This is a genomic window from Pedobacter terrae, assembly GCF_900100705.1.
In the GTDB taxonomy this organism is placed as follows: Bacteria; Bacteroidota; Bacteroidia; order Sphingobacteriales; family Sphingobacteriaceae; genus Pedobacter; species Pedobacter terrae.
In genome coordinates this window covers 57,672-115,342 of record NZ_FNCH01000014.1, presented here as the reverse complement: position 1 = coordinate 115,342, position 57,671 = coordinate 57,672, and the positions used below count along the sequence as shown (strand labels likewise).

At 39.0% G+C, this 57,671-nt stretch carries 43 protein-coding genes and 3 tRNA genes (2 of these 46 cut by a window edge); 16 read left to right on the top strand and 30 right to left on the bottom strand.

Annotated elements, in window-relative coordinates:
- From BLR60_RS17190 to BLR60_RS17145, 10 genes are all read right to left on the bottom strand, one after another.
- Window positions 1-1,659, bottom strand: partial view of a glycoside hydrolase family 20 protein gene (locus BLR60_RS17190; protein WP_090502048.1) — the 5' portion only. Its footprint begins 639 nt before the window's first position; only the first 1,659 of its 2,298 coding nucleotides appear in the window; the start codon lies at window positions 1,657-1,659; the stop codon falls past the left edge of the window.
- 21 nt (window positions 1,660-1,680) lie between these two features.
- A complete protein-coding gene (locus BLR60_RS17185) occupies window positions 1,681-3,315 on the bottom strand; it encodes an alpha-L-fucosidase (RefSeq protein WP_090502046.1) in 1,635 nt (544 codons plus the stop codon).
- 62 nt (window positions 3,316-3,377) lie between these two features.
- Window positions 3,378-4,910 carry a SusD/RagB family nutrient-binding outer membrane lipoprotein gene (locus tag BLR60_RS17180; protein WP_090502044.1) on the bottom strand — a complete coding sequence of 511 codons (1,533 nt, stop codon included), beginning with the start codon at window positions 4,908-4,910 and terminating at the stop codon, window positions 3,378-3,380.
- A gap of 10 nt (window positions 4,911-4,920) precedes the next feature.
- Window positions 4,921-8,334, bottom strand: a complete 3,414-nt coding sequence (locus BLR60_RS17175; protein WP_090502042.1) for a SusC/RagA family TonB-linked outer membrane protein — start codon at window positions 8,332-8,334, stop codon at window positions 4,921-4,923.
- 87 nt (window positions 8,335-8,421) lie between these two features.
- Window positions 8,422-9,444, bottom strand: a complete 1,023-nt coding sequence (locus BLR60_RS17170) for a FecR family protein (protein WP_090502041.1) — start codon at window positions 9,442-9,444, stop codon at window positions 8,422-8,424.
- Between the two features lie 66 nt (window positions 9,445-9,510).
- Window positions 9,511-10,161 (bottom strand): RNA polymerase sigma factor, encoded by a 651-nt coding sequence (locus tag BLR60_RS17165; RefSeq protein WP_244155687.1) that lies wholly within the window; start codon window positions 10,159-10,161, stop codon window positions 9,511-9,513.
- Window positions 10,162-10,288: 127 nt separating this feature from the next.
- A tRNA-Pro gene (locus BLR60_RS17160) sits at window positions 10,289-10,362 on the bottom strand.
- A gap of 54 nt (window positions 10,363-10,416) precedes the next feature.
- Window positions 10,417-10,490 (bottom strand) — tRNA-Pro (locus tag BLR60_RS17155).
- A gap of 101 nt (window positions 10,491-10,591) precedes the next feature.
- Window positions 10,592-10,678 (bottom strand) — tRNA-Ser (locus tag BLR60_RS17150).
- Window positions 10,679-10,760: 82 nt separating this feature from the next.
- On the bottom strand, window positions 10,761-12,767 hold the full coding sequence (locus BLR60_RS17145) for an HD family phosphohydrolase (RefSeq protein WP_090502037.1): 2,007 nt from the start codon (window positions 12,765-12,767) through the stop codon (window positions 10,761-10,763).
- Window positions 12,768-12,957: 190 nt separating this feature from the next.
- Between BLR60_RS17145 and BLR60_RS17140 the strand changes: the two genes are divergently transcribed.
- The 8 genes from BLR60_RS17140 to BLR60_RS17105 all read left to right on the top strand — a co-directional run bounded on the left by BLR60_RS17140 (window position 12,958) and on the right by BLR60_RS17105 (window position 22,135).
- The gene (locus tag BLR60_RS17140) at window positions 12,958-13,815 is read left to right on the top strand and encodes an SPFH domain-containing protein (protein WP_090502068.1); all 858 of its coding nucleotides are present in this window, start codon (window positions 12,958-12,960) and stop codon (window positions 13,813-13,815) included.
- 4 nt (window positions 13,816-13,819) lie between these two features.
- A complete protein-coding gene (locus BLR60_RS17135) occupies window positions 13,820-14,341 on the top strand; it encodes a hypothetical protein (RefSeq protein WP_090502035.1) in 522 nt (173 codons plus the stop codon).
- 2 nt (window positions 14,342-14,343) lie between these two features.
- A complete protein-coding gene (locus BLR60_RS17130) occupies window positions 14,344-14,511 on the top strand; it encodes a type II toxin-antitoxin system antitoxin (RefSeq protein ID WP_083488688.1) in 168 nt (55 codons plus the stop codon).
- Window positions 14,512-15,482: 971 nt separating this feature from the next.
- Entirely contained in the window at window positions 15,483-16,658 is a 1,176-nt protein-coding gene (locus BLR60_RS17125) for an acetyl-CoA C-acyltransferase (RefSeq protein WP_090502034.1), read from the top strand.
- A 29-nt stretch (window positions 16,659-16,687) separates the two neighbouring features.
- Entirely contained in the window at window positions 16,688-17,584 is an 897-nt protein-coding gene (locus tag BLR60_RS17120; RefSeq protein WP_090502032.1) for a hypothetical protein, read from the top strand.
- A 135-nt stretch (window positions 17,585-17,719) separates the two neighbouring features.
- On the top strand, window positions 17,720-19,315 hold the full coding sequence (locus BLR60_RS17115) for a peptide MFS transporter (RefSeq protein WP_090502030.1): 1,596 nt from the start codon (window positions 17,720-17,722) through the stop codon (window positions 19,313-19,315).
- 64 nt (window positions 19,316-19,379) lie between these two features.
- Window positions 19,380-20,861: a peptide MFS transporter gene (locus BLR60_RS17110; protein WP_090502029.1), complete on the top strand. Its 1,482-nt coding sequence runs from the start codon at window positions 19,380-19,382 to the stop codon at window positions 20,859-20,861.
- Window positions 20,862-21,358: 497 nt separating this feature from the next.
- Window positions 21,359-22,135, top strand: a complete 777-nt coding sequence (locus tag BLR60_RS17105; protein WP_090502027.1) for a polyprenol monophosphomannose synthase — start codon at window positions 21,359-21,361, stop codon at window positions 22,133-22,135.
- A gap of 73 nt (window positions 22,136-22,208) precedes the next feature.
- Here BLR60_RS17105 and BLR60_RS17100 read toward each other — a convergent pair whose 3' ends face one another.
- The 4 genes from BLR60_RS17100 to dinB all read right to left on the bottom strand — a co-directional run bounded on the left by BLR60_RS17100 (window position 22,209) and on the right by dinB (window position 27,871).
- Entirely contained in the window at window positions 22,209-22,718 is a 510-nt protein-coding gene (locus BLR60_RS17100; RefSeq protein WP_090502025.1) for a YdeI/OmpD-associated family protein, read from the bottom strand.
- Window positions 22,719-22,947: 229 nt separating this feature from the next.
- The gene (locus BLR60_RS17095; protein WP_090502023.1) at window positions 22,948-23,523 is read right to left on the bottom strand and encodes a hypothetical protein; all 576 of its coding nucleotides are present in this window, start codon (window positions 23,521-23,523) and stop codon (window positions 22,948-22,950) included.
- 10 nt (window positions 23,524-23,533) lie between these two features.
- Window positions 23,534-26,551, bottom strand: coding sequence for a DNA polymerase III subunit alpha (gene dnaE, locus BLR60_RS17090; RefSeq protein ID WP_090502021.1), 3,018 nt, complete (start codon window positions 26,549-26,551; stop codon window positions 23,534-23,536).
- A 3-nt stretch (window positions 26,552-26,554) separates the two neighbouring features.
- Entirely contained in the window at window positions 26,555-27,871 is a 1,317-nt protein-coding gene (dinB, locus tag BLR60_RS17085; protein WP_090502019.1) for a DNA polymerase IV, read from the bottom strand.
- 461 nt (window positions 27,872-28,332) lie between these two features.
- Here dinB and BLR60_RS17080 point away from each other — a divergent pair, with 461 nt between their 5' ends.
- Window positions 28,333-28,518 (top strand): hypothetical protein, encoded by a 186-nt coding sequence (locus tag BLR60_RS17080; RefSeq protein WP_090502017.1) that lies wholly within the window; start codon window positions 28,333-28,335, stop codon window positions 28,516-28,518.
- Between the two features lie 27 nt (window positions 28,519-28,545).
- Here the strand turns inward: BLR60_RS17080 and BLR60_RS17075 are convergent, their stop codons facing one another.
- From BLR60_RS17075 to proS, 5 genes are all read right to left on the bottom strand, one after another.
- The gene (locus BLR60_RS17075) at window positions 28,546-29,193 is read right to left on the bottom strand and encodes a response regulator (RefSeq protein ID WP_090502016.1); all 648 of its coding nucleotides are present in this window, start codon (window positions 29,191-29,193) and stop codon (window positions 28,546-28,548) included.
- A gap of 606 nt (window positions 29,194-29,799) precedes the next feature.
- Complete coding sequence (locus tag BLR60_RS17070; protein ID WP_090502014.1) at window positions 29,800-30,414, bottom strand: Crp/Fnr family transcriptional regulator; 615 nt, start codon at window positions 30,412-30,414, stop codon at window positions 29,800-29,802.
- A 112-nt stretch (window positions 30,415-30,526) separates the two neighbouring features.
- Window positions 30,527-31,375: a TIGR02757 family protein gene (locus BLR60_RS17065; protein WP_090502012.1), complete on the bottom strand. Its 849-nt coding sequence runs from the start codon at window positions 31,373-31,375 to the stop codon at window positions 30,527-30,529.
- 207 nt (window positions 31,376-31,582) lie between these two features.
- Window positions 31,583-32,722 (bottom strand): cystathionine gamma-synthase, encoded by a 1,140-nt coding sequence (locus BLR60_RS17060; RefSeq protein ID WP_090502010.1) that lies wholly within the window; start codon window positions 32,720-32,722, stop codon window positions 31,583-31,585.
- Window positions 32,723-32,936: 214 nt separating this feature from the next.
- Window positions 32,937-34,409 carry a proline--tRNA ligase gene (gene proS, locus BLR60_RS17055; protein WP_090502008.1) on the bottom strand — a complete coding sequence of 491 codons (1,473 nt, stop codon included), beginning with the start codon at window positions 34,407-34,409 and terminating at the stop codon, window positions 32,937-32,939.
- 196 nt (window positions 34,410-34,605) lie between these two features.
- On the opposite strand from proS, the gene BLR60_RS17050 reads away from it, so the two are divergent.
- Window positions 34,606-35,619 carry a hypothetical protein gene (locus BLR60_RS17050; protein WP_143009103.1) on the top strand — a complete coding sequence of 338 codons (1,014 nt, stop codon included), beginning with the start codon at window positions 34,606-34,608 and terminating at the stop codon, window positions 35,617-35,619.
- Between the two features lie 21 nt (window positions 35,620-35,640).
- Complete coding sequence (locus BLR60_RS17045) at window positions 35,641-37,167, top strand: OmpP1/FadL family transporter (protein ID WP_090502004.1); 1,527 nt, start codon at window positions 35,641-35,643, stop codon at window positions 37,165-37,167.
- A gap of 50 nt (window positions 37,168-37,217) precedes the next feature.
- Here the strand turns inward: BLR60_RS17045 and BLR60_RS17040 are convergent, their stop codons facing one another.
- The 6 genes from BLR60_RS17040 to BLR60_RS17015 all read right to left on the bottom strand — a co-directional run bounded on the left by BLR60_RS17040 (window position 37,218) and on the right by BLR60_RS17015 (window position 47,809).
- Window positions 37,218-39,632 (bottom strand): hypothetical protein, encoded by a 2,415-nt coding sequence (locus BLR60_RS17040; protein ID WP_090502002.1) that lies wholly within the window; start codon window positions 39,630-39,632, stop codon window positions 37,218-37,220.
- A gap of 362 nt (window positions 39,633-39,994) precedes the next feature.
- Window positions 39,995-40,306 (bottom strand): histidine kinase, encoded by a 312-nt coding sequence (locus tag BLR60_RS17035; protein WP_090502000.1) that lies wholly within the window; start codon window positions 40,304-40,306, stop codon window positions 39,995-39,997.
- Between the two features lie 36 nt (window positions 40,307-40,342).
- On the bottom strand, window positions 40,343-41,740 hold the full coding sequence (locus tag BLR60_RS17030; protein WP_090501998.1) for a SusD/RagB family nutrient-binding outer membrane lipoprotein: 1,398 nt from the start codon (window positions 41,738-41,740) through the stop codon (window positions 40,343-40,345).
- Between the two features lie 24 nt (window positions 41,741-41,764).
- Window positions 41,765-44,773 (bottom strand): SusC/RagA family TonB-linked outer membrane protein, encoded by a 3,009-nt coding sequence (locus BLR60_RS17025; RefSeq protein ID WP_090501996.1) that lies wholly within the window; start codon window positions 44,771-44,773, stop codon window positions 41,765-41,767.
- Between the two features lie 607 nt (window positions 44,774-45,380).
- A complete protein-coding gene (locus BLR60_RS17020; protein ID WP_090501994.1) occupies window positions 45,381-47,222 on the bottom strand; it encodes a UbiD family decarboxylase in 1,842 nt (613 codons plus the stop codon).
- Between the two features lie 107 nt (window positions 47,223-47,329).
- The gene (locus BLR60_RS17015; RefSeq protein WP_090501992.1) at window positions 47,330-47,809 is read right to left on the bottom strand and encodes a Dps family protein; all 480 of its coding nucleotides are present in this window, start codon (window positions 47,807-47,809) and stop codon (window positions 47,330-47,332) included.
- A gap of 282 nt (window positions 47,810-48,091) precedes the next feature.
- Here BLR60_RS17015 and BLR60_RS17010 point away from each other — a divergent pair, with 282 nt between their 5' ends.
- Both BLR60_RS17010 and BLR60_RS17005 read left to right on the top strand, forming a co-directional pair.
- The gene (locus BLR60_RS17010; RefSeq protein ID WP_090501990.1) at window positions 48,092-49,615 is read left to right on the top strand and encodes a muramidase family protein; all 1,524 of its coding nucleotides are present in this window, start codon (window positions 48,092-48,094) and stop codon (window positions 49,613-49,615) included.
- Window positions 49,612-50,262 carry a uridine kinase family protein gene (locus tag BLR60_RS17005; protein ID WP_090501988.1) on the top strand — a complete coding sequence of 217 codons (651 nt, stop codon included), beginning with the start codon at window positions 49,612-49,614 and terminating at the stop codon, window positions 50,260-50,262. Before BLR60_RS17010 ends, BLR60_RS17005 begins: the two co-directional genes overlap by 4 nt.
- A 114-nt stretch (window positions 50,263-50,376) precedes the next feature.
- Here BLR60_RS17005 and BLR60_RS17000 read toward each other — a convergent pair whose 3' ends face one another.
- From BLR60_RS17000 to BLR60_RS16980, 5 genes are all read right to left on the bottom strand, one after another.
- On the bottom strand, window positions 50,377-51,036 hold the full coding sequence (locus tag BLR60_RS17000) for a CoA transferase subunit B (protein ID WP_090501986.1): 660 nt from the start codon (window positions 51,034-51,036) through the stop codon (window positions 50,377-50,379).
- A gap of 77 nt (window positions 51,037-51,113) precedes the next feature.
- On the bottom strand, window positions 51,114-51,818 hold the full coding sequence (locus BLR60_RS16995) for a CoA transferase subunit A (RefSeq protein ID WP_090501984.1): 705 nt from the start codon (window positions 51,816-51,818) through the stop codon (window positions 51,114-51,116).
- 295 nt (window positions 51,819-52,113) lie between these two features.
- Window positions 52,114-53,202 carry a PQQ-dependent sugar dehydrogenase gene (locus BLR60_RS16990; RefSeq protein WP_090501983.1) on the bottom strand — a complete coding sequence of 363 codons (1,089 nt, stop codon included), beginning with the start codon at window positions 53,200-53,202 and terminating at the stop codon, window positions 52,114-52,116.
- Window positions 53,203-53,355: 153 nt separating this feature from the next.
- Entirely contained in the window at window positions 53,356-55,734 is a 2,379-nt protein-coding gene (locus tag BLR60_RS16985; RefSeq protein ID WP_090501981.1) for an endonuclease MutS2, read from the bottom strand.
- 1 nt (window position 55,735) lies between these two features.
- Window positions 55,736-56,269 carry a DUF4296 domain-containing protein gene (locus BLR60_RS16980; protein ID WP_167354770.1) on the bottom strand — a complete coding sequence of 178 codons (534 nt, stop codon included), beginning with the start codon at window positions 56,267-56,269 and terminating at the stop codon, window positions 55,736-55,738.
- Between the two features lie 93 nt (window positions 56,270-56,362).
- On the opposite strand from BLR60_RS16980, the gene BLR60_RS16975 reads away from it, so the two are divergent.
- The 3 genes in view from BLR60_RS16975 to BLR60_RS16965 are tightly spaced (at most 1 nt apart) and all read left to right on the top strand, a layout consistent with a single transcriptional unit that may run on beyond the window.
- The gene (locus BLR60_RS16975) at window positions 56,363-57,064 is read left to right on the top strand and encodes a YggS family pyridoxal phosphate-dependent enzyme (RefSeq protein WP_090501977.1); all 702 of its coding nucleotides are present in this window, start codon (window positions 56,363-56,365) and stop codon (window positions 57,062-57,064) included.
- A gap of 1 nt (window position 57,065) precedes the next feature.
- Window positions 57,066-57,533 (top strand): GNAT family N-acetyltransferase, encoded by a 468-nt coding sequence (locus BLR60_RS16970; protein WP_090501975.1) that lies wholly within the window; start codon window positions 57,066-57,068, stop codon window positions 57,531-57,533.
- A 1-nt stretch (window position 57,534) separates the two neighbouring features.
- Window positions 57,535-57,671: the 5' portion of an aspartate kinase gene (locus tag BLR60_RS16965; RefSeq protein ID WP_090501973.1), read on the top strand. It continues 1,132 nt past the right edge of the window; only the first 137 of its 1,269 coding nucleotides appear in the window; the start codon lies at window positions 57,535-57,537; the stop codon falls past the right edge of the window.

Genomic DNA, 57,671 nt, shown 5'->3' with positions numbered 1-57,671 from the left:
AAAGGCTTTTGCATTATTCACGCTTTCGCCAGTAATGTCATAAAAAGCGGTCGAATAATTCAGGTGTTTCAAAAACCGCTTATTTGCCAGGAGACGTGCAAGGAAATCAACATAAAGTTTATTTTCTTTAAGCGACCAGGCTGTTTCTGCGAGGGCAATTACCCGCGGAAAGATCATGTACTCCGCTTTGGATGCATCGCTCAGGTATTCGCTCCAAACATTTGCCTGTACCCCTTTAATATATTGTTGTTCTTCCGCATTCAGTTCGGTTGGCATGGGTTCATAATCATACACCTTGTTTAGCGGCAAGTACCCGCCCGCAGCGGTTTGTTCGGTTTTATTAAGGGATTGATAGTAATCCAGATAAAGAAACTTTTCAGGGGTCATAATCACATCATGCTTCAGTTTGGCTGCAGCAATGCCGCCTTCTAAGCCCCGCCAGCTCATTACTGTCGCATCGGGTGCCAAACCACCTTCTAAAATTTCATCCCAGCCAATAATCTTTTTACCTTTCGTCTTCAGGTAGCGCTCCATCCGGGCAATAAAATACGACTGCAACTCGTGCTCATCCTTAAGCTTTGCCGTTTTAATTCTTTTCTGGCATTTCGGGCAATCGCGCCATCGGGTTTTCGAACATTCGTCTCCACCAATGTGGATATAGGCTGAAGGAAACAGTGGAATCACTTCATCCAGCACAGCTTCCAGAAAGTGAAAGGTTTCTTCATTGCCTGCACAGAAAACATCTTCAAATACACCCCAATAGGTCGCCGTTTGGTAAGGTCCGCCTGTACAACCCAGGTTAGGATAAGCCGCCAATACCGCTTGTGCATGTCCTGGCATTTCAATTTCGGGAATTGTGGTAATCTGGCGCGCACCAGCATAGGCCACAATATCTTTTACTTCTTCCTGTGTATAATAACCACCATATCTTTTCCCATCAAAACGGTGGGGATTAGCCCTTTTGTGTCCAATAAGTGTTTCATTTCGGTAAGCCGAAATGCTTTGCAAAAGCGGGTATTTTTTAATCTCTATCCGCCAGCCCTGATCATCGGTTAAATGCCAGTGAAAAGTATTGATTTTGTAAAAAGCCAACACATCGAGCCATTTTTTGATAGATTGAACAGTAAATAGATGTCGCGCTACATCCAAATGCATACCCCGGTAAGCAAAACGCGGCTCATCTTGAATGTGGTACGCTGGCACCATAATTTCTTCGTCGTTTTTCCTGATGAGTTGCACCAGCGACTGTAAACCATAAAACAATCCTTTTTCATCAGTGGCTTTAATGGTAATGTTTTGTTGAGAAACATCAAGAAAGTAACCTTCCGATTTTAACTTCAGTCGGGCATCAACAATCAGATTGATCCCTTTAAATTCGACCTTATTGCTTCTTAACAGTTTAAAACCCGATAAATCTTTAAGGTACTGATCAAAAAATGCCGTACTCAGGTTAGCAGAACCGGAAATAAACAACCTTGTGGACTTTTGTATCGCAAAATTTCCCGAATGTTTCAATTCAATAGCAGGTTTAGGAGTAATGCCCGAGCCGCTATATCCTTGCGCCAACCCCTCAAACGCAATAAACTGAACCGCCAATACAAAAAGCAAGGTGATCCATTTTACTTGATTAGGAAGAAATTGATTCAGCAGATACTTCATATTAAAACCTTTTACTATCACCTAAGGTAAGTTTAAAACTTTATTTTCTCCTTCTATAATTACATTTTGCTGTTCTACAACTGCTTTATATTCGTAAGCACCTTTAGGTAATTTTAACGTGATGCTAAAAGTTCCATCGGGCTTGATATTTACCCAGGGACTCATTTTCCATGCGCCCGCATACAACGTTTCTACCTGACCGAGGTATGGACGATAATAAAACCTTGCCCGTTCGGGTTTGATTTTAGTATGGTTAAGCACCTTGCCATTGAGCGTAGCAACTCCGGCAACGACTTTATCATCACCACTCTGCACCATTGCCGCCTCGGTAAATACAGGCACAACATTTTCCAACTTGATCACTACAGGGTTTGGCCAGCGGTGATCGTCGTAAATACGCTGTGCTTTCACTACCGAAAGCTCCAGACCATTTACTGTTTGCTTAAATCTGGATGACACGTCCAGATCTGGTTTGTATTCTATAATCTGGCTATTTTGTCCCAGTACACTGATTTTTGTGTTTGCAGTGGCCTTAGCCGATTTTAACAGAAAAGTCTTGCGCTCGCCTTCTTTCCAGTTATTAGCATCCATCACAATGGCAAACAAAGTTCCAGGTGCTTTTTGGGTGAAGTAAATATTTTGCTCTTTGCTGACCACCCAACTGCGCACACTGTCCATGGCTTCGTGGTTGATAAAATACCATCCTCCCATTTCACGTAAACGGTCTTCCTGCTCATTTGGCAAGGCACCATTTGCTTTTGGTCCAACGTTAAGCAATAATGAACCGCCCTTAGAACGAGCCTCAATCAATAACGCTATCAATTGCGAACCAGATTTATAACGCTCGTTAGTGGGCTGGTACTGCCAGGCTGTACCCATGGTAATAGGCGATAACCAAGGCTGTGTAATTTTAGCTCCTGGTAAAGTTTGCTCGGGAGTTAAAATGGCTCCACGGGTAATCAAAATGTCTGGCTGCATTTTCCATGCGGTTTCTTTAACGGCTTCTTTCGGGTCGCCATCAATAAACAACACATCTATCTTACCATAATTCTGCATCAGCTCTTCCGTTTGTTTACGGTTATATGCTGCATATTCCTTTTTGGTCGCTTCATCCAGATTGTTGATATTTCTGCTGATGGGAATTTTATGTTTATAAAGAAAATTAAAATCTTCCGGAGAAAAGTAAAAACCTACATCAAGCCCGGCCTCACGTGTGGCTTTTACAAATTCTTTTAACAGGTCTTTTTTATATGGTGTGTTGGTAATTTTAAAGTCTGTAGTTTTGGTATCCCAGAAACAAAAACCAGCATGGTGTTTAGTGGTAAACACAATGTATTTCATGCCAGCCAGTTTGGCCAGTTCGGCAATATCCTTAGGGTTAAATAAAGACGGATCAAATGTTTTAGGGAGCTCACTAAAATAACGCTCCGTATAATCATCGGAGGCGCCAACCAGCGAGTGACTGATGACTACACCCAATTGTGCATCAACATTGAAGTGAATAAATAAACCAGCTCCAGTGTTGCGCAGCCATTCTTCACGTTCCGGTTTGTTTAAATTGTAACTACTGGAGGTTTCATCTTCTACCACATCGTTGCGCTGGGCAGAAACCGTACCTGTAAAAAACAAACAAACTAATAGTATTCGGTATATCATTCTTCTGATCGTTTAATTTATCCGGCAAAGCCTGGAGCACCTTGCCGGATATCATTAGCATATTATAATTTGTCCCACCAGATGCGGGTCATAAAATCATCGGCTCCCTGACGGGCAATAGCCGCATCAAGCGATGCACGGTTTAAATTCTGTTCTGAAAGTGGATACAACATTCTTCTGAAAATCTTTCCTCCGGTGGCATTTCCAACATAATTTACAGGCACCAAAGCCGGATAACCTGTTCTACGGTAACTGGCAAATGCTTCCTGGGCATCAGGAAATGCCGCCAGCCAGTACTCGGTATAAATCTGCTGCATTTTAGCCTCAAAAGTTCCGCTTGTATTAAATGGATGGTATTTAATATAAGTATTGATCTGCAAATCGCTGATGATCCCATCGGCCGGCGCAATAATTGCCCATTGTTTCATGGCAGCACGGACCCCCGATTCGTAAAGCGTAGCTGCAGTACCACCGTTATACCACCCGCGCAAAACGGCTTCTGCCAAAAGGAAATTGGTTTCAGCTGTCGTGTAAATGAGCTTCGCTCCTCCCTGGGCCAGCACGGTTTTCTGATTCGGTTCGGAATAGGTTACAAAATCAGCTGGTTTTGCGCTAAAAGTAGCGGGCATACCTTTTTGTATCGCCATAGTGGTATCGGCAACACCATTTACATATACAACAGATAGAATTCCCAAACGCGGATCTTTATTGTTTTTCATATAAGTAATGAAAGTATCCTGATATTTTCCTCCTTCGGGATTGCTGTTGCCATCAGCTTTTATAAAATCACTGTTATATAAACTTAGGGCAATCGGATTTTTATTGATATCCTGGCCAGCACTCATGTAAGTGATTTTAGCGATATCGGCATCATCGGTAATCACACCTCCGGCTATTGCTTTTTTCACCCAGGTTTCTGCTAATGCAGCATCTACCTTAGTTAAACGCATGCCCAAACGAAGCATTAAGGAGTAAGCGAACTTTTTCCATTTAATGGTACTACCAGCATAAATCAAATCAGCCTGACCAAAGGTAGCTTTAGCAGCATTTAAACTTAATGCAGATTCATCCAGTTCCTTCAGCATATCTAAATAGATACTTTTTTGCGAATCGTATGCAGGTTTATAGTTCGAATTGGTGTACCCCTGTGCGGCTTCAGTATAGGGAACATCGCCATATAAATCGGTAATACGGCTAAAGCAATAAGCTTTCCAGATCCGTGCCGAGGCTAATAAATTTACCTGTTCTGGATCATTTTTTACCGCATTGATCACCAGTGCCAGCTCATTGATTTCCTGATAGTAGGCATTGCTGAATTGTGCCATAGACTGTTGGTTTTGACTGGAAACATATTTCGATCCAAAACCAGCCACATCATTAAAACTGGTGGTGTATTGCATGGTACCCAGCAGCAGAATAAGGTTATTTTTGGCACCATCATATTGTGCTTTGGTAAAAACATAAGCAGGCTGGATGGTTGTAGAGGATTCTGGATCGGTATTAATCTCCTGAAAATCTTTTGTACATGAAGTTAAAAGCGTGCTGATTAATACCACACAAATAGCTGATTTATATTTAGTTATTAACTTTTTCATCTTTCAAACATTAAAATTTAACCATTAAGTTTAAACCGAAAGTACGTGTGCGTGGCAATCCGATTGATTCAAAACCCTGAGCATTACCGTTTGTATAACTCGATTCCGGATCAAAATTATCGGTCTTTTTATAGAAGGTGAGGATATTACGGGCAACAAAAGAGACACTTGCCGACTGTATTTTAAGAAAATCGAGCTTTTTGACCGGAATGTTGTATGATAAAATGGCTTGGCGAAGTTTGATAAAGCCGCCATCGTGTACAAACAATTCTGAGTAATTACGCATATCGTTATAATAAGCACGTAAATCGCTCACCGGAATTAAAGCCGAATATGGATTTCCTGCCTGGTCAACGCCAGAAATGGTTAATCCATTTTCGCGTCCGGGCAAGGTACTCTTTAATAATCCTAAACGGGTAGCATACACTTCTTTAATAGAAAATACCTTATTGCCGAATTTACCATCGATCAGGAAACTCAGGTTAAAATTACCAAACCTGAAATCCTGGGTTAAGCCCATCGTCAGCGGCGCCACCCCATTACCAAGTTCTTGCAAACCAGTGGCTACCGGACGTTTTGTAGCTGAATTATAAACAATCTGACCTGCTTCGTTTCTGAGCATACGTGTTCCTACGATAGTTCCGTAAGCACTGCCCACGGTTTGATTGATATAACCCCAGTTACCTACAGAACGTGCCATTTCAAAGGTTGTAGTTCCATCTACCAGTTTCAATACTTCACTTTTATTATATGCCACATTATAACTGATGTTCCAGCCAAATTTATTGCCTTGAACCGGAGCGCCTGTTAAAAGGAATTCTACCCCTTTATTACTCAGCTCACCCACATTTAATACCGCATTGTTATATCCTGAAGTTGAGGATATGGCTGCGTTGAGGATATCGTTAGTCGTTTTACGACTATAGGCCGTAAAATCCAATCCCAAACGTCCTTTAAACATTTTTAATTCTACACCTGCCTCGTAAGTGGTAGAAGTATAAGGTTTTAAATTCGGATTGGTAATGTCGTTAGTGGTTACATTCTGCAGTGGCTGACCTGCGCTTGGAACGTTAGTATAACTTAAATTAATTCTGTACGGATCAGCGGCACCACCGCCCACTTCAGCCCAGGATGCACGGACTCTTAAAATATCAATAGATGATGGAAGTTTAAAAGCATCAGATACGACGAAACTACCGCCTACACTTTGGTATAATATGCTGTTATTATCTGGACTTAAAGTAGAAAACCAATCGTTACGCGCCGTATAGGTTAGAAATAGTATGGATTTATAATCCATATCGGCAGATCCGAATACAGAATTCGTTCTGATTCTTTGATAAGTCGGAATCGTACTCGCAGTGGCCAGGTTTTTATAGCTGTAAAAAAATGGTATGGTAAAAGTATTTCCATCCATATTTAACTGTTTATTTTCGAAGCGGCGGCTGTTTGCTCCCCCCAATATCGAAATGCCTATTTTATCAGCAATGCGGTTTTTGTAATTTCCGGTAATCAGTGAATTTGTTTCGGAAACATCCGATTTGATGCCTGAATATTGTCCTTTTGGAATGTAAATATCTCCCGTAGGCAAAATATTAACGTAGTTGTAGTTATAAAAATCACGACTGATAACCCCTTTCAACTGAAAATTTTTCACTATATCATAAGTAATGGAACCCTGACCGATGAACCTGTTTTTTACATCATTTTGCTGGTATTTATTGATCACGAAATAACCGTTGGTGGCAATACCTGCATCGTTCCAGGGCGTTTGGTTCCCGGCGGCATCGTAACCCGGGGCGAGCCAACGTACATCTACCGTATTGGCAACTTCGTAAGGCGTCCAGTTAGGGTTACCCAGTGCATCACCAGCCAGTGTTCTGCCAAAACCTTTTTCCAGGTTGTATTGCGCCAAACCCTCTACCTTTATCTTATCGGTAATCTTCGCATTAATGTTTAAGTTAGCGGTCTGTCTTTTAAATCTGGTGCTTGAAATAATCCCCTTACTATCCAGATCTGACAAAGACAACCGGTAAATAATACCATCGGTTCCACCAGAAAATGCAATCGTATTCGTAAAGTTTGTTCCCGTAGAATAGAAATTTTTGATATTATCTTTCACGGCACTGTATGGATGGGTTAATCCATCTGCAGCCACATAATCAGAACCATCTATCTTCGCCCCGAACGATAAACGGCCCGTGGCTATCGCATCATTCTTCGTCATAGGTTTAACCCCACCCAGCCCTTGTCCGTATTCATACTGATAATCATTATCATTAATGGCATTCTCAATTGTAAATGTTGTATTGTATTCAACTCCGATACCTTTTTGTTTGACACCCTTTTTAGTCGTGATTAAAATTACACCGTTGCTGGCACGCGAACCGTATAGTGCCGCGGCAGTACCACCCTTTAATACCGTAATACTTTCAATATCATCAGGATTGATACTTGAAATTCCATCTCCCCTGTCGACATTGGTAGCCAAGCCATTGGTAGTCGCCGCACCGCCAGGTACACTGTTATCAATCGGCATTCCATTCACCACATAAAGCGGCTGGTTGTTGCCATTAAATGAACCATTACCACGGATGATCACGCGGCTGGATCCACCAGGGCCGGTAGATAAACCGGTAGCATTAACCCCAGCAATTTTACCTGTTAAGGCATTTGCCACATTATTTTCCCGGGCCTGCGTAAATTCAGATCCTTTTACTTCTGTAACCGCATAACCTAAAGCTTTGCTATCGCGTTTTATACCAAGGGCAGTTACCACCACATCATTTAAGCTGCTGGCACTTTCTTTCAGTTTAACACTTACCGGTATTTTAAAATCAGTTACCGGAAGTTCAAGCGTTTCATAACCTACTGATGCAATGCTTAAAATGATCGATTTCCCAACCAGTTCGTTAGGAATGGTAATACTGAATTGTCCTTGCGCATCCGTCGACGCACCAGTTTTGGTCCCTTTGATATATACGGTAGCACCTATTAACGGCAGGTTATCACTTGCTGAAAAAATGTTTCCCTTAATAACATCGGCCAAATTTATGGCGCTGGCATTGACAATGATATACTGCGACTCACTGATCTTATTAAAATCGAGCATAGAACCATTCAAAGCAAAGGTTAAGGCGGTTTTGGCATCACCGAATGCCATCAGCTGTGTTTCAGTCAGGTCGCTGTCTTTGTTTTCCAAAATCCCTGCCTTATAGGCTATTTTAATATCAAACCGTGTTTTGATGAGTTGTACTGCGGCTTTAAGTGATATTTTATTATCGTTAATGGTTTGCGCTTTCAGGCCGTTCGCATGAGCCACGTTGCGGGCCATGAGCTGTGCGGAACAAAATAATGTACACGCGCAGAGCATCATAGTAAGGCAGCTATATTCAGCTACCCTCCTAAGGTAGAGTATTCTCATAATCCTGTTTAGTTTAGTTGTTGTTGGTTAATTGTTGTTGGTTAATTATAGCTTAGGTTGAATTCAAGCGCTTAAATCCTTCCTTAACTATTTGGTTATGGTTATTTTCTTATTGTATGTTTTAATATTAAGGTGTAAGGTAGTAGATAAAATCTGAAGCAATTCTTTAACGCTGCCTACATTAATTTCGCCCTCAACCCTAAGGTCGCTGAACTTCGTATCGCTTAAAGTAAGCTCATAACCCAGGTCATCCTGTAATACGGTGATCATCTCTTCTAGGCTGGCATTTTGAAATACGAGTTGATGGTTGATCCAGGCGGTTAAATGTTGCGGATTAACTATTTTCTGATGAACAAGATTGCTTTCTTCAGCATACTTAACCAACTCACCAGGTTTCATCACAAATTGTTTTCTGTTTTTACTTACATCATTATAGTCTACCCTGATCTTTCCGCTTAATAAGCCTACACTGGTTTTTTCGTGCCTGCTTTTTACATTAAAGGTGGTTCCCAATACTTCAATGTTCATGTCTCCGCAATGCACCACAAATTTTTCAGCTGGCTGGATGTGATTCGTATCAATGTTGATGTGCTTCACCTTAAATAAAGCTTCACCATCAATCCATACTTCCCTCGGCCCATCACCAAAATCTGCAGCGTAACTGATTTTCGAATTCCCGTTCAGCGTAACTTCCGAGCCATCAGGCAGGGTGATGGTTTTGATCATACCATAATCAGTCTGAACAGCATCCTTATTCCATAGCGTAAAATAAAATACAGCCGATAAAAGGACTACGGCTAAAACTGCTGCTACCCTAAATAAAGATGAAAAAGAAAGTTTTTTGGTTTTTGGCTCCCCCGCTGTTATACTTCCTGAAATTTTTTCGAAAAGCGATTGCTGTGCCCCCTCATTACTGAAAACTTTTTGCTGACGATAAGCCAAAATGGTATCGAAAGCAGCAATGGCAATTTTACTTTTATACGGATTTGTTGCCTTAAATTTTTCCCAGGCCAATACATCTGAAGTATTCTGCTCTACAACAAACGCCAGAAAAGCAGCATCGTTCAGAAAATCTTCAAAAGTGTAGTGTGTATATTTAGAAAAATCCATATCAGCATTTATATAAACCTTATATACATGAACCCACCTAAATTATCCCTACATTTTTAAAAAAAGTTAATTTATTTCTAAAAGTTCTTTTTTTGATGCCATTAGTGCCAACACCATTATTAAATCGACCAACTTAACCCGCTCCTGAAGTTTCCCTATAGCCTTGTAAAGCAGTTTATAGGTAGAAGCAACATTCAGGTTCATAATATCTGCGGCCTCTTCGTAGCTTAAACCTTCATAAAATCTTAAGTAGATAATTTCCTGTTGTCGGGCAGAAAGGGTTTTAATGACATCTTTTAATTTACGCTGAAGTTCTTTTTTCGACTCATCTTCCATAAAAACAGTATCGAACGATACTTCGAAGTTAAATGGATAGTCTTCAGCTGAATCTATCTTTACAAAACGTTGCTGGGATTCCATCTTTCTGAACAATAAGTTTCGCAGTGATTTATAGAGATAATTTTTTACAGACACGGGGTTGCCCAACTGTTCGCGTTTGGCCCACAAATTCACAAATAAATCGTGTACGGCATCCTCAATCAGGCTCACATCCCTGGTAAATTTATATCCGTAATTATTAAGCGCCTTAAAATGAATGTTGTACAATTGCCTGTAGGCATTCCAATCTCCCCCTTTAAAGGAATTCCATTCGGGCACACTGGTTTCATGAAATTGAACCTTTTTTAACGGCATAGGGATAATTCGTTTTACTAACATAGTAAAATTAAGCTACGAAAGGAATTTATTGAGAAAATCGGATTGAAATTTTATTGTTTTTGGGAAGAATATGGCTGTAAACAAAAGAGCCTTTAAATCTCTCGATCTAAAGGCTTCTTGTTTTGTGTCGGGATGGCAGGATTCGAACCTACGACCTCCTGCTCCCAAAGCAGGCGCGATACCGGGCTACGCTACATCCCGAACTTTGGTATCGATCTTTTTTTAATCCTGTTGTAAAGTGGATTGAACTTTTTGTCGGGATGGCAGGATTCGAACCTACGACCTCCTGCTCCCAAAGCAGGCGCGATACCGGGCTACGCTACATCCCGAACTTGGTATCTTCTTTTTTATTTCCCTTTTTCGAAGGGATTGCAAATTAACGGATTTAAATTGACAATTCCATTTTTATTTGCAAATTTTTATTCTCTTGCGGAGAGGGCGGGATTCGAACCCGCGGTACCGTTACCAGTACGACAGTTTAGCAAACTGTTCCTTTCGGCCACTCAGGCACCTCTCCTTTCAAACCTCTTTTTTCTGCCCTACCGGCGTTGTTTTGAGGTCTGCAAATATAGTAAAACAAGTTATTCAACAAAAAAAAATTATAAAATTTGTTGATAATCTATGCGCACATGATAGATGCTCATTAGCATCGTCTTGAATATCAATTTGATAGTCTCAATATCTTTTAACGTTAAATCGCAGTCATCTAACTGATTTTGCTCCAATTTATAGTTAATTATGCGTTCAACGATGTCATTTATGTTCTGTGCATCGGGATTTTTCAGACTTCTTGAGGCTGCTTCGACAGAATCTGCGAGCATTAACACGCCCGTTTCCTTACTAAAAGGTATGGGTCCGGGGTAGCGAAAAATGTTTTCGTCGACAAATTTTTCAGGCGTATTTTTCAAAAACGACTGATAAAAATAATCCACCCTTGTATTTCCATGGTGTGTTCTGATAAAATCGATAATAGCCTCGGGAATCTGGTTCTTTCTTAAAATCTCAATTCCTTTATGTACATGCTGAATAATAATCTGCGCACTTTGCTCATAAGGTAATTTATCATGCGGGCTCACCGCGGTGTTTTGGTTTTCGATAAAATACTGTGGATTGTCTACTTTACCGATATCATGGTACAATGCCCCTGCCCTAACCAACACAGAATTACCGCCGATTTTAAATATTGCAGCTTCGGCAAGGTTAGCCACCTGTAAAGAGTGCTGAAAGGTTCCGGGTGCTTTAAAAGCAAGCTCCCTTAACAGTTTATTATTGGTATTGGTCAACTCGATTAAAGCCACATCAGAGGTGATACCGAAAATACGCTCGAACAGGTAAATTAAAGGATAAGCCAAAAGCGATAGCAATACACTAAACACAAAAGGAATAAAATTTAACCATTCAATTTCGCGGAAAGAACCTTCACGAAGTAAAGCGATGCCCACAAAAGAAACAAAATACGCCAGCAGAATAAATAAAGCCGAAATCAGGAACCTTTCCCGCTTCACAAAGTTTTTGATACTGAATATGGCAACCATACCTGCCGTAACCTGATAAAAAACAAATTCGAAGCTATTGGCTACAAAGAACCCGGCAATTAGTATCACCAGCATATGGAGGTAAAGCGCCAAACGTGTATCAAACAAAATCCTGATGATAATAGGCACCACACAGAAAGGGATATAGTATAAACTAGGAATCTCCATCTTAATAGCCCACGTTAAAGCCAGCAACATCCCCGTGGTTACAATCAGAATTAAGGAAAGCTGACGGTTATCGGCAAAAATATCCTTACGGAAAAGAAAAAGGAACGACATTAATATCGTGATGATAAAACCAACTAATATCACCTGCCCCAGGTAAACCAACGCCCGGCTGCCAATGGTTTTGGTTTGTGCATCGTAGGTAGCTTTATAAGATTCCAGTTTCTGATAAATTTCTTCATCAATAACATCATTTTTGGCCACAATAAGTTCGCCCTTCTGCACCATGCCTTTGGTAGTAGAGATGTTATTCACCGTATTATCCTGTATGGTTTGTGTCAGCCGTTCATCAAATACAATATTTGGGGTAATGTGATCAATCGCAAGGTTTGCAACTAAATCGCCCATTACCTGGTTAGGGGCCTTAAAATTATCTCTAAAAAACTTCAGAGCCGATTCTGCGGTAAAAACATCCTGTGTATTTTTCTCCTGGGCCACATTATTTTCAAGCAGCGAAAAATCGTAATTTTTACCTCCAGCCTGGTGTTTCACATTTAAGCCAATAATGCCTTTTTGGTAAATGCTCTGCAATAATTTATAGGCAGCGCTTTTATATACATCCTTATCTTTTTCGCTCAGCTGTTTCGATCTCCATTTCACATCAAATTCGTTAGCAAACTCTTCCAATGCATTGGCGGTAATACTCCTATCCAGTTGGTAAACGGGCAAAATATCTTTTAAGGCATTCTTTTTATCAGCCTTAACCTGCGGGTTGGTTTTTAAAATAGCAAAACTGAAAGGCGAAATCAGGTCCTTGTTTTTCCATACCGCATTTTTTTCAAACTCATACCTAAACCGTGGCTGTTTGGGCAGGAATAGCGTAATAATGAAAACGGTAAATATCATCATCACATATTTTAGGTTTGATGAATACTTCCGGTAAAGGATCTTGTGTGAATTTCTCTTGATCTTGGCCAAAACGATGTATTTATTGTATTGTCAAAAATAACATTTTTATCTAATATATATTTTGCACGTTTTGTTTGCAATTACCGGATTTTATATTTTACTTTATGATATCAAATTAATATCAACTATGTATCAAGAAAAAATTATCAATCCGCCATCTGGCTATTTAACTTTCGCTTTAAGCATAGCATTGCTGGGTGCTTCCATTTTCTGCTTTGTTTCTGAAATTTTTCTTTGGGGAGGCGTTTTATTAGCGATAGATGTATTTTTAATCTTTCCGGGCTTTCTAATTATCAATCCCAACCAATCGATGGTACTCACCCTATTCGGAAAATATTTGGGTACGGTAAAAGCTGATGGCTTTTTCTGGGTAAACCCGCTAACGGCAAAAAGGCGTATATCGTTAAAAGCAAATAATTTAAACGGACAGCAGTTAAAGGTGAACGACAAACTGGGTAACCCGATCGAAATTGCAGCCGTGGTGGTTTGGAAAGTAAACGAAACTGCTAAAGCCGTTTTCTCTGTAGAAAATTACATGCAATATGTAAACATCCAGAGTGAGGCTGCCGTAAGGCATCTGGCCAACATCTTCCCTTACGACCATGCTGAAGGAGAAGAAACCAGCATTACGTTAAAAGATGGTGCCGAAAAAGTAAGTGAACTTTTGGAGAATGAGCTGAACGAACGTTTATCACGCGCAGGCATTGAAGTTTTAGAAGCCAGGATTTCGCATTTGGCTTATGCACCAGAAATTGCAAGTGCCATGTTACAGCGCCAACAGGCCACTGCGGTTATTGCAGCCCGTAAGTTAATTGTTGAAGGTGCCGTGGGTATGGTAGAAATGGCATTGGAAAAATTATCGCAAAAAGGCATTGTAGAACTGGATGAAGAGCGTAAAGCTGCCATGGTAAGTAATTTACTGGTAGTACTTTGTGGCGACCGCCATGTACAACCTGTGGTAAACACCGGGACCTTGTATAACTAGTAAAATGGAATTTGAAGAAAAACAGTGCTTAAAACTTTGGTGGCTGTATATTCTATTGGCAATCGACGCGATCATGGTACTCAGCATTGTACTCTTTGATAAGGGCGGGATGAGTTTCCAGGATTTAAAAGCAGCATATTTTGCACCTTTTTGGGCTGTTCTCCTTCCTTTTGCTATCATTTATTTGCTTCAAAAAAACGTGATGACTTTGCAGATCAACGCTGAAGGAATTGCTTACCGGTATTTTCCGTTTCAAAGCAAGCTGAAGTTATTGAGCTGGACCACCATGGAGAAAGTCTACATCAACAAGTATAATGCTTTAGGAGATTATGGCGGATTTGGTGTTCGCAACAGGCTTTGGTTTAAGTTTAATGATAAAGCCTACTTATTAAATGATCGGGATAAAGGTTTACAGATTGAATTTAAAAATGGTAAAAAATTATTATTTAGCAGCAATAAAATTGATGGGCTGGAGATGTTCCTCCTAAATTTAAAAACGAGGTATAATATACAAGCAATACAATAAGAATGGCGGAGAAAGATAAAAAAGCTTTTGTATTAAGAATTAGTCCTGCTTTATTAAAAGAAGTAGAAACCTGGGCTGCCGATGAGTTTAGAAGTACAAACGGACAGATTGAGTTTCTACTTACCCAGGCTTTAAAATCAAGAAAAAAGGGCAAGGCGAAAGAAGAATAAACTTTTGGCAGACTGAAACTGCCAACTGAAAATTGCTAATTACTAACTGCCAACTAATTTGGGCGTTCCCCCTAATCCCTATGAAAAATCGGGAAAGGGTCGGGCTTTTCAGGGCTGCGCTTTGCTCCGGTACCGATGAAAAATCGGTACTGAACCCTTACAATCCCTAACGCAAACCACCCCGCCCCGCGCGCACCCCTCCTTAAAACAAGGAGGGAAGTAATCAGCGCTGAAAAGCAACCTGACCAAAAAACCACCAGTCCGGGTAATTTAAACCTGATGACAGCGACAGCCCCGAAGTATGAGGGCTAGAGCGCACAGCAGAACTACAGCAAGCGAAACGCGCTGGACCATTCATTTCCAAAAAAACCTAATCGATTAAACCAACATCGCGACACCTAATTTTTAACGCCTCACCTTTAAATAAAACTTATCAAACAGCCCGCCTTTATAAGAAGCGAGTAAATCGACACTGGAAAGACAAACTAACCCAAACATCACCCGCCGGAGTTAATTAAACCTGATGGCAGCGACAGCCCCGAAGTATGAGGGCTATAGCGCACAGCAGGACTACAGTAAGCAAAACGCGCTGAAACATTCATTTCCAAAAAACTTAATCGATTAAACCAACATCGCGACACCTAATTTTTAACGCCTCACCTTTAAATAAAACTTATCAAACAGCCAGCCATATGGGTACCCCTCCTTAATAAGAAGGGAGTGAATCAGCTTCTTTATTTCCAGGGTTTATCTAACCAGAAAGATGATGAGACAAGTTCAGCATGACGATTGCGCTAGGAAACATGTAAAAATTAATTACAATGTAATATTAATTGAAACTTAATTATTAGCTTATTTATTAAGCGCTAAAATCATTTTACAAACGTTATTTTAAAGCATGCAGGCTTTGGAAACCTGTAAGGTTTAACTAACTTAGCGGCCTAACCAAAAATTCATAAAATTTAGTATACATGAAAGAAGTTGTAATTGTATCAGCTGTGCGAACGCCTATTGGCAGTTTTGGAGGCTCATTAGCTCAATTTTCTGCTACCCAGCTTGGTGGCTTTGCCATTAAAGCCGCTATTGAAAAAGCCGGATTAAAACCAGAACAGATCCAGGAAATATACATGGGCAATGTTTTATCGGCAAACCTCGGACAAGCCCCAGCTACACAAGCTGCAAAATTTGCCGGATTGCCAGATTTACCTGCCACAACCATTAATAAAGTATGTGCTTCGGGTACCAAAGCAATCATGCTTGCCGCACAAAGTATTGCTAATGGGGATAATGAAATTATGATTGCCGGCGGCATGGAAAGCATGAGTAATGTTCCATACTACCTGGATAAGGCAAGAAATGGCTATCGCCTGGGCCACGGACAAATTACAGATGGTTTGGTAAAAGATGGCCTTTGGGATGTATACAACGACTACCACATGGGTTCTGCCGCCGAACTTTGTGCGACTGAATGCCAGATCAGTCGCGAGGCACAGGATCAATTTGCCATCGAATCGTACAAAAGGGCGCAAGCCGCACAAACTTCAGGTAAATTTGCCAATGAAATTGTGGCCGTTGAGGTGAAAGACCGTAAAGGCGAAATTACGTTGGTTGATACCGATGATGAACCCACAGCAGTTAAATTTGATAAAATACCTTCATTAAAACCTGTTTTCATAAAAGACGGAACAGTAACAGCTGCAAACGCATCTACTTTAAACGATGGTGCCGCGGCATTGGTTTTAATGAGCGCTGATAAAGCCAAAGAACTGGGCTTAAAACCTTTAGCCAAAATTTTGGGCTATGCTGATGCACAACAGGCACCAGAATGGTTTACAACTGCCCCTTCAAAAGCGATTCCTTTAGCTTTACACAAAGCCAAAGTAAATATAGAAGACGTAGATTATTTTGAAATCAACGAAGCTTTCTCGGTAGTTTCCATTGCCAATAACCAACTTTTAAAATTAACCGATAGCCAGGTTAATGTGAATGGTGGCGCCGTTTCATTAGGTCACCCGCTCGGTGCGTCGGGTGCGCGGATTGTAGTAACCTTGCTTTCGGTACTGGCGCAAAACAATGGAGAAATCGGTGTGGCTGGAATCTGTAATGGCGGTGGTGGAGCAAGCGCCTTGGTTATTAAGAAATTATAATCTTAAAGCTTTTTTGTGCATTTAATAATATGAAAGTTATCAGATTTTACATTCTTTTCATCTTAGGAATGCAGAGCTTTGACTTAAAGGCGCAGCAAAACCCAAATGCTTTAGATATTTTTCAGGATACACTGATTAAGATATCATCAAAGGTTATTGCTGCGCAGAGCGATGCACAAAAATTAGAGATCAATGGCCGTTTTGTAAAAACACTCGTTGAGGCTTTAAAAGTCACTAACTCTTTTTCTTACGCTTTCGATTCGCTTAAAAATGTATCGGTAATTAAGTCACCCGATCAGGCCTTTAGGATTTTGAGCTGGTATGTACTGCTCGAAAATGGTACATACCGCTATTATGGCGCCATCCAGATGAATACCAAAAGCGGCCCGCTGAAACTTTACCCTTTAATCGATCAGACTGATAATATTGGCGACCCTAACGGCATTACCAATAATCAGAAATGGTTTGGCGCCAGGTATTATGAAATTGTTCCGGTTACCAGCGGAAGCCGATTGTCTTACTATGTACTTTTGGGTTGGAAAGGCAATACACAGGTAACCACTAAAAAGGTAATCGACATTCTCGTTTTTGACCGGGATAAGCTCAGCTTTGGTGCTCCTGTTTTTGATGGCAAAGAACTAAAAGGAAAAAACAGGATCATATTTGAGTATGCCAAATCGAATGCCATGACCTTAAAAACGGATCTGAAAGCAGGCATGATCGTGTTTGATCATCTGACTTCTTTTGATCCGGAGATCAAGGATAAATTTGAATATTATGGATCTGACGGCACTTTTGATGGTTTCAAAATTATAGGCGGAAGATTAAAACTGCAGGAAGATATTGTCCTTAACAATGATGCAGACTCAAATGATGAGCTTTATGCAGACCCAAAGAAAAATGTTAAACCCATCAGGAAGTTTTGATTTTAACAAATCATTTACCTTGCTCCTGGCTTAAAAATTTGTGAGTTTGCCAATCGCTCACTATATTGCGCCCTGCTAACTAGCTTAAACAACACACAAATTCTGAATTCATAAACTAAAACCAACAAATGTTTTATGCAAACATCTAATGAAAGCATTAGTATTGACCATGATAAGGAACTAGACCTCCACTTAAACAGTCAAGGGGTTTCTCCTGAGAAATTATTCAGCCATCCCGTTGGCCTTTTTGTGCTCTTTTTTACCGAAATGTGGGAAAGATTCAGCTACTATGGCATGCGGGCCATTTTGGTTCTTTTCCTGATTAGTGATCTGAGCAAAAACGGCTGGGGTTGGCCACGGCCTGAAGCCTTACAGCTTTATGCCATTTATACCGGTTTGGTATATTTTACACCAATACTTGGTGGTTTAATTGCCGATAAATTTACAGGTTATAGAAAAGCGGTAATCATCGGTGCTTTTATCATGACCCTTGGCCACGCTGCCATGGCACTTGAAGGCTTTAGCAACAACTTTTTCTATTTAGGTTTACTATTATTAATCGTAGGTAACGGATTTTTTAAACCAAACATTTCTTCTATTGTAGGTAAACTTTACCCTCCTATCAGCGATAAGAAAGACAGTGCTTATGCTATTTTCTACATGGGGATTAACTCTGGCGCCTTCATTGGGATGTTAATGTGCGGTTATATTGGCGAAAAAGTAGGTTGGCACTACGGTTTCGGTCTGGCTGGTATTTTTATGCTCTTCGGTATGCTGCAATTCTATTTCGGTCAGAAAATTTTTGGCGTAATAGGTGCATCTGTAGATAAAGCCAAAGAAGTTGAAAAAGCAGACCCAACAGTAGAAGAAATTCCCAGAAAAGTAAGAAACCAGCGTTTATGGGTTATTGCCATCTTATCTATCTTCACTATTTTCTTTTGGATGGTGTTTGAACAGGCAGGTGGTTCGATGACTATCTTTGCCAAAGACTATACGCTAAGAAATTTAACTGGCGGTGCGGCAACCACTTTTAAGTGGGTAGACAGTATTCTTACGATATTTCCGCTGGTAGCCGTAACTTTCGTATTGTTCTCATTAGCCAGAAAAATATTCAAAAAATATCCGGCAACCATTTTATTTACCTTACTGAGCTTTGCTATTATTTGGGTATTGGCCATCTGGAAAGTGGACCGCGAATTGGGTTCTGTAAGCACCGAAGTGCCTGCATCATGGTTCAGCGTACTCAATTCATTTTTTATTGTATCGTTAGCTCCAATTGTTTCAAAAATTTGGGAAACCAAATTTAATCCAAGTGGTCCGGTAAAATTCGGATTTGGCCTTATCTTCGTAGGTATTGGTTTTGCGGGACTGGCTTATGGAGGTTCTGCCATTCCGCGAGGAGCTACTTCAGCAGAAGTAAGTTTATTCTGGCTTGTTTTTGCTTATTTCTTTCATACTGTTGGAGAACTATGCATCTCTCCGGTTGGCTTATCATATGTAAGTAAACTAGCACCAGCTAATTTGGTAGGTTTAATGTTTGGTGTATTTTTTACCTGTACCGCCATCGGTAATTATCTTGCAGGAGCTACCGGATCAATGATCGATAAAATCAGTTCGGCTTATTCCATCTCTACATTCTTCTTAATATTCACCATCATACCAATTGTTGCTGGTTTCATTATGTTCGCCATAAGTCCAATTCTGCGCAAATGGATGCACGGTGTTCACTAATCAGAAAAATACTTTTACCCAAAAGCCCGATATTTGTCGGGCTTTTCATTTTTAAACCTATTTAATGGAAAAAACAGTTTCAATAGAGGAAATTCAGAATTTCGAAGGCAAATACCCGAAACAACTCTGGCATTTATCACTGGTAGAAATGTGGGAGCGTTTCTGTTTTTATGGAATGCGCGGCGTACTGGCTTTCTTTATGGTAGAACAGCTGGGTTTAAGCGACCAAAAATCGAACCTTCAGTATGGTGCCATACAGGCTTTTGTTTATGCTTTTACCTTTATAGGTGGTATTTTTGCCGATAAGATTTTAGGTTTCAGAAAGTCATTATTTTGGGGCGGAACCTTAATGATTATTGGAAACCTCATTCTGGCTTTCTCTCCACATGATTTATTTTATATAGGCATTACCTTATCAATCGTAGGAACGGGTTTTTTCAAACCCAATGTTTCATCAATGGTTGGCGAACTATACCACGAGACAGACAACCGCAGAGATGCAGGATATGGCCTTTTTTATGCGGGTATTAATGTTGGTGGCTTACTGGGTGGTGCCATGTGTATCTACCTTGGCAAATATTACAACTGGCATCTGTGTTTCTTATCCGCCGCATTGGTTATGATGTTCGGTTTAGGTACATTCATTTTCACTAAAAAACACCTTGGGCCAATTGGGGGTTCGCCATTGCTGCACCTTAAGAAATCAAAACAGCAACTGTGGGAAATAGCTGTTTATGCAGGCTCGATACTATGTATTCCCTTGATTTATATCATGGTAAAAAACACCGATTTTACCGATTATTTCATGTACACGATTGGCATTGTCGCTTTAGTCTATTTCTTGTACGAAACCTTTAAAATAAATGATAAAAAAGCACAGTATAAATTATTGGCTGCTTTTGTGTTTATCTTCTGTTACTTCATTTTTATGGCCATATCTGAGCAGAGTGGCGGTTCGCTATCCTTATTTGCTAAAGATAATCTGGATCATAAAATTCTTTTTTTCAAAATCGACCCAAATGTGGTAAATAATAGCGTAAACTCGTTTTTTGTTATTGTTTTTAGCCCGATTGTAGGCATTTTATGGCTAGGATTATATAAGCGAAAAATTGAACCGAATACCGTGGTAAAATTCGGAATTGGCTTCCTGTTATTGGCTTTAAGCTTTTACGTATTTTACGCGACCAGGTTCTTCGCCAATGCACAAGGCATTAGCTCCTTAAATGTATTTACATTAGCTTATTTATTGTTAACACTAGGCGAACTTTGTTTAGGCCCGATAGGTATGTCGATCATTACAAAACTATCACCAAAGAAAATGTTCGGTATGATGATGGGGCTTTGGTTTTTATCAAGTGCTTTCGGGCAATTAGCTGCCGGAAAATTAGGAGCAGAGATGTCGAGTATCGATAATGCTTCGTTACAAACCAAATTAATGGCTTATACCGAAGGTTATAAAGCATTGGCTTTATATTCTCTAATTGCAGGTTTGGCATTGATTATTTTTTCGCAACTGGTTAAGAGATTGATGCAGGAAGTGAGATAATAGTTCTTTGTCATTATGAACGCAGTGAAGATCTTTTTTATTATAAAGGTATAAAAGGAAGGGGCTTCGGTGACACTCAGCCTGTCGAGAAGTGTTTTAAGAAGAATGGCATATTCAATAAGATTTGCAAAGGAACGGACTGGAGTTCTTGGCATCTTCAGTCCCGCCATTCGCTATAGTCCCTCTTTTCAATCGGGCGCTGCCGCTGCTGTCGGGTTTAGGAACAATGGGTCAGTGACTTAAAATCTAATTCTTCACACATCTGCTAAATCAGCGGGAAACAATAAGGTCTAAGATATATCGAGGAATAACCGCATTAAATAGATCATGAAACAAGTTCAGGATGACGACCGCGGGGGACAAATCATGTGGAATTCATGAAAATTCATAACGGTTTCATATTTAATATTTACTTTCGCAGTTTAAAAGCAGTTGCCAATTAGAAATATCAAATACAAAGGCCAAAAGCTTATATTATTTAATAAACCACAACAAACGTGTCAGATAGTTTAGTCATCATTCCCACCTACAACGAGAAGGAAAACATCGAAAAAATCATTAGAAAGGTTTTTTCTTTAACACAGCCTTTTCATGTTTTAATTATTGATGATGGTTCTCCTGATGGAACTGCTGAAATTGTAAAGTCACTCCAGAAAGAATACGAAGGACATTTATTTATTGAAGAGCGTGCTGGTAAACAAGGCTTGGGTACAGCATACATTTACGGTTTTAATTGGGCGTTACAACACGATTATGCCTATATTTTTGAAATGGATGCTGATTTCTCTCATAACCCTGATGATTTACCGCGCTTACGCGAGGCCTGTGTTAACGGTGCCGATGTAGCCATTGGTTCCAGATATGTTAAAGGTGTAAATGTGGTGAACTGGCCAATGGGCAGGGTTTTAATGTCGTATTTTGCATCAATGTATGTACGCATCGTGACCCGGATCAATATCCAGGATGCTACTGCAGGTTTTAAATGTTACCGTAAAATTGTGCTTGAAACCATTCCACTCCATAAAATTAGGTTTGTTGGTTATGCGTTTCAGATCGAAATGAAGTTTACGGCCATTAAATTTGGCTTTAAAGTAGTTGAAGTTCCCATCATCTTCACCGATCGTACAGAAGGAACATCAAAAATGAGTACCCGAATCTTCAGGGAAGCTTTTTTGGGTGTAATCCAGATGAAAGTTTCGAGTTGGTTTAGGAGTTATAAAAAGGAGTCAGGAGTCGGAAGTCCGAAGTCAGGAGTCCGGAATCCAGCGTCTTAAATTCACATTACCTAGTTCTATTCACTTCCGACTAAGGACTGAGGACTAATGACTTACGACTTAAGACTAATAATTAGGACTTCCCTTGAGACTCTCTGATCATTGCGCCAAAATCCTGCCCCTTATCCATCGCCTTGACGGTCATGACTATTCGTTTGGTACGCGTAGGTTCTGTTTTGGCCTGGTTAATCCAATTGATATAATAGTTTTGGTGCGATTTAGGTTGTTTTAAAAAGTTTTCGATTAAGTGCGCCTCTTCTGACAAACAGATTTCGAGATCTTCGGGCATTTCGATTTTAAACTCCTTATCTTCTTCTAAATACAGTTCAACCCCTGCTCCGGCTTCTTTTTTTAGTTTTTTACGCACTTCGCCCTTTAAGGCAATAATAAAATCGCCCGCTCCCATCGGCATAACTGCCATGCCGTTAATATCCAACTGATCTATCTTCCCCTTTACGCGGAAACTTTTTTTAAAATCAGGTTTAATTTCATTGGCTAAAGCAGCTGGAATAAACACATAACTCCAGCCTGTTTTTTCGCCCATGGCATCGAAACGCTCTATTTCTGCTTTGAAGTGGATCATGGTTTAAAAATATGAAATTATATTTTAACTGCTAAACGATTAAATCGTTAGGCTACTGACGTACTGGTTAGAAACAAACACAAACTACGTTCGATCGTCTTTCCCGCGCAGGCGGGAATCTTAATGCAATACACATTAGATTCCCAATCAAGTTGGGAATGACGATCTCATCAAAGAAAACATTAATCGGCTCAAAAAAAAGCCAATCACGAGCCAATTAACAATCTAGTTATAATAAAGAATATTGATGATGATTTAAAGGGCCACCCAACAATTTAAACTCATTAATGACCACAAATTGTTTTTTAATTTCATCAAGTTTACGGATGGCAATTGTATTACAATTAAATGCGATATTGATAGGCCCATACAAATTTTCTGCCTGATCAATTTGCGACGAACTCAATTCACGCCCTATTGAAATATGGGCATTGCTACCGTTTATGGTATTTTTAGATTTAAGCTTTTTCCGAAATGTTTTTAAAAGATCGTTCAGGTATAATTTGGATGGCCCATTAGGAAGTAAAACGATAGCCTGACTGAATTTGGATAAACTTAAATAATCAAACGTCACTTCCTGTGGCCTTTGCGAACCACAAATTTTCTCAATGCATTTTTTGTAAAAACCCAGCTCGTATTGATCTGCTAAAAATTCAATGATGGTAATATGAGCCTCTGAGTTTCTACTGCTATACCAGCCAATTTCATCTGCGAGTATTTTTTTTAAAACACTTACTTCATTAATACTTTTGCTTTGCGGGTAAACAACTATCGAATACCAATCTTTGTTAAGTTTTAAATTCATATCATTTATTTTAATTAATCGCTACAGGATTCATCTGAATATCCAACTTTGCAAACTTCAATACCTCAATACTCTGGAAACCGAAATCTTCTACCACTTTACCCAAAATAAGGTAACAGCCTTTTCCTTTAAAAGGATACATGGGAGTGGTATTTGGAAAATGGGTGGTATCAAAAAAATCGCCTCTGACGTCTAAAAAAGTACCAAACCACATTTTGGTATGCTTAATAGTATGCACCGTTTTTTCGCATACATAATTACCGACCATCCTTACCGTTTTACCTAAGTATTGATGCATATCGGCTGCCATAACGTCACCACGATAAGAGGTTTTTAAAAAATCGAACATTTTATAGTTGAGCGGATATCCCAACAACTCCAACTCTGTGTAGGCATTTTCCAGTTCAGAATCTGCCAGTGCAGGGAGCTTATAGGTTTTATAACTTAATTTAAAAAGTTCGGCATGGTTTACTTTTTTCTGTTTAAAGCCAAGGTAATTGTGTACATCCCAAAGCAGGGTTTTACGATCTTTGCCGGTAAACCGCAACGCACCAAGCCGGATCAAAATAATTGCCTGCTCTAATGATATACAGGTTCGTTTTACGAAATCTTCGAGATTGCGATACAAACCATTCGCGGCACGTTCCTGTGGAATCTTTTTAATGATTTTTTCTTCCAGCCCCTGGATGGCAATAAAGCCAAGATAGGCATCTTCACCTTTTATATTCACCACTTCATCACTGTGGTTAACACAGGGTAAATGCACCCTGGCGCCTGTTTTTTGTAGTTCGTGTACGTAAACCCAGCGACTATAAAAACCACCATAGTTATTGAGTACGGCCACCATGAACTCCATGGGGTAATAAGTTTTAAGGTAAAGGCTCTGGTAACTTTCAACAGCAAAGGAAGCCGAATGGGCTTTCGAAAAACTGTAGCCGGCAAAAGACGAAATCTGGCGCCAAACTTCTGTAATGAGTTCTTCTGAGTGCCCTTCATTTCTGGCTGAGGCAAAAAATTTATTCACCAGCTCATCAAAAGCAAGTTTTGAACGGTATTTTCCGCTCATGGCTTTACGTAGGATATCCGCATCAGCCAGATCTAAGCCTGCAAAATAATGACATACTTTAATCACATCTTCCTGATAAACCATTACCCCGTAAGTTTCGTTAAGCTGCTCTTTCATCACCTCACACAGATAAACCACTTTATCGGGCGCATGGTAACGTTCGATATACGATTTCATCATGCCAGAACTGGCTACCCCTGGACGGATGATCGAACTGGCAGCCACCAGGGTAAGGTAATTATCACATTTTAGTTTTTTCAGCAATTGCCGCATGGCTGGCGATTCGATGTAAAAACACCCGATGGGTTGTCCTTCTTTAAGAATACCGTTCAGTTTCTGATCCTTTTTAAAGTTTCTAAAATCGTGAATGTCGATATCTTTATCCTTGTTTTTTTTAATAAGTTGCACCGCCTCGCGGATATGCCCAATGCCCCGCTGACTTAAAATATCGAATTTCTCGTAACCTATGGCTTCTGATTCATACATGTCCCACTGTACCGTTGGAAAACCTTTTGGCGGCATATCTAAGGCAGTGTAATAGGTAATCGGATGTTGAGAGATCAAAATCCCCCCGGCATGGATAGAACGTTGATTGGGCATACTTTTCATGTATTGGTGTACAGCCAATAATTTTTGGTAAGTGGCATTAAGCAAATTTTCGCGCTCTTTGGCGGGATCGGTAAAACTGTCTATTTCGCCTTTAGGCAAACCTAAAACCTTACCAATCTCCCTGATAACTGCCCGGTCTTTAAAGGTACTCATGGTACCCAAAAAAGCAACATGCCATTTGGGATAGCGCTTAAAAATGTACTTTTGGACGGTTTCTCTTTCGTCCCATGAAAAATCAATATCAAAGTCAGGCGGACTGGTCCGTTTTTCATGTAGAAAACGTTCGAAATACAGGTCGAGATCAATCGGATCTACATCAGTAATGCGTAAGCAGTAGGCCACAATACTATTGGCACCAGAACCACGGCCAACATGGTAGAAACCACATTTGTTCATGGCATACCTAATAATATCGAATGTGATCAGAAAATAAGCGCAGAAGTTTTTTAACTCAATAATACGGAGTTCTTTTTCCAACCGTTTAAGCGCCTCTTCATTATTTTCGCCATAGCGATATTTAAGTCCTAATATGGCCAGCCTGCGCAGCATTTTTTTATCGCCTTCTACACCTGTTTTGGTATAATGAAACTTATTTTTTGAGCGGGGTACTGCGCTATCTTCAAAATAGGCGCTTAAATCGCAACTATTTATCAGTTTTTGGGTATTTTGAACAATAAACGGGTACTGTTCAAACTGTTGCGTAAGTTCAACCTCGGGAATCAGAAATTCATCGGGATCGCATTTTTGTTCCGCCGATACTTTGCTTAAAAGAGTATTAAGTTCTATGGCCCTTAAATATTCATGCAACCGATAAGTAATTTTGTCGCCTACCGTAACGGGATGCCAAACCAACAGTTTTTCTTTCTGGGCCAAAAGCGGATGTCTGTACAAAAGATTCAGCTGTTTACCGCGGATCCCTACATATTCATTTGCCTTTAATATTGGATTAAAAGACTTTTGAAAGGGATAAATGATATATACGTTCTCCATCGCTGGCGGAATTTCGGGCAGCGGAATGTTATCGATATTGTGGCTACTTAAAAACGAATTGAGTTCGCGCATACCTTCCCTGTTTTTGGCAACGCCTACATACAATAACCTATTACCGATCCGAAATTCGATCCCGGCTACAGGCTTAATCTGATATGGAATATTGCCTTTATGTATATCATCGGCTTCTTTGGCAACGCCCTGTTTATAACACTCGCGAATAAACTCTACAGCTCCGGTTGAGTTGTTGATATCAGTAAGAACCATTTGATGAATGCCCAAATACCTCGCAGTAGCAATGAGTTGATTAATGCTCTGCGTACCATATTTCAGGCTATAAGAAGAGTGAACATTTAAAAACATAATTTACTCGTAAGATTTATTGCCTGTTGTTCCTTTTTCGCTCATAAAACTCCTGATTTTTGAACGTTTTCTTACTTCAGGATCTTTTTCTGCTTCTTCGATATTCTCGAGCAGTATTTTCTTTTTACGGGGATTGTATTTGATCACTTTTCCTTTTTCATCGCGGGGTGGCTGGGTAACAATACAGGCTTTTACCACCGCTTCGGCACCATAACTGTTTCGTACCTTATCCATGGCCTGGCAAAGACTATACTCTTCTTCAGCGATATTATAAAGACCAATCTGTTCGTAACCACTTACCAAATGCGAAAGTTTTACGCCGACCAATCGCAACAACATCCGTTTTGAATATACTTTATCAAAGAGGTTATGTGCTTTGCTGATCAGAAATGAATCGAGCGAGGTATAAGGAATCCGCTCCTGCTGGGTAACGGTTTCAAAATTGGTATAACGCACAGTTACGGTAATACAGGCGGTTAGTTTTTTCTGATTCCGCAACTGAAAGGTTAGTCCGCTAACCATTCCGGTTATAATGGCCTTTAATTTTGCCATATCCATGGTATCACTTTCGAAAGTGGCCTGTGTACCGATTGATTTTCGTTCGCGGTAAGGCACCACGGGCGAAAGATCAATTCCATTTGCTTTTTGCCACAAACTTAAACCGTGCTGGCCCAAAATTTTAAACATCAGCTGTTGTGGAATCTGCGTAAGCGTAAGGATATTACGTACCCCCATTTCGCTTAATTTTTTATAGGTAGCATGACCTATACCCGGAATTTTATGAATGGCCAAAGGATCGAGAAAAGGCCGTAACTCTGGAAAGGTAACCTGCCGTTCGCCATCAGGCTTGGATTCGTTTGTGGCTATTTTAGCGACGGTTTTATTAATCGACAAGCCGAAAGAAATAGGCAATTGCATCTCTTTCATAACGGTCTGCCTAAGTTCTGATGCAAATTTCATACAGCCAAAAAAGCGATCCATACCCGTCATATCGATATAATGTTCGTCAATACTGGCTTTTTCAAAAAGCGGGACTTTATCAGCAATAATCTCGGTAATATCATGCGATGCTTTGGAATATTCTTCCATATCGCCTTTTAAAAATATAGCCTGGGGGCATAGTAATTTTGCGGTTCTGCCGGGCATTGCAGCATGTATACCGTACTGGCGGGCTTCGTAACTACAAGAAGCTACCACACCCCTATCGCCGCCGCCGCCAATAATTACTGGTTTACCCGATAACTTCGGATTTTTTCTGATTTCTACAGATACAAAAAATGCATCCTGATCCATATGAATAATCTGCCTGTCTTTATCCATTTTCTGATTGTAAGGATGATTGAAAATCAAAAATACTAATATTATTAGCTTTAATAAAATTTAAGAGATATGATTTGTAAATTAATACTAATTATTTTAGTTAAAATAAGCCGTACAAAACAATTAACATTCAGGAAAAAATACCCTATTCAAGTATTAGACCGATTAATTGGAGATACAGTCTTTTAGGTGGTGCATGAATACTAAACCACAGGAGATTCATCTGAGCTACCAAAACTTATCTTGCCAATGTTTTATTCTTTGTGATTTTGTTTATAGTGCGCTACGAACATGTCTGTTACGATATAGAAACGCAAGCAAGGAATTAGGTAATCAACTATACCCGCGTTGTATTTTGGAAGTGAGAATCGCCACACTGGAAGCACGTATTCCTCGTTTAAAGAATTAAATAAAACATTGCACTGTTTTAAAATGTTGATTAAATAATAAACATTATTATTATGAAAACTCAAGAGAATAAGAAAACAACTGAAAAAGAGCAAGAAGTAAAGGGAAGCTCAAAAGAAAAAGCCTCATTCGATCAGAATGGCGAGGGGGCTTCAGAAAAATTTGGCCAGGCTGGCTCATCTCCTAATGAATCAGGAGAAAATGGACCTGGCACTGTAAATAAAAACAAAAAAGCTTAGAAAGATAAAAAGAGTATTACACTCTTTTTATCTTTCATAGATACTCATCTTTTCAGCCAGTTCGATAATACTTTTTATTTTTAGCTTTTGGAAAAGTCTCAGTTTGTATGTACTCACGGTACCCATTTGAAGATTTAACTGATTGGAAATTTCCAATACACCAATACCTTTGGTTAAAAGCTCAGCCACTTCAAGCTCTCTGCCCGAAAGTTTAGTGAAAGGATTATCGGCATCGTTACCTAATATGCTATTGAACATATTTTCTTTAACATTTCTACTCGAATAGCGGCTGCCAGCAAGAATTGTGGTGATTGCAGTTACAATTTCTGATTCTTCTGCATTTTTGGTTAAGTAACCAGAAGCACCCGATTTTAGATATGGCACAGCATAAATATTTTCATTCAAAGAAGAAAATACAAGGATTTTAGCATTGGGCTGAACCAATTTAATCTGATCGATTACCTTAAGGTTGTTACCTCCAGGCAAGTTTACATCAATGATGATTAAGCTAGGTGATTTTTCTACTTCTACAAGAGTTTGCTCCAGAGTAGATGCATGAATGATTTCAACACCAGGCCAAAAGTCTGATATTAAACCTTTTAAACCACGGCGAATGATCTCGTGATCATCGGCAATGAGCACTGTAAAAGTGCTTACGGCATTTTTTGTTTTCATTTATATTAAGGATATTTCTGCAAGTTAGTAAAAAGTTACTTTTTCTACGCAATTGTAGTAAATTTTTCTTCAGAAACTGTAAATATTATTATACACAAATCCACATTTATGTTAAAAAACATAAAGATTGCGCTCCTATGATATTTAAATTAATGCAAAGCATGACAGCGAATGGTGAGTATTACACTCTTTAATCGGAGCCAGGATACCTGTTTTGCCCCACCGATACTAAGATTATTCCTTTTTTACTGTGGAAAAAGTGGGAATACGCTTTGAACCTTTCTCATTTAAGGAGCCTAATGTCCACTAAAGCCCAGGTTTGTAAAATAAGTCCTATTTTTGGTATGGGCAGATCAGGATTTTACTACAAAAAGAATATCCTTGATAAGAGGCAATAAAAAATTAAAAACCTGTTTGAAGATTGAAAAAGAGAAGCATTTTAAAACAACTAAATCTAATGTATTCTCAATACTACAAATTCAGGAAAGAATAAATCAGACAACCTATAGATACCAGATAATTTAATTTCAAAATAAGAAATTGGCATTGATGAGTATAAACGAAAATTTTGCAAATACGTTTATGACATATACACCTTAAGAATGACTAGATCTTGGCCCGGATACGACTCAATGTTTCCATTCTGATGGCCAGAAAGGAAGCTATGTATTTTAAAGAAACCCGGTTAATCAGATCCGGAAAAGAAGTTAAGAATCGTTTATATCTTTTTTCCGACGAAGAAATTCTGCAAATATAGGCCCGCTCCTCTGCCGAACGGTAATACAACTCCATCATCCTTCTACCCACAATGTTCGCTTCAGTAAAGTTTTCAAACAGATAATGAGATAAAACATGTGGAATGGCAATCAAGTCTACATCTTCTAATGCCTGCAGATATTCTTCCGAATCACTTTCCAGCCATAAATTGCGTATGGTTCCTACAACTTCACCTTCTTTTGAAATCCAGGTGGTAATTTCGGTATCTCCATCTTTAATAAATCCCCTGACTAATCCTTTTACAATTAAAAACAGGAATTTATTGGGATCACCTGGTGAAACCAGATATCTATTCTTTTTATAACTAACCGGAAATGTATGTTGATTGATGCGTTTCTCTATCTCCTCAGTTAACGGATTGAAATTTTTAAAAAAAGCGATAAGCGGCGAAACATTATTGTATTTCTTCCACCTGTTCTGATCAGATAAATTAACTGCGATCATAAAAAAATACGGTTTGGATAGACGACACCTCTAAAGAAGAGAATTCTGCCGTAATAATAGCAACATAGATTTTAAAAAGGAAGTTTTTATTCACTTATCATTAAAAATTACATTAAAACTCTTTCTCAACGCCAAGACCAAACAAAGCGAAGTCGTACTTAACCGGATCCAAAGGGTCAAATTCCTTTAATTGAGTAGTTAATTCTACAGCAGTTAACCAATCCGTTTGCTTTCGGTTAATGAGGCCCAACAAACGCCCTACCCTATCAACATGTACATCGCATGGACAAATCAAATCTTTGGGCTTTAGTGTATTCCAGATTCCAAAATCAACCCCATTGTTATCAGCCCTTACCATCCATCTTAAAAACATATTTAAGCGCTTGCAGGTTGATTTTTGTTGTGGCGAAGAAATGTGCTTTTTGGTGCGGTGCGGAAAGTCATCCAACGAAAAAAAATATTGCCTGAAATAATTGAGGCACTGCTCTATAGAAACCTGGAGCTGTCCTGCCAAACAAACCTCTGCGGCGGGATATATCGATCCTTCATCGGCGATCTCCAGATAAGCATCAAGAAAAACTTCCTGTTTAGGCAAAAAAGCCTGTTCTAAACTATCAAACTGGCTGTAATGCATTTTAAAAAAAGAAATAAAATAAAGAAGATCTGTATCGTTAAAGGTGCGGTGTTTAAAATTAAGTAAACGCTTTAAATCATCATCACTATGGTGAAGCACAAAATCATAAGGTGCATTATCCATCCGGTTAAGCAACTCCCTGCATTTATTAATAATCGTTTTCCGTTGCCCCCAGGCCAATACTGCAGCAAAAAAACCTGCAATTTCGATATCCTGTTTTTTATCAAAAAGATGTGGAATGCAAACCGGATCATTTGCGATAAAATTAGGTTGATTATACTGCTCAACCTTACGGTCTAGAAAATTTTTCAGTTCCAGAAATTGCATACAAGTAATTATTTAAACGGAAATAGCAGCATCACATCAACCGCCTAACCGGATTGAAATGGTATCCTTTTTTGTTTTTTAGATTTTAATGAAGCAAGCACTTCAACAAAAAAGATTAGTGTAAGGCCGGACGAACATGAACTTTAGAACAGTACTTGCTTTACAAAAAAATCGGGCAAATGTTAACCATAATGCCCGATTTTAATTTTAAGCCAACGCGTTTTCCAGATCTTCCAAAAGATCGTCGATATCTTCCACCCCAACGCTTAAACGAAGTAGGTTATCGGTAACGCCAACCTTTTCTCTTTCTTCTTTCGGAATAGAGCCATGCGTCATAGTAGCCGGGTGATTTATTAATGATTCTACGCCACCTAAAGATTCGGCAAGGGTAAATACTTTAAAGTTAGATGAAATCCTAAAGGTTTCTTCCAAATCAGCACCTTTCAATGTAATCGAAATCATGCCCCCAAAGCCACGCATCTGTTTTTTAGCCACATCGTGGTTTGGATGATCTTCAAAACCCGGCCAATAAATTTTGTCAACTTTTGGATGTGTTTTTAAATAATGTGCAATACGTTCTCCATTTTCACAATGTGCTTTCATTCTTAGATGAAGCGTTTTAATACCTCTTAAAACCAAAAAAGCATCTTGCGGACCTGGAGTTGCACCACAGGCATTGTAAATAAACCAAAGATCTTTGTACAGTTGTTCATTATTGGTTACCAAAGCGCCCATAACCACATCAGAGTGGCCGCCAATATATTTGGTTACCGAATGCATCACAATATCGGCACCTAAATCGATAGGGTTTTGCAAGTATGGTGATGCAAAAGTATTGTCTACAGTTAAGATTAAATTTTTCTCCTTGGTAATTTTTGCTACCCCTTCAATATCAATAATCTGCATGGTTGGATTGGTAGGTGTTTCTATCCAAACCAATTTTGTCTTTTCATTAATGTAAGGAAGCATATTTTCCGGCTTAGAAAGATCCAGAAAATGGAATTTGATTCCGTATTTAGTGAAGATTTTAGTAAAAATACGGTATGAACCACCATAAAGATCATTTCCCGTAATGACCTCATCGCCCGGTTGCAATAATTTTAATACGGCATCGGTAGCCCCCATCCCACTGGAGAAGGCTAAGCCATATTTGGCATTTTCCAAAGCAGCTAAACAATCTTCCAATGCTTTACGTGTAGGATTGGTTCCTCTGGAATATTCATACCCCTTGTTATCTCCAGGAGATTTTTGCCAGTAGGTAGAGGTTTGGTATATTGGTGTCATTACCGCACCAGTGGTTGGATCAGGCTCCTGGCCTGCATGTATGGCTTTAGTTGCGAATTTCATTTTTTTTTAAGATTTGAGATATGAGACAAAAGATGTGAGACAATAGATGTGAGATATAAGATTTGTTTTTTCTCAAATCTCCCATCTCCTATCTAAAATCTGCCTAATATATTAAAGTCGTTACTCAGGAAATTATTATGACTAGCAACTCTAAATTTATTTTGAAACGTGGGTAAGGAGGCTCACGACTCCGAACTCACGACTCAGGACTGACCTAATATGCTCTTGCAAAAAGTACTCTCTGGATAGATGGTTTTCCTGAATAAATACAAATACCATCTTCCAATTTATTATCTAACGGAATACAACGAATGGTTGCTTTCGTTTCCTCTTTAATCTTTTGCTCCGTTTCTGGCGTTCCATCCCAATGTGCGGAAATAAAACCTGCCTTGGTATCTAACAATTCCTGAAACTCTTCGTAGCTGTTCGCTTCGGTAATATGCTCATCACGATAAGCCAATGCCTTATTGAACATGCATTGCTGAATATCTTCCAACAATTTGGCAATGTAAATATCCAGGCCTTCCTGCGGTACCGTTTGTTTAAGTTTGGTATCTCTGCGGGCAATTTCAACGGTTTTATTTTCCAAATCACGGCCACCAATGGCAATGCGCACGGGCACACCTTTCATTTCGTAATCTGCAAATTTAAAGCCGGGACGTTGTGTATCGCGGTCATCATATTTAACTGATATTCCCATACCTTTTAAACGTAAACTTAGTTCATTAACGTATGAGGAGATTTTGGAAAGATCTTCATCATTTTTATAAATCGGAACAATAACCACCTGGATCGGTGCCAGTTTTGGTGGAATAATCAATCCAGAATCATCACTATGCGCCATAATTAATGCCCCCATTAAACGGGTAGAAACGCCCCATGACGTAGCCCAAACATGATCTAACTTTCCATCCCTGCCGGTAAATTTAACATCAAAGGCTTTCGCAAAATTCTGACCTAAAAAGTGTGATGTACCAGCCTGTAATGCCTTACCATCCTGCATTAAAGCTTCAATGCAATAAGTATCCAGCGCGCCAGCAAAGCGCTCATTTGGTGATTTACGGCCCCTGATTACCGGCACAGCTAACCAATTTTCTGCAAAATCGGCATAAATATGCAGCATGCGTTCTGTTTCCTCAATCGCTTCTTCCGCCGTTGCGTGTGCGGTATGCCCCTCTTGCCATAAAAATTCTGCAGTACGTAGAAATAACCGGGTACGCATTTCCCATCTGACTACGTTAGCCCATTGGTTGATGAGTATGGGTAAATCACGGTATGACTGGATCCATCCTTTGTAGGTATTCCATATAATGGTTTCTGAAGTGGGACGGACAATTAATTCCTCTTCCAATTTGGCAGTTTCATCAACGATGATATTGCCATTGCCATCATTTTTAAGTCGATAATGCGTTACAACTGCACATTCTGTCGCAAAGCCCTCAACGTGAGAGGCTTCTTTCGAGAAAAATGACTTTGGGATGAATAATGGAAAATAAGCATTTTGATGTCCCGTATCTTTAAACATTTTGTCGAGTATGGCCTGCATTTTTTCCCATATAGCATAGCCATTTGGCTTTATAACCATACAACCACGTACAGCAGAGTGTTCTGCCAAATCTGCTTTTAACACAATATCATTATACCACTGGGAGTAATCTGCTTCCCTACTTGTAATTTCTTTGCTCATCTTATGTATTTGGAACGTAATTTGTAAGTTAAAAAGTGTAAAATTAGATGGCAAATTTATAAATTTATGCCTACAAACAATTAACAATAACCTCAATTATTTTATGCCTGTTTTTCGGCTAAGAAAATAGGCAATAATTAGTTACTTTTGATTGGTTTATTAAATAGGTAAACACACACAACTAAATATAAACACAATGAAACCAATTCAATTTTTACCCATTGTCATGATTGCCACTGCAGGACTGGTGGCCTCATGCTCAACATCAAAATTGGCTCAAACTAAGCCAGTTGATGATGTGTATAATTCTGTAGCGAAAGCCAGAGAAGTGGAGATTGTTCGTCCTCCTCAAAATCAACAGGCACAGAATCAAAACAACGGTCAGGAAGAATATGATGAGTATTATGGAACAAGCAACCCATATTACGACATGGATTATTCTTCAAGGATAAACCGGTTCCATAATGGATACAGCTTTCAGGGCTACTATGATCCTTATTTCGACAATTATTATTACGGCAACAGTTACGGGCCTTCCAACTATTTAGGCATCGGTTTAGGCTGGAATAGTGGTTATGGTTTAGGATGGGGCGGTGGCTTCGGTTATGGTGGCGGATGGGGCTACGGCAGCATCTGGAATAACCCATTCTATTATGGTAACATGGGCTTTGGATGGAACAATCCATGGGGCTGGAACGCCTGGGGACCTAACTCTTACTACGATCGTTATGGTTGGGGTGGCGGATATTACGGCGGAGGCTGGGGTATCGGTGGTGGATACTATGGCGGTGGCGTGTACACCAATAGCAATTTCAGACCTAGGCCTGGAAGTAATGACAGAGGCGTACCTAGATACGGCAATGGAAATAATGGTAATGTTGGCAGACCTAGCAGAAGTGGAGTAGTTAATCAAAATGGCGTATCTTATGCACCAAATAATAACGCCGGAAGGCCGGTAAGAAGTCAGGGTGGCTACAGTCAAAATGATGGCATGCAAAGTGGCAGACCAACCAGAAACAATAATTATTCACCCCAACAAGGTTCACAAAGCAGCAGACCTACCAGAAATGAGGGCTATACTCCTCCTGCCAGAACCGAAAGCAGACCAACTTATTCTCCTCCTCCATCATCATATGGCGGCGGCGGTGGCGGTTCTACTGGTGGTGGAGGCGGTGGTGGTTCAAGACCATCAAGAGCTGGAAGAGGTTAATTATAAAAGGTAAACACACAAATGAAAAAAATAATTATGGCTTCTCTAGTAGCTACAGTAGCTGCTATGGGAACAACGTATGCCCAAAGTTATGCACCTGATGCATTCCGTTTCTCTCAAACCAATTATGGTACCTCTGCCCGGTTTAAAGGAATGGGTGGCGCGCAAATTGGTGTTGGTGGCGACATCGGATCAATTAACGCCAACCCTGCTGGTTTAGGTTTATTTACCAAATCAGAATTCAGCATTACGCCTGAATTTAATTCAGTATCAAACAATAGCGCATACTTAGGCAATAATACCAAAGCCGATAAGAATCAGATTAATCTGAATAATATTGGTGTAGTATTTTATAGCCCAGCAGCCAAAATGAAAGGATCTGATGTAGATAAGGGTTTAGTTAGTACCGTATTTGGTTTGAGCTATACTCGAAATAATGACTTTTTGAATAATATTAGTTACAATGGCGTCAACGCAAATAATTCTATAAGAAATTCTTATGCAGATCAAGCAAATAATTATGGAGTTAACAACTCAATAGCTGGTGATGCTTACAATAGTTATTTGATTAACAGGAACACACCTGGTGCTCCCAATCAATTTTCGGCAGAATCTTCAGGTAATAGCTTTAAACAAAACTGGGACGAGGCACGTTTAGGGTCTACTTCTGAATTTAATGTAGCTGGTGCGCTAAATTTTGGCAATAAGGTATACATTGGTGCCACTGCGAGCTTTGTTAATGTAAAATATACGAGCGACGCCACATTTACAGAATCAGGTGTTGTTAACTCATACAATGATGGTGATGCGGTACCAACATACAATGGAAATGAAAATTACAGCCTTAACCACTTCCGGAATCAACAAACTAAAGGTGGTGGATTTAATCTAAAGTTAGGTGCAATTTTCAGACCGGTTAGCGAATTAAGGATCGGGCTAAATTTCCAGACACCAACCTGGATGAACATTGAGGATAATACCAGCGAAACCTTACAGGCAACTACTGCAGGGAATGCGAATACCGGACCAACTAAATCCAACAATCCAACCCAATATTATGGATTCACTTATAATCTGCGTACACCATTAAAAGCTTCAGCAGGTATTAGCTATGTTATTGCAGGTACTGCATTAATATCGGCTGATGTGGATTATGTGGATTATGCTTCCATGCGTTTTTCTGATGCTAATGGCTCAGGTATTTCTACTATAAATGATAATAATGCCTTCATTAAAGCATCGTATAAAGAAGCTGTTAATTACAGGGTTGGTGCAGAAGTAAAGGTTACCAATGAATTAAGTCTACGCGCAGGTTATGGTGTAAACGGAAATGGTATTAAAGGTGGCGACAATAAATTTTATCAGGGCCAATACTACACAGGTGGATTAGGTTACCGCATCGATAATTATTATTTCGATGTTGCTTACCAGAACTATAAAACAAACTTTAGCTCAAGTCCTTACTTATTAGACGATTTTAGCGAGCCGGTTGCGGATGTTAAAAGCAATAGAAATAATGTATTCCTAACTTTTGGAGTAAGATTTTAAATTTAGAAACACTATACAAAACGGCTTCAGTTTAAAAACTGAGGCCGTTTTTATTTACTCTTCACGATAATTTCTTTCTCACCATAAACCACTCCACCATTTGTTACTCCCTGTAGAACAATTTTAAAATCGCCTGTTAAATCGCCGGTATTAAAACTAATAGCTGTTTCACCATTAACCATCATCTGATAATTCCAATAAACAGTCGAAAAATTGATAGGCTCATTTTTATTAGTAATATCAGATACATAAAACTCTTTAGCCAGATTAATACCCTTTAAAATGGTAATATTAGGTTTACGCTCTCCCACTAAGCACCCTTTATAGGTGATTTTCCCTCCTTTCCCATCTGAATAAATTTCACCTGTCACCGGACTGCTATTGTCAGCATCTGCAACGTGATTTTGGCAGTTTAAAATGTTATACCTGCAAACATAATCACCACATTTATTATAAGTTCCTTTTGCGTAATCAGTATTTTGATTTTTCTTAGTAATCACCACTTCTTTAAGTTTGATGCCAGCCGTCGAAGTTATGCTTTGATAACCGCTATTCAAGACATCCGCTTTTGTATTGGGAAGTTCAAATTTTTGCTTCACAATATATTTTGCAAGTTCGTCATGAGGATTGTCTATTTTCAGTTCGTACTGGTCATATTTATCGGTAACCAACCCCAGCCAAACCGGTATCTTTGGATCTTTAATTAGGAGGTGATCATACGGTATATTAAATCGGCCGGTGCTATCTGTATTCAGGAAATTCAGGCTTTCCCCGGCTATTGTTGTTAAGCCAATGGAACTGACCACGGCCTTTTTTCTTCTGGTAATCTCACCATGATATTCAAAGCTCGAAAGTACTGCTTCTTTATTCTCCACTTCAGCTTCTGGCCATTTATACCTGCTCCAGGTTTTAACCAGAAGGATATCATTTAGATAATCCTGATCAACATACTTTAAACCCATCGATCGGCTAGGAAGTGGTTTTAAATGTTGTTGTAAATAAAAATAATCGATAATGTTCTGGTTATTCCCAACTGAGATCCTATTTGCTTGGGTACACGAAATAGAAACCAGTGCTGTAAGTGCGGCTTTATTTTTACCGGTTACATTCAATTTTAAATTCACCTGATCTCTTGTACTATACTCATTTTTATCTGTGGATAGTTCGATCTGATTAAGCTGATCATAATGCGCAAAGAAAATCCTTTCGGCCATTGGGCAATCATTGCTATCTAAAATGGTTACTGTATTTAATCCAATTGGTACGGAATCTAATTTAAACCTTATATTTTGGGTTTTGTTAGCCGCTAATATCAAATCGGCGTGCAAAAAAACATCAGCGAAATTATGCACCAGAACATGAACTTTTTGATTATTATTGGCCACCAGCTGTAGCCTGAAATCATTTTCGGCTATTGCTGTGCCTGCTGTTAAAACAGCTCCATATTTTAATGCCGCAGGTAAATGATAACTGATACCTTCCTGTTCACTGCCAAAAAGTTTAACGTAATATTTTTTTGATGGCTTTGGACAGATCGAAAATGAACCAAGCCCTGTAGAATTGCTTTGGAGGGTATCAATTATCCTGTCATTTTCATATAAGATAGCCGTTGCTTTTATGGCAGTGCCTTCAAGGTCTTTAATTTCAAAACCTACCTTCGAAGTTAAGCAGTCTACCAGGTAACCACCTTCGGGGTAAAATTGAATCTGATAATTTGAACGGCTCCTCACCGGGAGATTAAACTTAATGTACCTGATATCTTTACCTTTTTTGATGGAGACATTAAGTTGGTTATTATCCCCTGTAATTTTATCCGCAGGAAAGTTAATCATCAGTTCACCGATTACATTACTTTTAGCTGTACCGGTGAGCAGTGTTTGTTTATCCTTACCGATCTGATATTTTATTTCTGCATTTTCAACAAAACGGTTATCACTAGATAAAATTTTTAATAATGCTGTTCCATTTTTGCTCTGCTCATCATAAGCTTTAAAAATAGAAACATTGGCCGTCAATGGATTTACAGTAGTAGATTTGATGATAATGGACTGCACAAATTCTCCTTCTGGCTGATTATCCTTTTTAATATTGGTATTTGCCACAAAACGATATGAACCGCTCGGCAGCGAATCAGGTAAGGTTAGCGCACCGAATGCAAATCCTTTTTCAATCAAAAATTTTTCCTGGATTACGACACTGCTATCACTGTTATTGATCAGCGATAAATAAAGCGTATGGTATTGATCTAAACTGGTAATGGTTTTTAGTAGATACCCACTAAACCAAACCTGATCATTATTGGTATAAATGTTTTTGTCGAAATGAACGAACAGATTAGATTGAGCTGTTTTTATGCCATAGCGATTGATATTCGATACTACGCTATCAAGTTTCACATCCTGCGCCTTTGTGTTTACAAATAAAAGTATGATACAGGCAAGGAGAATTTGAAATTTTGAAAGCATATTTTGATCGTTTAGCTAAAAATCGAAAATTTTCGCCAGATAATCAAAATATCTCCAATTAGTGACTTAATCTTTAGAACAGTTTATGTGAGTATGCTATTTAAAACGATCACAAAATTTTAACAATTCGTTGCTTTTCCACATACAAAGTTAATCCGGTACGGACTTTAAACTTCAGTTTTTCGCATAGCGAATTCTTATACCCACCAATGGTACGCTGACTCACAAATATCTAAGCCGCATTCATTAACCAGTTCTATATTTTTAATCTGGCCAAACATCAAGAATAGTTAAGGTAATTTTAGTCCCTTTAGTAATCACGAGGTGGATTTTGGCTGGATATCGGCTTGTAATCAAACTTTTTACAGTATCAAGTAAATCCTTAGGGAGCCAACGTATCCTTCAATTTCGGTAATCAAAGATTTATAAAAGATTTCATTTTGCTCCAAAACAGTCAGTTGTAGCTTAGCTAAACTTAGGAGCTGCCCAACATCATCATGTATTTCTTCGCTTATCGTTTCAAATGTCTGCTTCTGCATTTTCAAGCCGGATTGAAGCAATTGCTCACTATGATGTTTTTCTAGTTCTTCCGTTCTTTTGCATACAGGAATTTCGTTTTCTAAAAATACAACATCAGGAAAACTATTGCTAGGAAAAAAATAAAGGATACCCAAAACTGGATATCCTTATCACTATTTACTAATTATTATTTAATTCGCATCCCACCACAACCTATCTGTAAGTTTAGCCTTTTGTTGAGGTTGTGGGTTGGCGGTAATTTCGGAATTTGGATAAAGTACCCGTCTTGGAATCTCCGAAAGTGCATTTTTCACTTTTGTTAAAACCGGGAATCCGGTGCGGCGCCAGTCGGTATAATTCTCTGCATTTAAGAAATTTGAGATAGACTTTTCTTCTATAATCAAACGGAGTGCGTTTGTAGTGGTAAGTGCGCCTCTAGAAGCAATATATGTATCTATATCGGCAGCGCTAACTCCAATTTTAGTCATGTGTTGCTTTATCCCCTCCTGGTAAAAAGGTTGTGCAGCTGCAAATCCTGATACAACCAAGGTAGCTTCAGCTTTAATAAACAAAGCCTCAGTATAATTTACCAGATAATTATTCGCATTTGCACCGGCATAAAAATCGGCCGGAATAGAATAAGACTCCAGACTCCCAATTTCGGGCAGGCCTATTTCCCTACCTGTATATAAACCAGTTTGTTTAGCGGGCTTAATCATTTTGCTTAACCTCGGGTCATTACGTGTTTTAAAAGCATCAACAAAAGTATTGGCTAATACAAACGTGCTGGCCGGCAAAAAATTCTGCTGCCATGGATTTTCCGCACCTGCCGCACCACTAAAAGCAATTTTGGCATCATCATCATTACTTTGCATGCCATCGGTCAAAGCAGTTAAAGCCAGTTGCGCCTGCGCTATTGCCGTATTACCAGGTGCTTTACTTAAATGCATATAATAACGCGCCTTTAAAGTGTAGGCCAGTTTTTTCCACTTTGCCATGTCGCCAGCGTAGAAGTAATCGTCACTTCCGGGCGCAAGTCCGGCATCCTTGCCAATATCAGCTATACCCTCATCCAATAATGCTTGAATCTGAACATAGATTTGTTGCTGATTATCGTAAACCGGTGTCGCCTGGTTTATTCCTAAAAATGCCTGACTGTAAGGGATGTCGCCCCATGCATCGGTTGCATAGCCAAGAGTATAAGCGGTAAGAATTTTAGCAATTGCAGTATACTTAAAATTACCACCGGCTACAGCCTTAATTTTCAATAGATTTAGGTTATTCAGGGTTCTCACATATACATTGTTCCAATCACCATCCATATCAATATTATACATCAAATAAGTACCAAAATTTGGCGCCACCTGGTTAAGTGCCATTACCTGCATGTATTGTTGTAATACTACACTTAAATTTCCATCGCCAGATGCATTGATATTTTGTGAGATCAACATTTGTATAGGTGGCAACATCAACGACTCTTTAACATCAATAGGTCTGTTGGGGTCATCGTTTACATCGAGGTATTTTTTGCATCCGGCCAATGCTACCATTAGGGCGAATACTATAATAAAATATATCTTTTTCATGTTATTATTTCTAGTTGTTAAGGTCTATAAGGTCAATTTCACACTAAAGTCAACAGATCGCGAGGTTGGCGTTGAGAACGAATAAATTCCTTGCGAACCATTTGATGATCCAAATGAGCTTACCTCCGGATCACCACCTGTAAAGTGTGGGGCATAAATCCAAAGGTTACGGCCTGTTACCTGAAAACCAATGGTTTTAAAAGGTGATTTTTGCAGCCAGCCTGGTTTTAAATGATACCCAAGGCTTACATTACGCAATTTCACATAGGTTCCATCCTGAATTACAGATTCTAAAACACTATTGATACGCTGATAATAGGCTTGCCCCAAAACCGAAACCGTATTTGGCAAACCGGTTGTAGCGTTAACACCCTCCACTACCCTCGGCCCGCGATCTTCTGTAACTTTTGGTGTACCATAGAAATAGCCATAACCATCTACATTATTTTGAATATCTCCCCCCTTTTTCATGTCAAAAGAGAAACTAAAAGTGAATTGCTTGTACTTCAAATTATTTACAATGCCACCCATCCAATCTGGATTAATATCACCAATAATGCCCTGAGTATCGGCAGCAAAAGGAAGACCAGTTTCATCGGTTAACAATTGCCCGGAAGCATTGCGGGCATAACGGGTGCCATAAATAACGCCATAGGGCTGGTTAACAAAAATAGATGTAAAGCCGTTACCAACCTGGTTCAGGTCTTTATAAATAGAGAGTACTTTATTTCTGATGCGACTGTAATTAATGGTTAAATCCCAGTTAAAATCTTTCGTGGCAATAGGTTTGGCATTTAACAGCACTTCAATGCCACGGTTGCGCATCGATGCAGAATTTACACTGGTAGCATTAAAGCCAGTTGAAGGTGCCAAAGCAACGGTTGGAATAATCCCATTCCTGGTTTTCTTATCAAAATAGGTAACCTCCAACCCTATGCGGCTTTTAAAGAACCCGGTTTCTAAACCTACTTCAACCTCGTTTATACGTTCGTTTTTAAGATTGGGATTGTTAAGTGTCTGGCTAATTAAGAAACCAGATTGTCCCTGGTAAGGAAAAGTGGTATTTCTAATCGTTTGCGATTCGTATGGGGTGAGTAAGCTATAGGCGCCAATACTTGCATTGCCCACCGTACTGTATGATACCCGAAGTTTACCAAAGTTCATTACGCTAGAAACACCTGGCGAAAAGAAATTAGAGAAAATAAAACTCATGGCAGCCGAACCATATGGGTAAAAAGTATTGTCTTTAGCTAATACCGAAGCCCCATCATACCTACCTGTTAAGGATAGGATAATGAACTTCTTGTAATCAATATTAGATTGCAGATAAAAACCTACTTTGCGTGTTAGGTAACTGGTTTCGGTAAACTTAACCGTAGAAGCGGAACCAATATTATTAAATCCGGGAATGGTAATACCCAAACCATTGGCATAACCATTTTGTGAATACGTAGAGATGATGTTATTTCCGAGCAAAGCTTCAATATTAAAATCTCCAAAACTTTTATTCGCATTCAGTATCAAATCGTTGTTATACTGTCTGAAATTGGTATTATTGTTTACAATCCTTCCATTGGGATTAGAAACAGAAAGTAACGACTCGGTGTATTTACCCTGCTCTACATATACATCGGCACCAAAACGTTCTGTAATGGTTAACCAGCTTAATGGTTTATAATCGGCAGTAAATGTGGGCAGAAAACGGTTAACAATTGAAGTATTACTGATATTATCTAACACCCAGTAAGGGTTATTACGAGAGAAACGAAATAAACGCTGGCTCCCATCAGGGTTAACCGAGGGCTGCAGATCGTAGGATACCGGAGCCGAAAAGATAGTCCATACCGGGCTCTCCAGTGCATAACCTTCTGGCAAACGGCGGTTTTTGGTATTGGCATAATTCAAGGAAAAAGTAACATTCAAATCTTTTATAATCTGTGTGGTAAATTTTCCGAAAAGCGTATTACGGTCGAACGATGTAGTGGGTACTGTTCCGTTCTGTGCAAAATTGGTATAAGACAAGAAATAAGAATTATAAGCACTACCACCCGTAATAGCCACTGTATTAGAATATGTTTTGCCGGTTTTGAAAAACAAATCAGACTGATTATACACTGGTGCTGGCTGGCCGTTGATTTTTAGGGTATCCATCCTTGCCCCCCAGGATGTACTGGTTTTCTGGCTTACTCCATCAAAGTACACACCGTTAGAACCTAGTGAATATTTATCCTGGATTTCGGGCAATAAGGGTTTCTCCATCGAAAAGGAAGAAGAAAAGCTGATGCTAGGCTTTTTATTCAGCCCCCCTGTCTTGGTGGTGATAATGATTACCCCTTTAGCCCCATCAGATCCGTACAATGCAGTTGCGGCACCGCCTTTTAATACGTTAATGCTTTCAATAATATTGGGATCAAGATCTGCAATACGGTTGGTACCAGGCCCTGAGTTTAGGTTACCCGTTTCATCATTATTTACTGGTATACCATCAATTACCATCAAAGCCTCATTGTTGCCATAGAGCGAGTTGGCACCCCTGATTACGATACGGGATGAACTTCCTGGCGTACCAGAAGAACTGGTGATCTGCACACCCGAAACCTTACCCGCTAACGCATTTACCAGATTAGGTTCTTTCGATTGAGTAATCTGATCGCCTTTTACTTCTTGCGAACTATAGGTTAAATTTCGTTTTTCGCGTTTCACACCCAGCGCAGTTACGACAATTTCATTTAGGTTTTGCTGGTCTTCACTTAATACAATAGTAATATTGCTTTGTCCGCTATATGCAAATTCTTTGTTAATGTAACCAATCCCACTAAAAACAAGAGTAGCCGGATTTGGACTATTAATTGAAAATACACCCTTGGTATCAGAAGAAGTACCACCAGTTATCCCTTTTATTTTTACTGAAATCCCTGGGATTGGCTGCCCCAGTGCGTCGGTTATTTTTCCGCTGATAAGCGACGTTTGACCATAAATCTGTAAAAAACAGAGCATAGCCATTGTGAAGAAAGTAGTCTTTAGTTTGGTCATCGTTTTCGGTCTAGTTAGTAGTATGACCAAAATTAAGCTTATAAAAAACCAGATTGAATGATGATTTTAACTCGTACTAATCAAAAATTAACACAATAATTAAAACCATATTTAAAATACTGATAATCCGAATACATTTTTGGGTATTTTATTTATGTATTCCGAATAAATATTGACATTGTATGTCAGGCCACCTTAAATCCGTTAAAATTAAAGAGATATAAATCTAAAAACATAATTATAGGCTGAGATTTGATCATTCTCAATTGGATTCTATAGCTACCAGATGAAAATAATCTTAATGCAGGCACTTAAAAATCTTTGCATGAGCGAGAATGCTCCCCATTAATTGATGCTGTCGAAGTTAGGTTTCTAGCGCATTTATTCCGATTCGTTAATTTAAGAAGTCTTCAACTACGCTTACGCTAACAACAGCAGAACTGAAATTGATCATGCTGCTAGAATTCAGAAGGTGCTACAGATTATAAAATAAAAATACTTTATAACTCATTTTATACTGAGGATAAAGTTATACTTAAATTGAATTACTCTCCGCAGGTATTGAAGTTTTGTCCGCTAAAAATAATCATAGTTCTAACTATAAAAACTAGCCATTAAATAGCCCATAAAGCGCTCCACCTTTTTTACCCAGTTCATCCAGTTTAGTCTCAATCACTGCATCCTTAATCAATTCGGGTGCATGGTGGGGCTTTTTCCGTGCATCGATAATCACCGAACCTTTACATCCCCAGTGTTTATTAATGATAAAATCGTTAACGCCATAAATATCTGCTGCCGGGTTACTTCTCGTAAAGGTTACCCAAACCAGATTATCAATATTGGCAGCGGTAAATTCAGCATCATCAGCAAGTACAATAAGGGGCAAGCCCGAAAGATCTTGATCAATTAAAGCTATATTTAACTTAGCAATTTCCGCAGCTGTCTTTTCCGCACTAAGGTACTTGTCACACTCCATCACTAAAACCCCGGGAATAGCAAGCTGTGATTGATAACAACCATCGCCAAGCTTTATTCCTTCAGGAAGCGCACTCCATAACGTTCGCTTTTTTTCCCCTGCGGCTGCAAAAACAACCTTCGAACCACTATTTAAGCCGTCACCACTATAATCCAGCGTGTCAATTGTTGTATTGGTATAAAAATGGATATCTCTGGTTAAATCAATACGTTCCAGCACATGATTTAAGAATCCTGAAATATCATGTGTATTTAAAAGTTCGTTATCTTCTTTTGCAGCTATGAATACGTACTTTGCCAAACTCAATTGATTTTTCCCAAGGATATGATTGGCAATCGTTAAAATCTCCTGTGGTCTTCTTTCTTTTAAATAAGGGGTGTAACGCTCGCTACCTATGGCGAAAAGCAGTGGGTGAACACCAGCTGCATCTACCGCATGCACTTCTTTTAAACCATGTATTTCCTGCGGGATGGCTGAACCCGTAATTTCGTGAATCAATGCACCAAAACTGGTATCCTCTTGCGGAGGACGGCCGACTACCGTAAATGACCAGATGGCATCCTTTTTATGATACACATTATGCACTTTCATTAAAGGAAATGGGTGTGTTAAGCTATAATACCCTAAATGATCACCAAAAGGCCCCTCTGGTTTATTTTCATTTGGATAAACGGTTCCTGTTATGATAAAATCAGCATCTGCTGAAATGCAGAAACCTTCGTCATCATAAAAATAGCGGAAACGCCTGTCGCCCAGTGCGCCTGCAAAAGTCATTTCAGACAAACCTTCTGGTAAAGGCATTACAGCGGCCAGCGGATGTGACGGTGGACCACCAACAAAAATACTCACTTTTAAAGGCTGTCCCAGCGCATTGGCTTTAGACTGATGTACACCTATACCCCTGTGAATCTGATAATGCAACCCTAGTTCCTGATCCTGAATATAATCGTTTCCACCCAATTGAATGCGATACATTCCAAGGTTTGCATTCAAAACACCAGGCTTTTCTATATCCTCCGTATATACCTGTGGCATGGTAACAAATGGCCCACCATCCATAGGCCAGTTCACAATCTGCGGTAACTGACTGATAGTTGTTTTCAAAAATTTGCTTTTAGCGGAAGGTGTTTTTAGCGGTAGCGCAGACAAAGCCGACATTGCAGAACCTGCATATTTGAATGGATTTTTTAATGCTTTTATAGGATCGTTCCTCAACGAAACCAACTGCTGCACCTTGGGTAAGGTATCTCTGAAAATGAACTTCGATCTTTCTAAAGTTCCAAACAAATTTGAAACTGCAGGAAACGGACTTCCTTTAACCTTTTCAAATAGAATAGCCGGACCTTTATTTTCATAAACCCGTAAATGGATGGCCGCCATTTCTAAATAAGGATCTACTTCTTCCTTTATTCTGATCAGATGACCATGCTTTTCAAGATCGGAAACACATGCTGCTAAACTTTTGTATGCCATGTCCCAAAGATAAATAATTAGACTTTCTATGAAACAAAAAAGCCTTATATAAGCAGATTTTACAATAAATCTACTTACATAAGGCCAATAACCTACCAATACTGATATTATTTCTTACCAGCGAAAGAACGTAACATCCAGGTATTTTTCTCTTTAAACTGCATAAACTTATTTACCATATCGTTTGTTCCGTCATCACCGGCCTGTTCAGACGCTTCCATTACTTCACGCTCCAACTCGATTAAGGTGGCCATATCATCTAAAATGGCCTCAACCATGTCTAAATCTTTCATACCGATGGTATCCACTTCCTGAATTTTAGATTCTTTAATGTAATCGGCAAAGCGACTATGTGGCGGTTTACCTAAAGTTAACACACGTTCTGCAATTTCATCAATAGTTAACTGTGCATTGGTATATAATTCTTCGAACTTTACATGAAGCGTAAAAAAATTCTGTCCTTTAATGTTCCAGTGGCAACCTCTTAATTTTTGATAATGAATGTGGTAATTAGCCAAATAATCATTTAACAGATCTACAACTGGTTTAACTTCTTTTTCGTTCAAGCTTATTTCTTTAGCGTCCATTTTATTATGATTTATAATGTTTTTAATGTGAACGTAACAAACAACATTTATAAAAGTTTGTTCAATTTTGTCTTTTGAACAATAGGTTATTTATTAAATCGTTTAATAGCTGAAAATAAACAAAGGGAGAATATCATAAACAATTGTGAATGAATAGTATATCGATATAATAAGTTTAAAATTATCTCATTTTAACCTAAAAGCTGACAGGTCAGCTTAAGGTGGTTAACAATATTATTCGTATAATTGCGGTCCTTGATTTAGAAATTTATATAAAAATAAATGCATAAAATATATTTATCTGCTGTTGTGTTATTTGCCTTAAATATTGCAAATGCAAAAGCCAACACAGCAAGAGACTCTATCGGTGTAGAAAATAATAATGGTAAAAAACTCATCGTTCACCAAACTGTAGCAAAAGACACTTACTATTCTATTGGGAGAAGATACAACGTGTCTCCGAAGGATATTATGGCTTTTAACAACAATAAATATCTACAGGTCGGGGTAATCATCAAAGTCCCTACAAATGTTCCTTTTGCAGCTACCGGATCATCGAATACGGAAACAACTTCTGCAACAGCCAATGTGATCGAGCATACCATTAAGCCAAAAGAAAACTTAAATATGCTTGCCGAAAAATATGGCACCACCATAAATGAAATTAAGGCATTAAATCAGTTGAAAGGCAATAATTTAAGCATCGGGCAGGTGTTAAAAATACCAGCAAAAAACGGAACACAAAATGTAACAGCAGAGCCACCTGTTACGCCACCTGCAAAAAACAATACAGAATCAACTGTAAAAAATACTCCATCATCAGATCAAACCATGATCGAACATACCGTTGCGGCAAAAGAATTTTTAGGAAAAATTGCAGAAAAATATGGTACTACAGTTGAAGAGGTAAAAAAAGCCAATAATCTTTCAGGTAATAACCTTCGGATCGGTCAAAAACTTAAAATCCCTGCAACAAAAAATATTGATGAAAATAAGGTAGATGCTGTTGCCGATGAAAAACCGGTACAGGAAAGCAAATCTACAGATGCTGCAGGCACACATACCGTTTTAAGAAACGAAACGATCTTCACCATCGCTAAGCAATATGGCATTACGGCTTACCAGATCAGGACAATGAATAATCTTCCTGATAATGCCATTGCCATAGGGCAGGTTTTGAAGGTGCCGGGAGGAGGTATTGTTACTGATGTTCAGGTTCCAAAAGAGAAGCAGGCAGAAACAAAAGCAAAAGAAACACCTGTTGCAAATGAAGAGAATTTTATCCATACGGTAGCCAATGGCGAGAACATCTTTTCAATCGCTAAAAAATACAATCTAACGGCATATCAGATCAGGACGGCCAATAAACTGGATGATAATAACATTAAAGTTGGCCAGAAACTGATTATTCCTAAACCACCACAACCTAAATCGGTTAATGATTTATCTAAAGAAGAACAGGAAAATGAGCCAGACAGTACCATGGTTAAAGACCCTAAACTTCGCCGTGATCCGAGCGTATATGGCTTAAGCCAGATCGAAGAAAAAGGAACTGCAGTTTGGATAGCGGACCAGGACCTGGACGGAACTAAAATGTTGGTTTTACACCGCACAGCGCCAGTTGGCAGGGTAATTAAGATTACCAACCCGATGACCAACCGCACTACCTTTGCAAAAGTTGTTGGTAAATTTACAGAGAACGAATCTACAAAAGATGTTATCATTGTAATGACTAAAGCTGTAGCCGATTCTTTGGGTGCTTTAGACAAACGTTTTTTCTGTAATTTAACTTATAGTGCTCAATGAGTGTAAACAAAAATCCATTTATAATTGGCATTGCCGGTGGCAGCGGATCGGGTAAAACATTTTTCTTAAACTGCTTTCTGCATCATTTTAAACAAGATGAGGTAACACTGGTATCACAGGATGATTATTACATCCCTGCCGGCGACATGACGCAGGAAGAAAATAAGTTATACAACTTCGATCTTCCTTCAACCATTGATAGTGAACAGTTTTTGAGAGATATTAAGCAATTAATGAGCGGCGAAGTGGTTTATAAAAAGGAATATAATTTCAATAACCCTTTGGCTGTAGTTAAAATACTAGAAATTAAATCGGCGCCTATTATTATTGTTGAGGGGCTTTTTATCCTCCATTTTAAAGAAATCGCGGCTTTACTGGATCATACTATTTTTGTGGATGCGGATGAACAGATTGCTTTAGACCGCCGTATTAAACGAGATGGTTTAGAACGGGGTTACCCTGAAGAAGATGTATTATACAAATGGCATAATCATGTGGTGCCCGCTTATAAAGAATACCTGCTACCCTATCGCGACCAATGCAACAAGGTAGTCATGAACAATACCAATGAACCTGATGAAATTATCGCCATTACAGAAGATATTTCAAATGATTTAAGAAATAGCATTTTAGTAGATATACAGTAACACGAGAGAAGTCAAGTTTTAAAAACTTGACTTCTCTTTTTTATGATAAACTGTCAGGCTGAGCGGAGTCGAAGCCCCTAATCGCCGTGGTCTGTGTGTCTCGCAAACCACTAATTAATCTAATCTCATTTCAGGAATTTCACCCTCCACAATTAATCTTCCAGCGGTAGATTGTTGTATAAATTCGATACTCACACCCGGAGCCCGTTCTAAAAGTTTAAAACCACCTTCAGTTAAAATATCCAAAACGGCCAGTTCAGTTACAATTTTTTTAATGCATTTAACACCAGTTAGGGGAAGTGTACATTTTGGCAACAATTTACTTTCTCCGGCTTTATTGATGTGCTGCATGGCTACAACGATATTTTTAGCTGATGCTACTAAATCCATTGCCCCTCCCATTCCTTTCACCATTTTACCCGGAATTTTCCAGTTGGCAATATCTCCATTTTCTGACACCTCCATCGCACCCAGAATGGTTAAATCTACTTTTTGAGCACGGATCATCCCAAAACTCATCGCCGAATCAAAAATAGATGAGCCAGGCAAAGTAGTAATGGTTTGTTTCCCTGCATTAATTAAATCGGCATCTTCTTCCCCTTCAAAAGGAAACGGCCCCATGCCTAACAAACCATTTTCCGACTGTAACACGACATTAATTCCTTTCGGAATATAGTTGGCCACTAATGTAGGTATGCCAATGCCCAGGTTAACATAGTATCCGTCTTTTATTTCTTTAGCGATGCGTTGTGCGATCTCTTCTTTTGAAAACATAAATCTTAAATGATGATTGAGTGAATAATTGAATGATTGAATGTTCTAATCCGCTATTCGACTTCGGACTGCCAACTTCAGACTTCAGACTTCCTCACGGTTCGTTGTTCAATTCTCTTCTCATAATCTTTACCCTGAAAAATACGGTGGACATAAATACCGGGTGTATGAATATAATCCGGCTCTAATTCGCCAGCTTCTACCAATTCCTCCACCTCAGCGATCGTAATTTTGCCGGCCATAGCCATTACCGGATTAAAATTCCGGCTCGTTGATCTAAAGATTAAATTTCCTGCGGTATCACCTTTCCAGGCTTTTACAATTGCGAAATCGGCATCAAATGCATATTCCATTAAATAATCCTTACCATCAAAATTACGTACTTCTTTACCTTCTGCCACTTCAGTTCCTACACCTGCGGGCGTAAAAATTGCAGGCATACCGTATCCGGCCGCAAGACAGCGGGTAGCTAAAGTACCTTGTGGGATAAGATCTACCTCAAGTTCACCGCTCAGCAATTGTCGCTCAAATTCAGCATTTTCACCTACATAAGAAGAAATCATTTTTTTTACTTGTCGTTGTTTCAGCATTAGGCCAATACCAAAATCATCAACACCTGCGTTATTAGAAATACAGGTCAGATTTTTCACCCGCTTAGTTACCAGGGCATTTATGCAATTCTCAGGAATACCACAAAGTCCGAAACCACCAAGCATAATGGTTGCACCATCTGATATATCTTTGATGGCCTCTTCAGCACCAGATACCACTTTATTTATCATTTTATGAATTTTTGGTTAGTCCGCTAAATTACAAATTGCCCACAAAATTGCAGCATATAAATTTTTTAAATCTATCAGGAATATTAATTGATTGGAATTAATCTAAATAACTACTACCTTTGTGCTGCAATGATTAACGAGAGAGAAGAAAACACATTTGTATTGCCCACTGATTCTGAATTTCAGAAAGGTATGGGTTTTATTTTCAGTTGTACGGCAGAGCACAAAAAATGTTGCGAGAAATTTAAAAAAGGCAAACGCTGTAAAAAGTGTCCCGGACAAAAAAAATAATCGCCTATTTTGCTATTTCTACAATCTTATCATCGCTTCCATTACTGGTGCAGATGTAAATTTTTCCTTCAGGCGATTGACAGACAGCTCTCACCCTACCATAGGTATTTACATAAAAATCTTTTGTGCCAACAATTTTAGTCTGTGCATCATCTAATTTCAATTGCATTAATTTTGTACCTTTTAATACGGCCAACAATAAAGAGTTTTTAAACTGCGGAATATAATTGTTGTTATAGTAAGTTAAGCCACTTGGTGCAATAGTTGGCGTCCAGTTGATTAGCGGTTCAGCTACATTGTTCAAATTGCAAAAAGATTGCTCTCCACTTTCATTGCAAAAACCTTTAATATTTGGCCAGCCATAGTTTCTTTCTTTTTCTATGATATTAATCTCATCATCAGAATCAGGTCCATGTTCTGAGGAGAAAATTTTATTACCAACCTGGGTCAATCCTTGTGGATTCCGATGCCCTAGAGACCAAACTGGATTATTTGGATAAGGATTATCGGAAGGGATAGAGCCGTCTAAATTGATTCTTAAAATTTTACCAGCCAAAGAATTAACATTTTGAGGAAGGTTAGTATCAGAAGCATCACCTGTACTGATGTATAATTTACCACCGCTAATTAACAAGCGCGAACCATTATGAATAGAGGCTGCAGGAATCTGATCCAATAAAACCAACGGGCTGGTTAAATTTCCTCCAGCGTAAGTATAACGTACCACTTTAGCTTTATAAGTACTTCCATAACCATATACCACATAAACATAAGGATTGCTGGTAAAATCGGGATGTAGCGCCATTCCGAGCAAGCCACCTTCTCCGTTTGTACGTACCTCTGTTATGGTTAGCAAGGCTGTTACCTGACCTGTAGCAGGATTTAACCGACTGATTTTACCAGCCTTTTCCGTAAACCAGATAAAATTATCCGGACCATAGACCATTTCCCAGGGAAGGCTTAGTCCTGATACAATTACTTTCGATTTTAATTCTACATCTGGCAAGTTACCTGGATCTTCATTACCATTGTTGTTTTTTTTGCATGTTGTGGTAAACAGCACCACAAAAAGGCATAGTAAGATTTTTTTCATAGCCGTAACATTTTAAAAATAACATACTTACGGTTATAAAAGTTTTATTATGTTATTGGACGGGCGTCATTTCGAGCGAAGCACAGCGCAGCCGAGGTCGAAATGACGATTACACCTCGCCCATCTCAAATCTCCTGTCTCAAATCTAACTCATCAATTCAGGTAAACATACGTAATCCCATCTCCACCCCTATCAGCATGTTCATCTTCCATCCTGTTTACCTGACTATACTTGCGTAGATATTCCCTGATCATTTTCCTTAAAATCCCATCACCTTTACCATGTATCAGTTTAATGGATGGAAAACCGAGCATAATGGCTTTGTCTAAATATTTCTCCACTTCGAAAAGGGCATCTTCTGTGCGTTTCCCCCTGAGGTCGAGTTCAGCCCTGAAGCCAGAAACAGCATCATTCATCCGCCCAGCGAAAGAATTGGCACTGCTCTGAATTACTTTTTTAGCTTCGCGGTTACTCACTTTTTGTACACGGCTCTTTTTAACCGTCGATCGTAAATCGCCAATAGCCAAAATCAGTTCATTGCGGTTAATTTCTAAAACCTGACCAATGGTTTCACTATCGTTAAATTTCACTAAATCACCAATTTCAATTTCACCGCCAACCACTATCGGCACCGGCTTAGGGCGCTCTTTAGGTAAGGTATTTTTAACGAGTTCCTTTTGTAAATTCTGGCGCAATTCTTTGGTTATTTCTTTATCAGCTTGTTTTTCCTTAATCTCGGCTATCGTATTTTCAACCAGTTTATTGGCATTTTTTATAATGTTCTGCGCCTCTTGTTTAGCCTCTCTAATCAATACCTTTCTATTCTCTTCTAAAAAGCTTTTTAACTTTTCATTTTCTGCTACCAGGTTTTTAGCTTTATTCTGCTGATTGGCCAAACTTACTTTGGCATCGTAAACATTTTTCTTTTCGCGCTCCAGATCAACAAGCATCGTATCTACCCGATTTTGGTTTGAACCTGTTTTTTCTCTCGCAAGCTGAATAACCTCCTTAGGCAAACCAATATTCTGTGCAATTTCAAATGCATAAGAACTACCCGGTTTACCCATCTCTAAAACATACAGTGGTTTCATTTTGGCATTATCAAAAAGCATAGATGCATTTTCCAAACCAGGTGTATTACCCGCAAATAGTTTTAAATTAGAATAGTGCGTGGTGATTACACCTCGAACCTTTTTATTGTTTAACACTTCTAAAACTGCTTCAGCCATGGGTCCCCCAAACTGCGGATCGGTACCCGTACCAAATTCATCAATTAGGACCATCGTTTTTGGTGAAGCATGTTCTACAAAATAGCGCATCTTCTTCAAATGTGCACTATAAGTACTTAAATCACTTTCTATCGATTGATCATCGCCAATGTCGGCAAAAATGTTTTCAAAAATTCCTACCTCACTATTGGCATCAACAGGAATTAGCAGACCGGTTTGTAGCATAATCTGCAAAAGACCAACTGTTTTCATACAAACTGATTTACCGCCCGCATTCGGGCCCGATACCAGCACTACGCGGGTTTCGGCATCTATATGAATATTTAAGGGGGTAACTGTTTTCTTCTCTGCAGCAAAAGAGATTGATAATAAAGGATGTCTTGCATTAATCAGCTTAGTTTTAGGTTCTTTTAACAAACCTGGCATTTCAGCTTCAATATCCATAGCAAATAATGCTTTGGCACGCACAAAATCCAGCTTGGTCAGGAAACCATGGTAAGAAAGCAATAATGGAGAATACGGTCGCAGATCATCCGTTAAGGAAATTAAAATTTTAATAATTTCACGGCGTTTATCAAATTCTAAATCGCGTAACTTATTATTTAAAGTAAAAACTTCTTCAGGCTCAATATAAACGGTTTGCCCGGTTGCCGATTCATCATGTACAAAGCCTTTTAGTTTGCGTTTATTTTCTGCCAAAACCGGGATACACATCCTCCCATCACGGATGGTTAAACTCCCATCGGCAACCCAATTATTGGCTATGGCTTGCTTGTAGATAGAATCCATGCGCTTACGCACATCTTGCTCTGCTTTCGAAATAGCAGAGGTAATCTCCTGTAGTTCTTTTGATGCATTCGGTTTAATTTTTCCTTTGGCATCAATTACAGTTTCTATCTTACGTAAGATGTTTTTTTCAATCGGCAGGTGCTCAAATAAAGCCTCGAGTGTTGGGTACACTTCTGCACGTTCTTCAAAAAAACGAAGCACAGAAAAAACGGTTTGCAAGGAAGTATATACCTGAAACCACTCCTCTTCTAAAATGTAAGTACCTTCTACCCTGATTTTTTCAACCAGTGATTTAATGTCAAAAAAGGTATTGATCTGTAAGGGTTCCTGATTTTGCAGGATGCTTTTAAATTCGTTTGTTTGACGTAAAAATTTATCAATTTGATCAAAACGGTTCATCACCTGCATCTTTTCCACCATTGACTGGCCCATAGAGCTCAAACAATGTTTGCTGATCAGTTGCCTGATTTCTACAAAACCTAAACGTTCTAAACAATTATCTGGGTATAACATATTATTGTACTGCAACTGGTGTGGGCGATGTGCTCGCTGCTCCAGCCTTTTTTATATTTATAAGTGAATCGGCCTGTTTTTTCTTTTTAGCAATTGCCGCTACAGCTTTAACCTTTGATAAGGAATCTGGTTTCATTTTTTTTCTAATGGCAAGAGAATCGGCCTTAAACTTCTTTGCTATCACCAGTGAATCAGCCTTAAACTGTTTTTTCTTAATTATTAAATCGGCTAACTCCGTACCTTTTTTTTGTTTAGCCAGCATTTTCTGTATGTTTTTATAAACGGCTTCCAGCGCTACAGGATTGGTATTATACCAAAGCAAACTTTTATTGTACTGGGCAGAATCTGTCCCAAACTTTTTATATATACCCTTATAATAAGCTGCAGCCACTTTCTTTGCCGAGTCTGCTACATAAATGCTGGAAAGGTATCCGTCTACAATATGCATATCGTATAAGATCTTTTCCATTTTATCAGGTTTAATAATGTCATCAGGTACGCCAGGCTTACAGCCCAACCATAATATAGCTGTCATTAAAACCCATATTAATCTCTTCATGCTTAATTTAAATATTATTTTTTGCCCAAATTGCGGCAAGGTTATTAATTTTACCAAAAATAGTTATAAATGAGCATAGCTGATAATCTTAAAAAATATAAAAGCGAAGTTGAATCAGACGGAGTGAAACTGATTGCGGTTTCAAAAACACAACCGATAGAATCAATTTTAGAAGCATACAACGCCGGACAACGTATTTTTGGGGAAAACCATGTACAGGAAATGGTTGATAAGGAGGCGCAGCTGCCAAAAGATATCGAATGGCATTTAATTGGCCATTTACAAAGCAACAAGGTAAAGTATATTGCCGCTTTTGTTAAACTTATCCATGGTGTAGACAGCCTGAAATTGCTGCAGGAAATAAACAAACAGGCCGCTAAAAACAAACGCGTAATCGACTGTTTGTTACAGGTTTATATTGCTGATGAAGATACTAAATTCGGACTTGGTTTTGATGAAGTAATCGAACTGCTACGGGCTGAAGAATTAGCCGAATTGAAAAACATCCGTATTGTAGGTTTAATGGGAATTGCAACCAATACCAAGAACGAAAAACAGATTACGACGGAGTTTAATGAATTAAAAGTATTTTTTGAGGGCGTTAAAGTGAGCTTTTTCCGAAAAGATGATGCTTTTAAAGAAATATCAACGGGAATGAGTGCTGATTATAAAATTGCAATTGAAAAAGGAAGTACGATGGTAAGAATTGGTAGCAGTATTTTTGGGAAAAGGGTAATCAAACATTTTAAAAACGATATTTCGGCTAACTAATATGGATTTCAATATCAGATTTGCAACGGCAGAAGATTGTCCGAGATTATTGGAACTAATTAATGAACTAGCCATTTATGAACGGGCTCCTGAAGAAGTTACCGTTACTTTAGATCATTTTGTGGAGGCTGGTTTTGGCAAAAACCCCGTATGGAAAGCATACGTGGCAGAAGTAAATAGTACCATTGTGGGCTTCGCATTATACTATACGCGTTACTCTACATGGAAAGGTTGCAGGTTATACCTCGAAGATTTTATTGTAACAGAAGAATTTAGGGGAAAAGGCTTAGGTAAAGTATTGTTCGAAAAAGTAATAGAAGAAGCTAAAAACGGTAATTATACGGGCATGGTTTGGCAAGTATTAGATTGGAACGAGCCAGCCATCAATTTCTACAATAAATATAAAGCACATTTAGAAAGTGGCTGGTTAAATGCAGCGCTATCGTCAGAACAGATCAAGGCATTTTAATATGGATATTTTTAAATTTGGAGGTGCCTCGGTAAAAGATGCGGCAGGAGTAAAAAATCTGGCCAATATTGTACGCGATTATAAAAAAGGGAATCTATTGATCGTTATTTCTGCAATGGGCAAAATTACCAATAGACT

Excerpts from the sequence above, each read along its gene's own strand:
- BLR60_RS16970 (WP_090501975.1), top strand. The coding sequence starts at position 57,066 with ATGGATTTCAATATCAGATTTGCAACGGCAGAAGATTGTCCGAGATTA.
- BLR60_RS16985 (WP_090501981.1), bottom strand. The coding sequence starts at position 55,734 with ATGTTATACCCAGATAATTGTTTAGAACGTTTAGGTTTTGTAGAAATC.
- BLR60_RS17030 (WP_090501998.1), bottom strand. The coding sequence starts at position 41,740 with ATGAAAAAGATATATTTTATTATAGTATTCGCCCTAATGGTAGCATTG.
- BLR60_RS17020 (WP_090501994.1), bottom strand. The coding sequence starts at position 47,222 with ATGGCATACAAAAGTTTAGCAGCATGTGTTTCCGATCTTGAAAAGCAT.
- BLR60_RS17180 (WP_090502044.1), bottom strand. The coding sequence starts at position 4,910 with ATGAAAAAGTTAATAACTAAATATAAATCAGCTATTTGTGTGGTATTA.
- BLR60_RS17065 (WP_090502012.1), bottom strand. The coding sequence starts at position 31,375 with ATGCAATTTCTGGAACTGAAAAATTTTCTAGACCGTAAGGTTGAGCAG.
- BLR60_RS16980 (WP_167354770.1), bottom strand. The coding sequence starts at position 56,269 with ATGACAGCTATATTATGGTTGGGCTGTAAGCCTGGCGTACCTGATGAC.
- BLR60_RS17050 (WP_143009103.1), top strand. The coding sequence starts at position 34,606 with ATGAAACCAATTCAATTTTTACCCATTGTCATGATTGCCACTGCAGGA.
- BLR60_RS16990 (WP_090501983.1), bottom strand. The coding sequence starts at position 53,202 with ATGAAAAAAATCTTACTATGCCTTTTTGTGGTGCTGTTTACCACAACA.
- BLR60_RS17000 (WP_090501986.1), bottom strand. The coding sequence starts at position 51,036 with ATGTTTTCAAAAGAAGAGATCGCACAACGCATCGCTAAAGAAATAAAA.
- BLR60_RS17125 (WP_090502034.1), top strand. The coding sequence starts at position 15,483 with ATGAAAGAAGTTGTAATTGTATCAGCTGTGCGAACGCCTATTGGCAGT.
- proS (WP_090502008.1), bottom strand. The coding sequence starts at position 34,409 with ATGAGCAAAGAAATTACAAGTAGGGAAGCAGATTACTCCCAGTGGTAT.
- BLR60_RS17010 (WP_090501990.1), top strand. The coding sequence starts at position 48,092 with ATGCATAAAATATATTTATCTGCTGTTGTGTTATTTGCCTTAAATATT.
- BLR60_RS16995 (WP_090501984.1), bottom strand. The coding sequence starts at position 51,818 with ATGATAAATAAAGTGGTATCTGGTGCTGAAGAGGCCATCAAAGATATA.
- BLR60_RS17135 (WP_090502035.1), top strand. The coding sequence starts at position 13,820 with ATGGAATTTGAAGAAAAACAGTGCTTAAAACTTTGGTGGCTGTATATT.
- BLR60_RS17185 (WP_090502046.1), bottom strand. The coding sequence starts at position 3,315 with ATGATATACCGAATACTATTAGTTTGTTTGTTTTTTACAGGTACGGTT.
- BLR60_RS17075 (WP_090502016.1), bottom strand. The coding sequence starts at position 29,193 with ATGAAAACAAAAAATGCCGTAAGCACTTTTACAGTGCTCATTGCCGAT.
- BLR60_RS17025 (WP_090501996.1), bottom strand. The coding sequence starts at position 44,773 with ATGACCAAACTAAAGACTACTTTCTTCACAATGGCTATGCTCTGTTTT.
- BLR60_RS17170 (WP_090502041.1), bottom strand. The coding sequence starts at position 9,444 with ATGGATTTTTCTAAATATACACACTACACTTTTGAAGATTTTCTGAAC.
- BLR60_RS17015 (WP_090501992.1), bottom strand. The coding sequence starts at position 47,809 with ATGGACGCTAAAGAAATAAGCTTGAACGAAAAAGAAGTTAAACCAGTT.
- BLR60_RS17095 (WP_090502023.1), bottom strand. The coding sequence starts at position 23,523 with ATGAATTTAAAACTTAACAAAGATTGGTATTCGATAGTTGTTTACCCG.
- dinB (WP_090502019.1), bottom strand. The coding sequence starts at position 27,871 with ATGGATAAAGACAGGCAGATTATTCATATGGATCAGGATGCATTTTTT.
- BLR60_RS17040 (WP_090502002.1), bottom strand. The coding sequence starts at position 39,632 with ATGCTTTCAAAATTTCAAATTCTCCTTGCCTGTATCATACTTTTATTT.
- BLR60_RS17070 (WP_090502014.1), bottom strand. The coding sequence starts at position 30,414 with ATGATCGCAGTTAATTTATCTGATCAGAACAGGTGGAAGAAATACAAT.
- BLR60_RS17060 (WP_090502010.1), bottom strand. The coding sequence starts at position 32,722 with ATGAAATTCGCAACTAAAGCCATACATGCAGGCCAGGAGCCTGATCCA.
- BLR60_RS17005 (WP_090501988.1), top strand. The coding sequence starts at position 49,612 with ATGAGTGTAAACAAAAATCCATTTATAATTGGCATTGCCGGTGGCAGC.
- BLR60_RS17140 (WP_090502068.1), top strand. The coding sequence starts at position 12,958 with ATGTATCAAGAAAAAATTATCAATCCGCCATCTGGCTATTTAACTTTC.
- BLR60_RS17165 (WP_244155687.1), bottom strand. The coding sequence starts at position 10,161 with ATGTTAGTAAAACGAATTATCCCTATGCCGTTAAAAAAGGTTCAATTT.
- BLR60_RS17110 (WP_090502029.1), top strand. The coding sequence starts at position 19,380 with ATGGAAAAAACAGTTTCAATAGAGGAAATTCAGAATTTCGAAGGCAAA.
- BLR60_RS17175 (WP_090502042.1), bottom strand. The coding sequence starts at position 8,334 with ATGAGAATACTCTACCTTAGGAGGGTAGCTGAATATAGCTGCCTTACT.
- BLR60_RS17115 (WP_090502030.1), top strand. The coding sequence starts at position 17,720 with ATGCAAACATCTAATGAAAGCATTAGTATTGACCATGATAAGGAACTA.
- BLR60_RS17130 (WP_083488688.1), top strand. The coding sequence starts at position 14,344 with ATGGCGGAGAAAGATAAAAAAGCTTTTGTATTAAGAATTAGTCCTGCT.
- BLR60_RS17120 (WP_090502032.1), top strand. The coding sequence starts at position 16,688 with ATGAAAGTTATCAGATTTTACATTCTTTTCATCTTAGGAATGCAGAGC.
- BLR60_RS17100 (WP_090502025.1), bottom strand. The coding sequence starts at position 22,718 with ATGATCCACTTCAAAGCAGAAATAGAGCGTTTCGATGCCATGGGCGAA.
- dnaE (WP_090502021.1), bottom strand. The coding sequence starts at position 26,551 with ATGTTTTTAAATGTTCACTCTTCTTATAGCCTGAAATATGGTACGCAG.
- BLR60_RS17145 (WP_090502037.1), bottom strand. The coding sequence starts at position 12,767 with ATGATATTTACCGTTTTCATTATTACGCTATTCCTGCCCAAACAGCCA.
- BLR60_RS17045 (WP_090502004.1), top strand. The coding sequence starts at position 35,641 with ATGAAAAAAATAATTATGGCTTCTCTAGTAGCTACAGTAGCTGCTATG.
- BLR60_RS17080 (WP_090502017.1), top strand. The coding sequence starts at position 28,333 with ATGAAAACTCAAGAGAATAAGAAAACAACTGAAAAAGAGCAAGAAGTA.
- BLR60_RS16975 (WP_090501977.1), top strand. The coding sequence starts at position 56,363 with ATGAGCATAGCTGATAATCTTAAAAAATATAAAAGCGAAGTTGAATCA.